The sequence below is a fragment of the Micromonospora arida genome (assembly GCF_003857035.1).
GTDB lineage: Bacteria > Actinomycetota > Actinomycetes > Mycobacteriales > Micromonosporaceae > Micromonospora > Micromonospora arida.
Map to the genome: position 1 here is coordinate 1 of NZ_QGSY01000159.1, position 55,096 is coordinate 55,096.

Genomic DNA, 55,096 nt, shown 5'->3' on the forward strand with positions numbered 1-55,096 from the left:
CTCCGGTTTCAGGTTCTGCTTGGTCGCTGAACCGTCTACCGGAGACCTCGCCTACTTTCGATCTCCGACACGCGAAGATCCTCAAACCAGCTCAAGCCCTGGCCCAGACTTCGACACGGGCCCTAGCCGAACTGACCGAGTGGACCCTCACGCAACGCCCCTCCGTTGCCGAGATCATCGGCCGCCCACCACGCACTTACGACGACTGGGCCGTCGAGAACGCCGACCTGTTCCGCTGACCAAGGGGCCGAACGCCAGAAACGTGAGTGCCGCTTAAGCTCCTGGTGCTGCCACTCCGGTGCCAAGGCTGCGAGCGCCGCACGCGTGATCGTCGGCGGAGCCTGCACCCACCCACTGCAGGATCGCCGCCGGCCGCATCGGGACGCCTGATAACCGCTGTAATTGTGACGGCGTATTGGGGCAGGATCATCAGTCGTGACACTTGTCCTGCCGCCGCGGCTGACGGCCTCGGCTCGGCGCCTGCGCGACGCCGCTCATCGCCGCGGACTACGCACCGTCCAGCTCGGCTCTTTCGAAGTGCCCGCTGGACTGCGTGCTGATCACCTTCACGCGGGACCGGGCTTCGCCGACGTCGTCGCACCGCTACTCGGGATCGCGCCGCTGGAAGCTGAACCCGGCTGGCTGACTGGCCTTCCTCGTGAACTTACCCGCCGCGAAATCACCCTGGTCGCCATCGGCGAGGCCTACGAACTCCGTCGCCCGGCGTTCATCAAGTCGCCCAATGACAAGACCATCCCGGCGATGATCTACACGGATGGCTCCCGCCTGCCCGGCCCGGATGCTGTCGACCGGCGGACTCCAGTGCTCGTTAGCGACATCGTCGACTTCACCGCCGAGTACCGGCTACACGTGCTCGACGCTGTTGTCTACGCAGGCAGCCAGTACGCCGTTCACGGCCGGTTGCACCTCGGCCCTCCGTCAACCGAAGCGCTAGCCTTCGGCGCCGATCTCATCGCCGGTTTCGGGCACACGTTGCCCTCCGCCATCGTCGTAGACGTAGGACTGGTCGAGGGCTGTTGGGCCGTGATCGAGGCGAATGCCGCATGGGCCAGCGGCGCCTACGTAGCGGATCCCGACCTGGTCCTTGATGTCGTCCTTCGTGCGGCAAGCCCAACGGCTTCGGTGACCGCCCGCGACCGACAGTTCGTCCGACGGCCTCAGCCGACCGCTGCGCTTTAAGTCGGCAGGTCCAAGCCGGTGTATTGATCTGTCGATGTCAGTACGTTCGATCAGGCCTGTGAGGATGTACCCCGAACTATTGGAGGAACGCCCGGTCGTCGAAGCCGACGTCGCTGATCGATGGGCGGGCCGAGGTCAACCGATCCGCCGATTCTGGCGACGATGCCGTCTGCGGTGTATGTCGCGTTGGCGGAGACCGATGATGGGCTTTGGTGCGTGTCACCCTGGTGGATTTCGACTGCGCCGTTGCCGGATGTGTCGAGCAGGTGAGCGGCGAGGCAGCCGACACTGTTGGCGTTCGCGATGTCCTCGTCGACGCCGATCGCTGGGGCGAACATCCGGGCGGTGCCCGTTCTTGCGGTCGGCTGCAGCGCGTAGGTGAAGCAGCCGAGATACCCGAGTTGCCGACACTCGGTTGCCAGCCGATCGAAGTCGGGCTGCATGGAGAGCAGCGTCCGGCGATCCCGGACGGGGACGAGGAGTCGTGGCATGCCGGGTGAGGCGACCCGTAGGTCGGCGGCGATGTCCGCTCGTTCCAGGCCGAGGGCCGCGATGATGCCACTGCCGGTCGCGTCAGCGTCGTCCGGTAGGGCGATGACGCCTTGGTCGAACCAGACCTCGATGCCGTCCTGGCGCCGGATGGCGGTCGTGGCGAAGGTGCGGCCTCCGCTGCACTGGCGGCCGTGGTGCTCGTTGGCGCCGCTGCGGTCCAGCAGGACGGCCTGCGCGGCGATGGTGCCATGCCCGCAGTTCGTGAGTTCCCCGGCGCTGGTGAAGAACCGCACTCTGGGTGCATCCGCTGTGCTGGTGTCGATGAACGCGGTGTGGGAGGTGCCGACTCTACGGGCGATCGCATGCCGTTCGTCGTCGATGAGCATGGCATCGTCGATCACGACTGTGGTGGGGCTACCGCCTCCCCCATAGCGGGTGCAGGCGTTCACCACCGCCACTGGTGGGCCGACCATCAGGCGGCCGTGACGTCGGCGAAGCGGGGAGCACCGGGTTCGAGGTCGGTGCGAGCGGTGTGGGCGGCGAAACGGATCGCGTGGTACCACCCGTCCCGCTCGCGAAGTGCTGGGGACAGTTGGCGGCCGAGTTGATACCGGCCCCAATGGCTCGTCGCGATGGTCATCGGCAGGTTCTTGGCGAACGTCCGGAACAAGCCGATGCGAGGCATACCGGGCGGCATCATCGTGGCGAGTTGCGCCTCCACGTCGGGCGTGAACTGGGGTTCGAGCGCTGGGATGCGAGCCATGGCCAGACTCCGGATGCTTCCGATTTAGAAGCACGGTAGCGATTTTGCCTCCGAAACGCCAGGGCAGGCGTTTCGCGGGTTCAGGCCTTGTCGTCCACGCTCAAGGTCGAGGCCCACGCGTCGGACCAGCGAACGAGCGGGCGCAAGGCCTGGTAGGCGCCCCGGCCGAGGTCGGTGAGCGCATAGGCCGTGTCCGCCTGCTGAGCGACGAGGTGGGCGTCGAGCAGTTCGGTCAGCCGCTGCCGCAGAACACTGGATGACATGTTGTCGCAGCGCTGCTGCAGCGCGCGGAAGCCGACCGGCCCATGCTGCAACTCCCAGATGATGCGCAGGTTCCAGCGACGCCCGAACAGGTCGAGGGCGGCCATGAGGGGTCGTCCGGTACTCGATCCGCGTACCGGCTTGCCCGGCCTGGGTGCCGTCATCGCCTGCGCCGCCCCTCTTGATGCTTCGATATTCGATACAGTACCGTCTGGAGCGTTGATTCGATTCTCGAAGCGATCGGGGCTGCTTCGTGAGGCGATTGCGCACTGCATTGTGTGACCAGTTGGGCATCGATCTGCCAATCGTTCAGGCGCCCGTAGGTTCCGCGGCGGTACCGGAACTGGTGGCGGCGGTGTCCGAGGCCGGAGGTCTTGGCATGCTCGCGTTGACGTGGCAGACCCCCGATCAGGCACGGCGGAGCATCCGGCGTACCCGGGAGCTCACCACCCGGCCGTTCGGGGCAAACCTGGTTCTCGACTTCCCGGTGGACGATCTGCTCACCGTGTGCCTGGAGGAGAAGCTGCGGATCATTTCCACCTTCTGGGGTGACCCGTCGCCGGTGCACGGCCGGATTCACCGGGCCGGCGCGCTGCACCTGCACACTGTCGGTGACATCCCCGAGGCCGTGCACGCCGTCACGGCCGGGGTGGACGTCGTCGTGGCCCAAGGCTGGGAGGCAGGCGGTCACGTCCGCGGCGGCACGACCACGATGTCCCTGGTGCCGGCGGTCGTCGACGCGGTCGGGCCGGTACCGGTGGTGGCTGCGGGAGGGATCGCGGACGGGCGTGGCGTCGCGGCGGTGCTCGCGCTCGGCGCCCAGGGCGCCATGCTGGGCACCCGCTTCCTGGCCGCTGCCGAAGCCGCCACCCACGAGGTGTACCGGCAGCACTTGATCGCGGCCACCGGAGCGGACACCGTACACACCCTCTGCTTCGACGGCGGATGGCCGAACGCCGCGCATCGCGCGCTGCGCAACACGACCCTCCAGCGTTGGCAGGCGGCCGGCTCGCCGCCTGCCCCGCTGCGGCCCGGCGAGGGTGATCTCGTCGCCATCGACGCGTCTGGCAAGAACCGACCTCGATACGAGGACCTGATGCCGCTGCCCGGGATGACCGGTGACCTGGCAGCCATGGCCCTGTACGCGGGCCAGTCCGTGAGCCTCGTCCACGACGTCCTGCCTGCTGCCCGCCTGCTCCACGACATCGCCGGTCAGGCCGCCGCCACCGTCGACCTGCTGCAAAGCCCGGCGACGTGATGGCCACCGCGGTGTTGTTCGATGTCGACGGCGTGCTGGTCGACTCCTATCCGGCATACCGCCGGATCTGGAGTCGGTGGGCGACACTGCGCCACCTCGACCCGGACCTGGTCTGGTCCCATACCCACGGCCGCCGGCCCGTCGACACCATCACGGTGGTGGCCCCGCACCTCGACGTTGACGCCGAGTACCGGCTCGTCCGAGAAATTATGGCCGCCGAAGGCGACGCCTTCCCCGTCTACGCCGACGCCGCCGCCGTGTTGAGCCTGCTCGATGGTTACCCGTGGGGTGTGGTCACGTCGGGCCGAATGCCGACCGTGAAGCCGCGGCTGCGCGCCGGCGGGCTGCCGGATCCTCCCGTCATGGTCGACAGCAGCCAGGTCCGGCGCGGCAAGCCGAGCCCCGAGGGCTATCTGCGCGCGGCGCACCTTCTCGACACCCCCGCAGCGAACTGCCTCGTGATCGAGGACGCTCCCGCCGGGATCGAAGCAGCCCGGGTTGCCGGCATGACGGTCATCGCCGTCCGCACCACACACCCTGCCGACGAACTGACTGGCGCCCACCACCGTGTCGACACCCTCAGGGACACGATCCCCCTCCTCACAGACTGGCTGAACAGGACTCGACCATCAACGAGGTGACCCAACAGTTCGATCTGGTGGTCCTCGGGGCAGGCCCGGGCGGCTACGTCGCGGCGATCCGCGCGGCTCAACTCGGGCTCAGAACAGCCGTCGTCGAGAAACGTCACCGGGTGGCGTCTGCCTCAACGTGGGCCGCATCCCCTCCAAAGCGCCGCTGCTCTGCAACGCCGAACTCGCGTCGAGCACCGGCGTGGGCTTACCCACTTGCCTAGGGCTCGAGTGTGGCGGGCATGCTGAATGCGGCGACGTGACGGGCACCGATGAAGGCGTTGCTCTCCACGATCTTCCCTTTCTCGATCCGGAGTACGTCGACGACCAACGCCTCGTAGTGCGGGCTGCCGGGCCGTCGGAGATAGTTGATCAACGCCGGGCGTCCGTTGGCCGAGGTGGGGAACGTACGCCAGTCGAGCGGTCGGCCGAGGAACTCCGCGGCCGCGTCGATCCCGACGACCGGCGGCTCGGGCGGCATCGTGATCCGTACGTCCTCGGCGAGCAGTGCCCGGATCGTCTCCGGGTCCTTCGCGTTGGCGTAGCGGCGCAGGATCTCTTCGTCCTCACAGGTGAGCTGCGGGCGGCGCCAGTCCTTAGGGTCCGACGGCGCTTGCTGTCGGAGGGTGTGGCGGGCCCGCTGGAGGAGGCTGTTGACGGCCGCTACGGCGGTGTCGAGCGCGGCGGCGATCTCCTGCGGCGTCCAGCCGTGGACGTCGCGCAGCACGAAGGCCGCCCGCTGCCGCGGCGGCAGGTACATGAGCGCCGCGATCACGGCCAGCTCGACGGTTTCCCGGGCGGCGAGACCGGTCTGCGGATCGTCGGCCAGCAGGGCGTCGGGATAGGGACCGAGCTCGGTGGACCACTCCAGCGGGTCACCGTACGGTACCGTCCGGTGACCGGCCGCCTTGCGGCTGTCGAGGAAGACGTTTGTGGCGATCCGGTAGAACCAGGTGCGCGCCGACGCGCGACCCTCGAAGCGGTCGCGAGCCCGCCAGGCACGCAGGAAGGTCTCCTGCACCAGGTCGTCCGCGTCGGTGACGTTCCCGGCGAGGCGGTAGCAGTGCACGTGTAGCTCACGCCGGTGCTCGTCGAAGGCGCGCTGCAGCCAGACCGCCTGCTCGTCAGGCGAGTCGGACATGTGATCTCCCCGGGGCTGGCTGGTCCTCACAACCGTACTGACGACCGCGGACCCCATCCGTCATCGGTCACCGATGACGATCGCCGACTCGGTCGTCTGTACCTGTGACCGATCCCCACTCCACGAAGGAGATAGCCATGACGGCAACCCCCGCGTCCAGCGCCGCCGCGCCCCCGGTCGTCGACCGGGAGACCTGGCTGCGTGAGCGCAACGAACTGCTGGTCCGGGAGAAGGCCCATACACGCGAAGGAGACGCGATCGCAGCCGCTCGTCGTCAGCTGCCGATGACCTTGATGCCGACGGTGACGGTGCGGGGCCCTGGCGGGGACACCCCGCTGGTGGAGGTGTTCGAGGGCCGCCGGATGCTCATCGCCTACTTCCACATGTGGCACGACGGCAAACCGTACGAGCATCAGTGTGAGGGGTGCACCTTCTCGACCTGTCACGTGCAGATGCTGGACTACCTGCACGCTCGGGACGTCACCTACGCCGTGTTCTGCCAGGGTCCCTACGACGAAAGTGCCCCATTCGCGGAGTTCATGGGCTACAGGTTCCCCTGGTATTCGGCGAAAGACTCCGACCCGGCTCTGGCCGACGGTCGCGGCTTCGGGTTCATCGCGTGCTACCTGCGCGACGGCGACGAGGTCTACGAGACCTACTGGACCACCGGGCGGGGCGTGGAGGCGTTGATGACCACCTACCACGCCCTGGACCTCACGGTGTACGGCCGGCAAGAGAACTGGGAAAACTCGCCTGAAGGCTGGCCGCGGGTCACCGGGCACCCGTGGCGTCTCAACGGCCGCCCCACCGCGCAATGGTCACGCCCCGGCGTCGCACCGCGATGACGTCCTGATGATCGAGGTGATCATGCTCGGGTCGGCAGCGGTGTCAGCCTGCTGCTGCGTCGTGCCGCCGGCGGGCGCTTCCCGCAGAGCCCGAATGCTTGCGGGTGCGATGCGAGGCCGAGCCGTCCGACGGTACGACGATCCACTTTCCATATACATATATCGATCTCTCGTATATCGTCCTCCGGATACATGTCAGCCTCTCAACCCCCTCTGGAGAGGACATGATCATTAATCGACGCTGGATCGGTACCGCCACGGCGGCCCTACTCGTCGCCACCATGACCAGCACCGTCCCGAGCGGCGCCCACGCCGCGCCGGCCAACGACGTCACCACCGCCGTACAGCAGAAGCTGCTCGCGGAGGCCGCAGTCGCGGCGGACCAGGCGTTTCGGACCGCCGATGTGGCGGACACCCGGGTGGACGTCACCCGCAAGGACGGCCGGGGCTGGGCCTTCGGCACCGCCGTGCTCGTCGCCCCGCAGGGAGAGGACCTCCACCCCTCCGGTTGGCTCTTCGTCGCCCGTCAGCACCGCGGCGGCTGGCAGGTCGCCTTCGAGGGCGAAGCCACCTTCGCCGAACTGACTGCGGCCGCGCCCGCCTCCGTCGTCGCTGAGCAGGAGAGGGACACCTTCACCGCCCCCAGGACGATGGCCGCCAACGGGGACTTCCGCACCGGCATGCGCCTGCCGTTCACCGTTGGCCAGTCCTGGATCCTCCGGGGCGGCCCACACGGCTGGTCCGGCTCCCCGCGACCGTTCAGTTCCATCGACCTCTACGGCGGTGACGAGCGGGTGCTGGCCGTGCGTGCCGGCACCGCGTACACGATGTGCAAGGGCTGGATCCGGGTGGTCCACGACCGGGGGTACGCCACGGACTACTACCACCTCTGGAACAACATCAGCGTCGACGGTGCCTCCGTCTCGGCGGGTACCTTCCTCGGCAACACCGGCACCGACATCACCTGCGGCGGCTCCGCCAGCAGCCGGCACGTGCACCTGGGGCTGCGGCAGAACAGCGCGTACGTGGCGGTCGCCACCCACAACCTGGGCAAGTGGGTGCCGCGAGAGGGCAGTGTGGCCTACGAGGGCTCCGCGCTGCACGGCTCGAAGCGCGTGAACGTCAAGGGCACGCTCTACAACTACGGCGCGCTCGGCTTCACCGAGGGCATCGTCGACAGCAACGGCGGCACGTCGGTCAGCCGGCGGTCCGGGCCAGGCACCGGGTACGGCGTCGTCGGTTCGATCGCGGACGGTGCCACGGCGGCAGTGGCATGCTCGTCGAACGGCACCTCCCACACCGGCCGCTGGGGCACCAGCACCCTGTGGAACCGGCTCACCGACGGCACCTGGATCCCCGACGCGTACCTGTACACCGGATCGGCCAATCCGGTCAACGGCTGGTGCTGACGCCCTTCAGTGACCGCTTCCCAGCCGCCGAGACCTACTAACCAAGATCGCCGGAAACTCTTAGCGAGACAGGCCCGGGTCCGCAGCCGTTCAGGCTCCTACCAGGCCGGCTCGCTCGGCGGGTCTACGACTGGGTTTCCAGTGGTTGGTGGGTCGGTGCGTTGATGGTTTCCCGGTCTGAATGCGGGGGCGCGGGGCTGCGCCATTCGACGAGCAGAACGGTGGCGTCGTCCTGAAGGCGGTCGTCCTGATGGTCGAGAATGGCGTGCACGAGCCGGCGGGCGGTCTCGGGCAGGGGCAGTTGATCGGCGACCGCTCTGGTGGCGAAATCAACGAGCCGCTCCATGCCGAACGTCTCGCCGTCGGATCTGCGGGCTTCGATGATGCCGTCGGTGTACAGCAGCACCTGGTCGCCGGGTTCGAGGGCTTCCTCGACGACCACCGGCGGGCGCCGGTCGCCGAGGGTGACCGGGAGGGCGGTCGGGGTGGGCAGCACCTTGACGACCTTGCCGTCGCGCAAAACGATCCCACTCGGGTGACCGGCGGAGATGACCTGCAGGATTCCGGTGCGCTGATCGAGTTCGGCGAGCACCGCGGTGATCATCCCGTACCGGTCGTGGTCGCGGACCGCGACATCGATGTGATGGTAGGTGGCGGTCAGGTCCAGGCCGGTGCGCCGGGCGTTGCGGTAGGCAGCGAGGGCGATGGAGGCGAGCACCACGGCCCGCATACCGCCACTGGAGCCATGACCTGCCGCGTCGAACAACGCCAGGTGCGCCGTGTCACCGTTGACCGCGTAGTCGAACGCGTCGCCGCCCACGTCGTAGCACGGTTCGAGGATACCGCTGATGATCAGGTGCCCGGTCGAGAAGGTCAGCGGCGGTAGCTGCGCGCGCAGCATTTCCGCGGCCAGTTGCATCGGTGCCCGGCGCCGGAGCCGCTCGATCGTGTCGCTGTATGAACTTCGGGTCACGACCAGCTCGGCGAGCAGGGACGCGACCGCGGCGCAGTCGTCGACGCTGCGATCGGCCAGCGGGCCGTCGGTGACAACTTCCAGCACGCCCATGCGTTCGCTGCCGTCGAGCACCGGCACCCATACCCGCACACCGTCATCACCGCTGGCGCTGACGCAGGTCGACGCAGTGCTGAACGCTCGACCGGCGAGGGTGCCGTCAATGTCGATCGGGTCGCGGGCCGGCGCGCTGCCACCCAGCAGCGGGAGCAGCAGCCGCTGCTGATGGTCCACCAGGTAGATCACCAGGGCACGCGCGTCCAGCAGCGGCGCCGCGCGCATCGCCATCTCGGGCAGATCATCGGGACGCGCGTGGTGCGACTGCTGCAGCAACTGCCGCAGCGATTCCAAACTACTCACAGGCATCCTCCCATGGACCAGCCCGTAGATTGTCACTCAGCGCGGACCTGGAGGCTCTCGCTGCAGAGCCACGTCACACCGGGGTCACCTCCGCTACCTGGTGTCGCCGTGCACGTATCCAGCCACTGCTGCCCGGCCGGTGTTGTCGAACCGCTTCGTCGGGGCGTCCCATCCTCACGCCGTCGTCCGTCCCGGCTAGATCAATTCACGCGTGCCGTCCGATCGGCTGAGGCCTGTCGCACGATGAGGAGCGCCCCGTGCGTGAGTGGTTGCCGTCCGCCGGGTGATCGTGCGGCGGGCGAGCGCGGCAGATGTGCCGGTGCCCGCGTCAACTGGGCGGCATCGACGGGAACAAGCTCGGCGCGTAGACCGACTTGGTGGGCGCTCACGTTGAGACGTACCTGCCGTTCGTCGCCTGGGTGGACGGGCACGTGGTCGGCGTCGCGTCCAATCGGCGACTTGCATGGGGGTGAACGGTGCTTGCGCCGTGGTTGCCGTGAGCTGTCGTTTCCTCCTGAGAGAGGCGGCTGTGAGGAAGACTGGAACCATCAAGCGGGCGGTTCGCTCGTTTCGATGACTGCCGCACTCGAATGGGTCGCGTGCGTGCCCGCTCGTGGCTGCTGGCTGACCCCTAGCCTGAATGGGCGGTCGTACAGGAGGGGCAACAGTGAGTAATGCGGATCTTGGCACCCGTAGTGATCGTGGCAGTGCGTACGCCGAGCTGTCTCGCCTGGTCCGAAGCGCGGGTCTTCTCGACCGTCACCCGCGGCGCTACGCGGCCCGGGTGACGGTTCTGCTGGGTTGTCTCGTGCTGATGAGCGTGGTGTTCGTTCGACTCGGGTCGTCGTGGTGGCAGACCGCCACTGCGGTCGGGGTCGCGGTGCTGCTCGCGCAACTGGCGTTTCTCGGTCACGACGCCGGGCATCGACAGATCTTCCGATCCCGACAGGCGAACGACGTGCTCGGCATGATCTGTGCAAACCTGATGACCGGGATCAGCTACGGGTGGTGGGTCGACAAGCACAACCGCCACCACGCCCATCCGAACACCGAAGGCCGCGACCCCGACATCGCGGTGGCTCCGCTGTCCTTCACCGCAGGTCAGGCCGCGACGCAGCGCGGCCTGCGGGCGCTGTTCGTCCGGCACCAAGCGACGCTGTTCTTCCCCCTGCTGATGGCGGAGGGTCTGCATCTGCACGCCGCCAGCGTCCGGGCGGTCGTCAGCCGTTCCGGGCTCCGGCACCGACCCGCGGAGGCCGGCGTGCTCGTCCTGCATTTCGCTGGCTACCTCGCAGCCGTGTTCCTGGTCCTGAGCGTTCCGCAGGCGATCGTGTTCATCCTGGTCAACCAGGCCCTCTTCGGCCTCTACCTGGGTAGCTCCTTCGCCCCGAACCACAAGGGGATGCCCATCCTGACCGAGGCCGACGACCTCGACTACCTACGCCGACAGGTCCTCACCTCCCGCAACGTGCGCGGCGGCAGGCTCCTCGACGCAGTCCTCGGTGGGCTCAACTACCAGATCGAACACCACCTCTTCCCCAGCATGCCCCGACCGAACCTGCGCCACGCCCAGCCACTGATCCGCCAGTTCTGCACCGAGCATGGCATCGCCTACCACGAGACCACTCTGATCCAGTCCTGGTCGCAGGGGCTGGCCCACCTGCGCGCGATCGGGACCGGAGCGAACCGCCCGGGCAACGACTGAGTCTGGTCCGCGCACGCTCTGGTCACCGACCATCGCCGCCGGACACCGGGACGGCAGGTGCGGGGCGGAGGATGTGACGGGCACTCGGTACCGGGCAGGCCACCGCCGAGAGACGGCGTGGGGGTTGCACCTGGCCGAGGGCGGGGGGAGTCGCCGGCGGCACGCCAGCCGCGTGACCTATCCGAGGTCCGACGGTGCAAGAGGAAGCGAAGCGATCGTGCTGTAGAAGCGGTGGATGTCACTGACGACGCGCTCGAAGGTGGGAAGGTCGACGGGTTTCGTGACGTAGGCGTTGGCGTGGGCGGCGTAGCTGCTCAGCACATCCGCGTCGACGGCGGAGGTCGTGAACACCACGATGGGAATCGCCTTCAGCTGGTCGTCGGCTTTGACCGCCGACAGGACCTCCCCACCGTTCATCCGTGGCATGTTCAAGTCGAGGATGATCAGATCGGGGCGTGGTGCGTCGGTGTGGGTGCCCGTACGGTTCAGGAACGTCATGGCTTCCTCGCCGTCGCCGACCAGGTGCAGCTCGGTGGGCAGGTCGCACGCCGCGAAAGCGCTTTCGATGAGTGCGACGTCGGCCGGGTCATCCTCGACCAGCAGGATGCGCAGTGCGGCAGCCAGGGTGCCGTTGGCATTGGCGACAGCGTTCACGAGTACGAGCCTAGACCGAAATGCATCAGCCACCATGACCGACCGTCTGTCCTGCTGGCTGGTGGTCTCGACCATCGCCCCTACCCGCCCCCGCGTGCTGTCAGCTTCCGGTAGCCGCAGTTGCCGGCCGTTGCGGTGGCGGCCAGCCGCCCGGGGGAATCGAGGTGACACCTCGTGGTGGGTGGCTCGTCCGTCCGACCGGATCGGCCCGACGCGTGGGCTGCTCTCGACCCGCGCCCGCCGGCTCATTCGACGATCTCGTCGCGGCCGTGAGCCGCCGCCGCGACGCGTCGCACCGGCTGGGCCTACCGGTCAGCGGGCGGGTGCTGCTCGGGCTTCGGTGAGGTGTTTGGTGATGCGAAGCAGCACCTGGCCCGGCGCTCTGCTGACGAAGGCGGCCGTGTCGGCGAGGGCGCCGATCAGGGGCAGTCCACGTCCGCCGATGGTGAGCGGGGTGGGGAGGTCGGCGTCGAGTTTGGTGTTGTCGGGGCTGCGGCCGCGGTTGCCGACCTCGATCCGGCAGACGTGGTCGTCGATGCTGATGGTGATGTCGACGTCGCTGCCGGGGTCGGCGTGGATCACCGCGTTGGCGCATGCCTCGCTGATCAAGACGGCCAGGTTGGCGCGGGTGTCCTCGCTGACGTCGGTGAGGCTCAGCAGTGTGGTGAGTACATGGCGAGCGCGGGTCGCCGAGGACGGTTGGCGAGGGAGTGACAGCGTCATACTCACCCGCATCTGCTCACTCCTCCCGGCCCGTGCCCGACCCGCCGGACCACTGTTCACACCCTAAGGCGGGATGCGCAGGTTCTGATCAGCGCTACCCGACGTCTCATGGCTACCCCGGCCCAGCTGAGGTAAAACGGGCGAGTTGTCCGCTCGATGTGCACCGGCGGCGGCAGTTTCGTCCGCCGGCGAAATAGGGTAAGCGGGGATCATCGGCGTGGGGAGGTTGTGGTGGATCTGCAGTTGTCGGTCCGGGCTGGCCGGGGTTGCAGCGTGCTCGAGGTGCGCGGCGAGCTGGACATGGCGACGTCCCCGCAGTTGCGTGAGGGTCTGCAACGGTTGGTCGACGCCGGTGACCGTCAGGTGGTGGTGGACCTGGCCGGGGTGGGTTTCATGGACTCCAGCGGGCTGGGCGCGTTGGTGGTGATGTTCAAGGCATGGCGGGATGTCGGGGGTCGGTTGTGCCTGGCCGCGGTGCAGCCCGCCGTGCGCAGCGTCCTGTCGGTCACGTCGGTGGATCAAGCTATCGACGTGTACGACAGCGTGCCGGAGGCTGAAGCCGACATGCGTCCCACCGATGTGTCAGCCGGCTAGTCAGCCGGTCGACACGGCGCTGGCGCGCGCCTCGTCAGGGCCGACACTGCTGTCTCCCGAGCGCCGCCCGTATTCCGGCGCGGGCCGCCCTCGCTCAACCTGCCGCCGCCTACCATCGTTGCTCCTCGGCCCTGTCAGTCCACCTGTCGGCGTACGGATGAAGGTGTCCAGCTCGGTACGAATGAACGGGACCAGGTGCTGCCGCCGTTGTAGGTTGCGGCTATGGATCTTGATAGCTTGAGGCTGAGGGCCGTTGCGATCGCTGAGTTGTATGACCGGCACAACGTCGCCGCGGGTCGCGGGGCGTGGAGCACCGGCGATCTGGCGTTGGGGTTTGTCGGTGACGTCGGGGATCTCGCGAAGCTCGTGATGGCTGTCGACGGGCGCCGTGAGATCACCGACGCTCGTGAGCGGCTCGGTCATGAGTTGGCTGACTGTCTCTGGTCGATTTTGGTTCTTGCTGACCGGTATGGCGTCGACTTGACTGCGGAGTTCGCGCGAATGACCGCAGGGATTGAGGAACATCTCGAAGCGCGTGGCCTGCACGAGGCCGGGTAGCTGCCGGCCCCGCCCAAACAACCCTGACCGATCAGGCAGGAGTGACTGTCATCAGGTCGCCGAGGCCTGCGATGGTCAGGACGGGAGCCAGGAGTGGGCTGGTGATGAGGTGGATCCGTTCGACGTGGGGGAACAGGACGGCGAGGCCCGCGCTGTCGAGGTATTGCAGTGCGGTCAGGTTGACCGTCAGTTGGCCGGGGGCGGCCTCTACGGCGCGGGTGAGGGCGGCCGCGAAGTCGGCGGCGTTGCTCATGTCGACCTCGCCGGTCGCGGTCAGTACGGGAGTGCCGTCGGGTCGGTGGCTGGTGGTGAGGGTCAGTGCGGTGCTCATGGAATCCTCGCCTGCATGTCGATGGTGGTGCCGGTGGTGCCGGGCGTGACGGTGATGGCGTCCATCAGGGCACGCATGAGGACCAGGCCTCGTCCCCGGTGGGTGTCCACGTCCGGTCGAGGTGTCTTCCAACGTCCGCTGTCGGTGACGCTGAGGTGCAGGCTGTCGGCGGTGGCGGTGGCCCGTAGCCGGATCCGTCCGCCGGGGTTGTCGCGGTGGCCGTGCTCGATGGCGTTGGCGCAGGCTTCGCCGGCGGCCACCAGGACGTTGTAGGCGTTGGTGGGCTCGAGTGCGCAGCGCTCGAGCCAGCTCCGCAGGGCGGTGCGCACGGGTGCGAGACCGGCGCGCTCGGCGGCGAAGTTGAGTTCCAACGGGCCGGGGTGGCGGTAGAGCAGGACCGCGACGTCGTCGTCGTATCCCCCCGGCGGACTGAGTTGGTTCATGACGTCGGTGGCGAGCGTCTCGATGGGGTGGGCGCGTCCGTTCTGAATCACCGTCACGACGCGGTCGATGCCCGCGGTGAGTGGTTGGCGGCGGCGTTCGACGAGCCCGTCGGTGTAGAGCATCAAGGTCGCCCGCGCCGGCACGAATTCCTCAGCTTCGGGCCGTTCGGCGCTGCCTCGAACTCCGAGGGGACGGGAGTGGCCCTGGTCGAGCATCCGGGTGGTGCCGTCGGGAGAGGTGACGATGGCGGGAGGATGCCCGGCGCTGGCATAGCGCAGCTGTCCGGTCGTCGGGTCGAGGACGCCGCAGAAGACCGTTGCGCACAGGGCCCCGGGTAACTGGGCGGCGAAGCGGTCGAGTGCGGTGAGGGTGCGGGACGGGCTGGAGTCCTGTAGCAGCAGGGCGCGGCAGGCGCTGCGTAGTTGTCCCATCACGGTGGCGGCCTGCAGTCCGTGACCGACGCAGTCTCCGACGACGATGCCGATCTGCCCGTCGACGAGCGCGATGGTGTCGTACCAGTCACCGCCGACCTTCAGCGGTCGCGTGGCGGGTGCGTACCGCACGGCGAAGCCGCTGGGCAGCTGTGCGGGGCCGAGGATGGCCCGTTGCAACGCGAGGGCTGTTTCCCGCTGCTGATCGATCTGCTGTACGCGGTGCAGTCCCTGACCGAGGTGACCGGCCAGCAGGGCCAGCAGGGTCTCGTCCTGCTCGGTGACGGGGCGCCTCTCGCCGAGGTCGACCCACAGGGCCATCCTGCCGTAGGGGTGCTCGACGGCGATTCCGACGCCAGTGGTCTGGTCCGCGACCGTGGTGAGCAGGGGCCGTTCCCGCAGGGCGGTGAGAATTCGCCGGCGTTGGTCGGTGAGGGTGTCCCAGCGTTGGTGTGGGTCGGTCGTGGCGAAGGTTGGGGTGTGGGAGCCGTCGAAGACAGCTGCGAGGACGCGGGTGGCGCGCCACAGCCCCTGTAGCTCATCAAGGACGCCGTGCAGGGCGTCGGTGAGGTTGTCCGCCTGCGACAGCCGGATGCTCAGGGCGGCCAGTGCGCTTTCTCGTTGCACGGCGTAGTGCTCCGCCGTGACATCGCGGAAGGTGCCGACGATGACCCGTCGGCCGGTGTCGGGGTCCTGCACCTGGTTGAACGCGGCGGCGACCCACAGACGATGCCCGTCGCGGTGCGTCACCGGGATGGTGTACGTGCCGCTGGTCTGACCGATGAGCAGGGTGAGGGCCTCGACGACTTGCTGGTGTGCCTCCGGCTCCGTCTCCCGGTTCGGCCACCAGGGGGGCGTGGACGCGTAGGGGAGCCCTTCGGGGCCGTAGCCGAGGATGTCGGTGAAGGTGGTGTTGATCTCGATGACGGCACCGCTGTCGTCGCAGACGAAGAACGCCTCCTGCAGCGAGTCGACCAGCGCGGTGCGCCACCGGGCGTGGTGATTGCGCAGGCGGGCCAACTTCACGTTCGTCCGCACCCGGGCCAGCAGCTCGGCGGCGGCGAACGGCTTGACCAGGTAGTCGTCCGCCCCCGCCTCCAACCCCTCGATGGAGGCCTCCTGCCCTGCCCGCGCCGACAGCAGCAGGACAGGCGTTCCCGTCGTACGGGGATCGGCGCGCAGCGCGGCTACCAGCTGCAGACCGTCCAAGTGGGGCATCATCACGTCACTGACGACCAGATCGGGATGGTGGAGGCGTGCCGCTAGCAGTGCGGCTTGACCGTCGTTGACCGCCTCAACCCGATAGCCAGCCATGCGCAGCATGCGGGTGAGGTACTCCCGCATGTCCGCGTTGTCGTCGGCGACCAGAATGTGAGCCGGGCTTGCACTCACGCCTGGCGTCGTCTCCTTCACCCTCGAAGCGACATCCTCGTCGAAAAGCACGGCTGGATCCCCGCTCGCTGCCGACTGTGCTGGCAGCCATCGCAGCGCCTCCTGAACGAACGGCTCGGCGGTGGCGGAGATGTCGTCATCCGCGCGGGCGACGCTGCCAGGCGGCAGGTGAACGCCGCCAAAGGGCAGGCCGATGGTGAAGGCTGTGCCGTGTCCGATGGTGCTGTCGGCGGTGATGTCGCCGCCCTGCAGCCCGACGAGTTCCCTCACCAGCGCCAAGCCGATGCCGCTGCCTTCGTTCGAGCGTGAGCGGACGTTCTCGATGCGGTGGAACCGCTCGAACAGCCGCGGCATCTCCTCGGCCGGAACGCCGATCCCCGTGTCGGCGACGGTCACCACGGCCCGGCCGGCCTCGGCCCGCAGCCTCACTCGGATCGAACCGTCGAACGTGAACTTCAGGGCGTTGCTGAGGAGATTCAGGATGATCTTCTCCCACATGCCCCGGTCGACGTACACCGGCTCGGGTAGCGGGGGGCAGTCCACCTCGAAGGTGAGACCCGCGCGTTCGACGGCGGAGCGGAACACGCTGGCGAGGTCCGCGGTGACCGCGGCGAGGTCGACCGGCTCGTAGCGGGCCTGCATCCGTCCGGCCTCGATCCGGGAGAAGTCCAGCAGCGCGTTGACCAACTTGCCGAGCCGCAGCCCGTTGCGGTGCATGACCTGCAACTCCTCGCGCACCCCCTCGTCGGTGTCGCCGAGACGGGAACGCAGCTCCTCCAACGGCCCCATGATCAACGTCAGTGGAGTGCGGAACTCATGGCTGATGTTCGAGAAGAATGCCGTCTTGGCGCGGTCGATCTCGGCGAGTTCCTCGGCCCGCTGCTGCTGCGCCTGGTAGCTGCGAGCGCTCGCGATCCCGGCCGCGACGTGGCCCGCGGCCAGTTCGATGAATCCTCGGTAACCGTCATCGAGTGGCCGGTACCGATTCAAGCCGGCCACCAGGAAGCCGTACGGCGTGTCGCCCTGTTGCAGCAGCGGCACCAGGAGAGCCTGCGTGGGCGGCTGTGACCACGCACCGGTCGGCAGTCCTCCGAACGGGGCGCCATCGAGCGGAACACGTCGCGATTCCCCCCGCGTCAGTGCCGCCACCGGCCACACCGGGGTCGACTCGTTGGCCGGAATCGTGCTGGGCGCTGCGGAGTGACCTGCGGGGATGCCCGCAGCCGCGGCCAGGCGGGCACTGCCGTCACTGTCGAGAAGGTAGATCGCCGTGAACGGCAGGTCGAGGTCGTTGCGGCCGAGTTGCCGGCCGGCGAAGGCCAACATCTCCTCTTCGGTACGCACAACGCTGGGATCGGACCCGAGATCACGCAACGTGGCCATCCGCCGTTCGCCGACGACCCGCTCGGTGTCCTCGCTGACCACGCACAACATGCCGACGAGGACGTTGCCGTCGTCGCGCAGCGGGCTGTAGGAGAAGGTGTGGTAGGTCTCCTCCCGGTAACCGGACCGCTCCAGGAACAGCAGCAACGCCTTGTCCCACGTCGCCACCCCGGTGGTCAGCACCCGATCGATCCGGGGGCCGATGTCCGGCCAGATTTCCGCCCACACCTCACTGGCCGGGCGGCCCAAAGCCCACGGATACTTGCGGCCGAGGGTGTCGCGCCGGTACGCGGCGTTGCAGAAGAACGTCAGCTGAGGACCCCAGGCCATCCACATCGGGAAGCGCGACGACAGCAGGATGCTCACCGCCGTCCGCAAACTCTGCGGCCAGCCCGCGGGGTTGCCCAGCGGAGTCGAGGCCCAGTCCACCTTCGCGAGGTCACGGCCGATCTCGCCGTCGCCGGCGAACACGTCAGCCCTGGTAAACGGCCGCTGTTCAGCGCTGCTCATCGTTGCGACACTCCCTCGAACCGCAGGCCTGACCCGGCGGCCACCAGTCGGGCCGTCCAGGATCGGTGCCGCCCTCAGCGCCGACTCGCCAACGGCACAGACGCCTCGCGGCATCGTAGAACAAGGCCAGACTGCCGGCCCAGGCGGCGGAATAGGGTAAGCGGGATAATCGGCGTGGGGAGTGTGTTGTGCAACTGCTGTTGTCGGTGCGGCCGGGCCGGGGTTGCACCGTGCTCGAGGTGCGGGGCGAGTTGGACATGGCGACGTCCCCGCAATTGCGGGAGGCTCTGCAAGGGCTGATCAACGCCGGTGACCGTCAGGTGGTGGTCGATCTGGCGGGGGTGAGATTCATGGACTCCAGCGCGCTTGGTGCCTTGGTGGTGATGTTCAAGGCGTTCCGTGCTGGCGGCGGTCGGTTGAGCCTCGCCGCGGTGCAACCCGCCGTGCACCGCATCCTGACCATCACGTCGGTGGATCGAGTTGTTGATGTCTATGACAGTGTGCGGGCGGCCGAAGCTGATGTGCTCTCCTCGGACGGTGCGACCGGCCGGTAGTCAGTCGGCAGCGCGCTGCTGGCACGCGTCTGGTCGGCGCCAGCGCTCGTACGCCGCTGCTCGCGGTGCCCACCGTGCCAGTCGAGGATGAAAAGGGTGGCGTCATCGGTCAGGTCCGGTCCGTTGACCTCGAGTACGGCGTCGGCCAATGCCCGGGCAGCCTCGCGCGGGTGCAGACCGGCGATCGACCGCAACATGGCCGGCAGATCCAGGCTGGCGGCACTGCGCTCCTGCACCCCGTCGGTGACCAGGACCAGACGGTCGCCCGGTAGCAGCGTGATCTCACCGGCGCGGTAGTCGGCCTCGGCGAACATGCCCAACGGGTAGCCGGCCGGTAGCGGCACCGTCCGGGTGTTCCCGTCGCGTACGAGCATCGGCGGCAGGTGCCCGGCGTTGAGCAGCGCGCACACCCCGGTGCGAAGATTCAGGCGGCCGAGGATCGCGGTGACGTAGCTGCCCGGCACGGCGGTGTGTCCGGCCACGTCGGCGTTCGCGGTGGCGGCCTGCTCCACCAGACCCACTCCGCGGCGGCGGCTGTTGCGCAGGCTGCCCACACCGAGGGTGGCCGTCAGCGCGCTGGCCACCCCGTGACCCATTGCATCGGTCACGCTGAAGTGCAGGAGGTCGCGGGCGAGGCTGTAGTCAAAGGTGTCCCCGCCGATGCTCGCGGCGGGTTCCAGCCACCCGGAGAGGGTGAACGCGCTGGCCTCACAGGTGAACGAGGCGGGCAGCAGGCGGCGCTGGATCTCCCCGGACAGGGTGAACGGGGTCGTGCGTTGCCCCCACTCGAACAGGTCGGTGTACCGCCGGTTGGCGATCACCACGAACGCCAAAACGTGCGCCGTGCGGGCGATCTCCTCCAACGCCGGCGTGGTGGGCTCGTCCGGCAGGATCATCTCCAGCAGGCCGATCGCCTCACCGCGGTCGGTCACCGGCGCCAACACCGTCCACCGGTCAGACTGCGCGACAACCTGCACCGTCTGCGTGCGGAGCGCCTGCTCGGCGGGCCCGCCGTCGAACGGCATCACCGTGGCGACCTCGGCGCCGTCCCGACGTCCCGCTGCGGTGTCGTCAAGCGGCACGTGAGCCAACCGGACCAACGCCCGACCGCTGAGGTCCGCGATCAGGAACGCGACGGTACGTGCCCCCAGCGCTACACCGAGTTCCCGGGTGACCGCCTCGACTGCGTCGACCGGCGAGGCGTTCTCCGTCGCGTCCAGCATCTGAGCCACGATCCGTCCTCGACTAGTTTCCACGGTCGCAGCCTACGAGACCGGCCGGTCAGCGCCGAGCACGAGGATCCGCACCGCCCGGGATGGCCGGCCGTCGACTCGGTGACCGGTTCACTGAGAGGACCGGGCTGCGCGTCGATGGTGAGACCAAGCGTTCGGGCTCAGCAGCGCGGTGCCACTCGTTGTGGCAGGGTCACGCGGAGTTGCGCCACTTGCGGCCGTGCCGGCCGATGAGCCGGTCGGCGTCGGTCGGGCCCCAGGATGCGGCCTCGTAGGTGGGGATCGGCGAGTTGTCCTTCTCCCAGTTGTCGATGATCGGGTCGACGATCCGCCAGCACTGCTGCACCTCGTCGCTGCGGATGAACAGCGACGCGTCACCGATCAGCGCGTCCAGGAGCAGACGCTCGTACGCCTCCGGGGACTCCTCGACGAACGTCTGGTCGTAGGAGAATTCCATTGTGGCGGTGCGGACCCGGAAGGAGTGGCCCGGCACTTTGGCACCGAAGCGTAGCGAGATGCCCTCGTTCGGCTGGATCCGCAGGATCAGCGCGTCAGCATCGAGGCCGGTGAGTTGGTCGGTCGGAATCGGCAGGTGCGGCGGCCGCTGGAACTGCAGTGCCACCTCAGTGAGCCGGGCCGGCAGGCGCTTGCCGGTGCGCACGTAGAACGGCACTCCGGCCCAGCGCCAGTTGTCCACGTTGAGCCGCATAGCCGCGTAGGTCTCGGTCCGCGACAGGGGATCGACGCCGGCCTCCTCGCGGTAGCCGGCCATCAAATCCTCGCGGGTGCCGCCCCGGGTGTACTGTCCCCGGACCGCGGCCTCAGCGATGTCCCGGTCGGTGGGAAGCCGGATCGCCTGCAGGAGCTTCACCTTCTCGTTGCGTAGGCCCTCAGCTTCGAATGAGGCCGGTGGCTCCATCAGTGCCAGCGCGAGGACCTGGAGCACGTGGTTCTGCACGATGTCCCGCATCGCGCCGGCGTCTTCGTAGAAGCCGCCGCGGCTGCCGACGCCCAGGGTCTCGGCGACGGTGATCTGCACGTGGTCGACCCAGGAGCGATCCCAGATGGGCTGGAAGATCGAGTTCGCGAAGCGCAGCGCCAGCACATTCTGGACGGTGTCCTTGCCCAGATAGTGATCGATGCGAAAGACCTGGTGCTCGTCGAACGCGCTGTGCACGACGCCGTCGAGCTCGCGGGCCGTGAGCAGGTCACGCCCGTACGGCTTCTCGATGACCAGGCGGGAGAAGGAGCCTTCGCGTGGCTGGTTGAGCCCGGCACCGGCCAGTCCGTTGATCACCGGCTCGAAGGCCCCGGCCGGGGTGGACAGGTAGAAGAGCCGGTTGCCGGACGTGCCCCGCTGTGCGTCCAACTCGTTGAGGGTCTCCACGAGCCGCTTGTAGGTCTCCGGGTCGTCGTAGCCGCCGGCCACGTACCGCACGCCGCCCTGGAGCTGGCGCTTGCTGGCGAGGGTACGTTCGCCGAGGGCGCTCTCGGCGAACTGCTCGTCGGTCATCGACGTGCGCGCGACGCCGACCAGCGCGAACTGGTCCGGGAGCCGCTCGTGCCGAGCCAGGCTCTCGACTGCGGGCAGCAGCTTACGCCGGGTCAGGTCACCGGAGGCACCGAAGATCACCAGCGTGGCCGGCGGGGCACTCCGCTCCTGGATGAGCTGAGATGCGTGGTCCATGGTCTGCTTCCTCCGGGCACAAGGGGTGTGGGGTTTGGGGGTGTGCTGTCATGCCAGGAATTGTGGCTATGGCGGTAGTGTCCGGGGGCCACCCGGCGTGGCCCGTTGGTCGCGGAGCTTGAGCGTCGCATGCCGGGCTACCGGATAGGCGATTCGGTGGCCTCCCCATCACCGCCGCAGGCGACATATGGAGATGCCTACAGGTCCTGCGACCGACTGACAATCTCAGACAATGGCCAAGGAGCACCGCCTGGCCCTGGGCCGCCGTCGAGCGGTAGAAGCGGCAGAGCTCCGCGAAGACCGGCGCGAGGAAGCTGTCGAAGTCGTCAGCGCCGTTGACCCATCCGCCTGAACGAATGTCTGCGGCCCTGAGGGCGCCTGGGTCGAAAGCGGTCGCGCGACGCGTCGACGTCCAGCATGCCGAGCGCGATGGCGACGACGCGGACCGTTTCCACATCGAGGAGGCGTGCGGGACCGTAGCCGCCGTCGTCGCCGATCTCCTCGCCGCCGAGGACGGCCGTCGATCTCCCCGGCGGTACGGGCGTGCAGGTGGTGCAGGGAGGGTCAGGACTTGTGCAGATCCAGGTCTGGACCGGGCATGCTTCGGCGGTAGAAACCAAACCAGAGCGCGTACTGCGTCCACCCCGCCTGCGGCTCCAGGTTTCCTAGGACCCGTCCTCTGTAATGACCTCCTCGGCGTATCCGAACGGGTTGTCCGCGCCCTCGGTCTCGGCCAACCGGTCGGCCGGCGCCTGCGCCACCGGGTGACCGGTGTCGTCGACCAGCCCCGGCGCCATGCTGCCACCGTGGGCGTCCTGTACCGCCCGGGTGCCGCGGGCCGCCTCGTCCTGCGGCACCCCGGTCTGCTCCTCGTCACGCTGCTGTTCCCGCTCGGCCATGGGCGTCCCTTCCTCGGTCCTGACCAGCGGCGGTACCCGCACGAGTGGCCGGGAAACCGATCAATTACGCCTACGCCGGTACTACCTGAGAATCGCCGGCGGCGTCATGAGTGGCCATCGTCTCCTGCCGTACAGGTTCCTCTCTCAAGATGGCGCAGTGCAGCCAGGAGTCCGGGATGGCGAAGCCGTCCACGAGCATCCGCATGTGCGGGCGAAGCTCTTTGAGTAGAGCGTTGACCACGCCGGTGATCGCCTTCGAGCGGGCCGGTGTGAGCCGGCCGTGTTCCAGGAACCAGCCCTTGTTGGCCTCGATGACGCTGAGCGCGTACAGGTCGCAAACGCGGGAGAGCAGTGCCCGGACCGCGGTGTCGGTGGTGTCTTCGATGCCGGCGACGAACGCCTCCAGGGTGACCCGGTCGGTGTGCGCGGCGGCGACGGCGAGGACGTGGTCCTGGACGTCGTTGAAGATGTCGAAGGGCTGGTTCTTCTTTGTGGCCGCGCCGTTGCGCAGGCGGCGGACCGCGCCGTCGAGGAGGTGCCTCTCGCGGTCTTCGAAGGCCTTGAGCTGCCAGCCGCGGTCGGTGACGGCGACCTCGTCGTCGCGACCGGGTACGGCGCTGATCAGCCGCTCGATGAGCGACCGTGCGGCGGTGCGTTCGAGCACCATCTCGCGGACCTGCTCGGCGACGAAGGAGGCGCGCCCCCAACCGTCCAGCGAGCCGAACTCGTCCCGGTAGCCGGTGAGCAGCCCTTTGGCCACCAGCTGCGACAGCACCGTGTTGTCGCCCTCGAACGTGGTGAAGACGTCGGTGTCGGCCTTGAGGCTGGGTAGCCGGTTCTCGGCCAGGTAGCCGGCACCGCCGCACGCCTCGCGGCACATCTGGATGGTGCGGGTCGCATGCCAGGTCTGCGCGGCCTTGAGACCGGCGGCCCGGGACTCCAGCTCCCGCTGCCGGTGCTCGTCGACCGGCCCGTCGCCGCCCTGCACCTCACTGAGCGCGGCTACCAGCTCGGTCTGGGCGAAGTGCAGCGCGTACGTGGTGGCCAGGGCGGGCAGCAGCTTGCGCTGGTGGGCCAGGTAGTCGTTGAGCAGCACCTCCCGGTCCGCGTCGGGCGTGCCGAACTGGCGGCGGATGTCGCCGTAGCGCACTGCGATGGTCAGCGCCGACTTGGTGGCCGCCGACGCGGCGCCACCCACGCTCACCCGGCCGCGGACCAGGGTGCCGAGCATGGTGAAGAAGCGTCGGGAGTCGTTCTCGATCGGGCTGGAGTACGTCCCGTCCGGTGCGACCTGACCGTAGCGGTCCAGCAGCATGTCCCTCGGCACCTGTACGTGGTCGAAGGTGAGCCGCCCGTTGTCCACGCCGAGCAGGCCGGCCTTGGGCCCGGCGTCGCCGATGCGCACGCCAGGCAGCGGGTTGCCCTGCGCGTCGCGGATCGGCACCAACCACGCGTGTACGCCGTGCCGCCGGCCGTTCGTGATCAGCTGCGCGAAGACGACCGCCATCCGCCCGTCCCGGGCGGCGTTGCCGATGTAGTCCTTGCGGGCCGCCTCGTGGGGGGTGTGCAGGTCGAAGGTCTGCGTCTGCGGGTCGTACGTGCAGGTGGTGCGCAACTGCTGGACGTCGGAGCCGTGCCCGGTCTCGGTCATGGCGAAGCAGCCGAAGATCGTGCCCGAGACGATGTCCCGCAGATAGGCGTCGTGGTGCCGTCGGGTGCCGAGGGCCGCGACCGCGCCGCCGAACAGCCCCCACTGCACGCCCGCCTTGACCATCAGCGACAGGTCGACCTGCGCCAGCATCTCACTGGCGATGATCGAGCCGCCGACGTCGGAGCTGCCGCCGTACTCGGTGGGGAAAGCCGACGCCATACCCAGCTCGGCGGGGAGTTCGGTAAGCAACCGGGAGATCCGCTCCCGTGCCTGGTCACCGGTCTCGCCGTACACCGGGAGGAAACGCGCGTCGAGGTGCTCCCGGTGCGCGTTGCGGACTGCGGCCCACGGTCCGTCGAGCACGTCCCGCAGGCGAGCGAGGTCGATCTGATCGGGCACGGTTCCCCCTCAGCTAGCGGACATATGCGTACAGGTCGTACTCGATCAAGGATACCGGCGTCAGTAGCCGTTCGCGGAGACCGTGCCACCGCCGTCGCACCGCCCCCTCCGGCGGTGGTGATCCGCCAGCCGCATCCCCGCCGGAAGCGAAGGACGGGCACGGCCAGTCGTCACGAAAGTGGGCAGGAACCGTCATCGTTTCGTCGTCTAGTCCGGGACGTCCTTCGGGTAGCGCAAAGGGAACAGATGCTACGGAAGGAGAAGCTCATGCCACCCGCCACGACGGCGATCCTGGTCAAGCTCGGTGACTCCGGCCAGACGATCGCAGCTGCCGAGCAGGACGTGCGCGGCAGGCACGTCCTCGACGTCGACGGCGACGACCTGGGCAAGGTCGACGACCTGCTGATCGATCGCGACGAGCGCAAGGTGCGGTTTCTGCGCGTTGAGCACGGAGGAGTTCTCGGTATCGGCCCGGTCCCCCCGACCCGACGCTGAGTTCCGGCTACCCCGACCGGTGTTTCGGCGGCCGGACGTCAGCCACCGGAACACCGAAGCACCGAGGAGGCACGATGACCTACGTCCCCTGGTTCTTTCCCGACGACCCGCCATCGCTGTTCCAGACCGGTCCGACCTCTGCTGATGCCCGTCTGGCCTGCCAGCTGCTTGAGCGCATGCAGCGGGATCCCCGGTTGCGTCACGAACGCGTCTGCATCGAGGTGCAGAACCGCGTGGTCATCCTGGAGGGAGTGGTCACGTCCGCTGACGTGAGCACGGAGGCCCACGCCCGCGCCTGGAGCACTCCGGGAGTGCACGACGTCAACAACCGGCTGCGCCTGTTGGAGCGGTGAGCGCTGGTTTGCGACGGTGACCACGGTCAGGCAGACAGGTCCCGACGGCGGTAGCCGACCGTGCCGGCGACCACTCCTGCCGCGGCGATGCCGGCCATCACCGACGCCGCGACCCCTGCCGGCGCGGTGGCCGGCACCGCGGCCAGGTGCGCGAACGGGGACAGCGCCCGGATCCAGGAAGGCGCGCCGATGCTGTCGGCAGTGACCTGCCACATGAACCCGCCAGCGGCCGGCAGTGCACCGATCGCCGCGACGGCGCGCGGTGTCCATCCGAGCGCCAGGGCGGCAGCTCCCAGACACAGCAGCATGACCGGCACGACGTTCCAGGCCCCGGCAAGAGCGTCGCCGGCCGAGAGGCCGGCGTGGACGGTGGCCGTGCCGGCCCACATGGCGATGCCCGCGACCGTGATCAGGAACAGCGCGGCGCAGCCGGCGACGGCCGCTTCAGCGGCCAGCAGCCGCAGCCGGGTCACCGGTGCGGCCAGTAGCAGGGTGAGACGCCGGGCATTCTCGTCCGCGGCGACGGCGGCGAGCCGCACGGCGACGAACACCCCGGCCGGAACGGCCAGCAGCGCGTACAGGGTGGCCGCGTAGCCTTCGACCGTGCCGAGTGCCGGGAAGCCGGCCTGGGCCGCCATGGCTGCGAACTCGGGGTTGCCGGTCAGGAATTCGGTCATGGACCGGGCGATCAGGCCCAGGAGCAGGAAGTACGCGCCGATTCCGGCCGACCATGCGACTAGCGGTCGCACCGTGCGCCGTACAGCGAAGGCGGGCACCGAACCGAGCAACGCGGTACGCGCCGGCCGGCTGCCGGGCGTCGCAAGAATCGCCGCGCCGACGTCACGCCGCGCCGCAAGCCGACCGGCGAGTGCCAGCAGCAGCACCGCGGCGACCGCCAGCAACGACACCGGCAACCCTCGATTGCTGTCGAACGGACGGGTCAGCGCCAAGAGGCCGAACGGGGACAGCCACCGAAGCCAGGCCAGCGCGGGCGCACCGTCGCCGACCATCCGCGTGAGGAGCCCGACTACCAGGACGGCGGCCGCGGCACCGTTGGCCGCCGAACGGCTGACGAACAGCTGCGCGGTGACGCCCCCGACGGCGACGAAGAAGAGCCCGACGGCAGCGAGGCCGGTGCCGTGCAACAACGAACCCGTGGCGTCCACGCCCGCAGCAATCATCGCCGCCGCGGTCGCCGCTCCAACGAGGACCGGAACGACGGCCAGCACACCGAGGTGCTGACGGACAGCCTCAGCGAGGGTGATGCGGCCGGACAGCAACAGACCCCACCGGCCCGCGTCCTCCTCTCCGCGGGTGGTCCGGCTGGCGGCCAGCATTGCCCACACTCCGAGCAGGACCGCCAGGACGGTGCCCGTACGCCACACCGTGAACCCGCCCGCATGGTCGAGCGCAACCGGCTCGCCGAACAGGGTGCGGATCGCGGGATTGCTTGCCAGCGCCGCCAAGGCGGCCGGATCGAGCGCCTCGCTGTGGTAGCCGGCCACGACCAGGGCGGACATGCCCGCGCACACAGCGGTCACGACCAGGGCACCACGGCGCACCTGGCGCACCGCGAGCCCCCTCAGCACATGCTCCGGGCGGGCTGCTGCCGCCATGGTCGCGATCATCGGGCGTTCTGCCCGTAGTAGGCGAGGAAGATCTCCTCCAGGCTCTGCTCGCGGACGATGATCGTCGCCACATCAGCGTCGGCCAGGGCGCGCAGCGCCGCGGCGGGGGAGCCGTTCAGAGTGAACCGCACGGTCGCGGCGCCGTCCGCGTGCAGGCCGTGGACGCCGTGGACGCCCGTGAGGTCCGGTGGCGTGCCGGTGAATGTCGCGGCCACTTCGGTGTGGTGCAGTCGACGTAGCTGTGCGACGGACGCCACCTCCACCAGTTCGCCGGCGCGCAGGATGCCGACGCGGTCGCAGACGGCCTCGACCTCGGCGAGCTGGTGGGAGCTGAGGAACACCGTCTGCCCGTTGTCGCGGGCAACGCCGACCGCCTGCCGGAACTGCAGTTCCATGAGCGGGTCCAAGCCACTGGTCGGCTCGTCCAGCACCAGCAGAGGTGCCCGGGTGGCGAACGCCGCGATAAGAGCAACCTTCTGCCGGTTGCCCGTCGAGTAGGTGCCGGCCGCTTTGGACACGTCCAGCGCGAATCGTTGAACGAGCTCATCGCGGTAGGCGGTGTCCGTGCCGGGGCCGATGCGGGCGAGTAGGTCCAGCACCTCGGCGCCCGTCATTCGTGGCCACAGCGCCACGTCCGCCGGCACGTAGGCGAGCCTGCGGTGGGCCGCGGCGACATCGGCGGCGTCGGTGTCGAAGACCCAGGCCCGTCCGGAGGTGGGTCGGGCAAGGCCGAGCAGCAGCCGGATCGTCGTTGACTTTCCGGCGCCGTTGGGGCCGAGAAACCCGAACACCTCGCCCGCCGGCACGTCGAGGGTGAGGTCATTGAGGGCGAGTAGCCGCCCGTACCGCTTGGACAGATGTTCGGTGCGCAGGGCAGAAATGCCCATCGGAGCCTCCAGAGTCGCAGCACGACATGACCTGCCGACCAGACTTCCCGGCGCACCTGACGTGAGGGTACTCCCGGCTGTCGCGGCGCGGAGGCCGTCCGGTCTGGTGTTCGGACTACTGGCTTCCGATGTTCGGCAACAGCCTTGGCGTCATGTCGGCCGGATGCTGACCTGGATGCCGGGTAGGAAGGCCGGCGACGATGTGGGCATGACAAGCGACATCGCCCTACTCACCGAGGACCTGACCAAGTTCTATGGTCAGCGTCGCGGTATCGAGGGGCTCAACCTGGAGGTTCGTGCCGGGGAGGTGATGGGATTCCTGGGACCGAACGGAGCCGGGAAGACCACCACGATCCGGCTGCTGTTGGACTTTCTGCGCCCCAGTCGTGGACACGCGACTGTGCTCGGGCTCGACCCGCGCAGGGACAAGGCCGCACTGCACCGTCAGATCGGCTATCTGCCCGGCGAGCTCGTTTTTCCCGGGCGGGACAAGGCGGATGACCTGCTGCACTTCTTCGCCGCGGCGCGCGGCGGCGTGGCCTGGTCGCAGGTGACCGAGCTCGCGGAGCGGCTCGACCTGGACCTCTCGCGCTCGGTACGGACGATGAGTAAGGGCAACAAGCAAAAGGTCGGGTTGGTGCAGGCGTTCATGCACCGGCCGGCGGTACTGGTCCTGGATGAGCCGACCAGTGGCCTGGATCCACTCATGCAGCAGGAGTTCCTGGCCATGGTCCGCGACGCCAGTGGTGCTGGGCAGACCGTTTTCATGTCCTCTCACGTCCTGGCCGAGGTGCAGCAGGCGGCCGACCGGGTCGCCATCGTCCGCGATGGCCAGTTAGCCGCGGTCGAGCGGGTTGAGTCGCTGGGGAAGCGGGCGGTCCGCGCCGTCGAGATTCATTTCGATGATCCGGTGGACCCGACAGAGTTCAACGTCCTGCCCGGAGTAAGTGACGTGGTGGTGTCCGGGCCGGTGCTGAAATGCACTGTCGACGGCCGTATCGACCCGCTGATCAAGGCGGCGGCGCGTCATGAGGTGGTGGACATGTTGTCGGCCGAACCCGACCTGGAAGAGACGTTCCTGTCGTTCTACTACCACGGGGAAGGAGCCGGCGATGCTTCCCGCGCTGGTGCGTAAGACCTGGCGTGACGACCGCCTGGCATTGTTCGGGTGGGCCGGTGGCGTCGCCGCTTTCACCGCCATCTACACCTCGTTCTACAGCCAGTTCCAGGGAGCCGCGGAGCTGAAGCAGGACGCGCTGCCCCAGGGCATGCTGGACTTCCTCGGCATCGCCGACATGCTGTCACCGGCCGGCTATCTGCAGGCGACGATCTTCAGCCTGGTCGGCCCACTGCTGGTCCTGATGTGCGCCATCACGCTGACTGCCCGCACGATCGCTCGGCCGGAGGAGGACGGCGGCATGGAGCTGATGCTGGCCAATCCGGTCTCGCGAGCCGCTTTCGCCTGGCAACGGGTGGCCTCCGCCGGCAGCGCGCTCACCGCGATCGCCGCCATCCCCGGGATCCTGCTGATGATCATTGTCCCCTGGATCGGCATGGACATCCCCCTGTCCAACGTCGCCGCCGCGTCCGCCGGCCTGGTCGCCCTGGTGTGGAGCTTCGCTGGCGTCGCCTTCCTCGTTGGCGCTGCCACCGGAAAACGGGCTGCCGTCCTCGCGATCACCGGCGGCCTTGCCGTGGCCGCCTACATGGCCAACGCCATCGGCGGCATGCTCGACGGGTGGCACTGGGTGCGCTGGCTGTCGCCGTTCCACTACTTCATCGGCACTGACCCGCTGCACACCGGCTGGCATCCGGTCGAGCTTCTCGCCCTCGTGCTCCTCGGTGCCGCAACCACGACCGCCGGAGTCATCGTGTTCGACCGCCGCGACATCGGTGTGTAAATCTGAGGCTGGTGGCCTCCGGTTACCGGCGGCCACCAGCACGCCGACAAGGAACAGCCCATGAGCGACGACAATTGGCTGGCGGCCGACTGCCAGGATCTGCTGTACGTCCCGGCCAGTTCCCGGCGTCAGTCAGCGGTCAATCTGGGTGCCCGCGCCGCAGATGAGGGGCTGACGCTGCGTGAGCTTGTTGCCGGTCTGCTGGATGCCACCACTGCCCACTGGAACGCCACCCCGCTCGCCTCGACCGACACCGCCGTCGCCGTGTATTCCCGCGCCGAGACACTGCTGGGTACCGCCCGTGTCCTGCTCACCGACGCTGTCGACGGGTACAACCGGCAGAACCGCGCCGAGCTGGATCGCCACGACAACGAACGTGCCGCGTTCGTCAACGACCTGCTCACCGGCCGCGCCGACCCGGGCGGTCTGGCCGAGCGCGCGCACCGATACGGCATCCGCCTGTCGGCCACCCACACCGTCCTCATCGCCCGTGCGGCCGGCCTGACTCACGGCGTCACTAACCGCATCGATGCCGCACTGGCCTCCAGGTTCGGCGAAGGCAACACCCTCACCACCCTCCGCGACGACGAGCTGGTCTGCATCAGCGCCGGCGGCCTACGCGGCATCGCTGCCGAACTCGCTCACCTGCTCCTCACCGAACTCGGCGCGGGCAACTGGCAGATCGCCGTCGGCCGCACCCAACCGGGGGTGCACGGCCTGGCCACGTCCCTCGACGAGGCCCACCACACCCTCGACTACGCCGTCAGGCTCGGCTTCACCACGCCCGTACTCAATGCCGCCGACCTGCTGGTGTTCCCCGTGTTGCTGCGTGACCGCGACGCCATCACCGACCTGGTGACCACGGTCCTCGGACCACTGACCACGGCGCGCGGCGGTGCCGAGCCGTACCTGGAGACCCTGACCGTGCTCTTCGACAACCAGGGCAACCACACCGCGACAGCCCGGCAGATGCACCTGTCCGTCCGCGCGATCACCTACCGACTCGACCGCATCCGCGACCTGACCGGCTACCACCCCGGCGAGCCGACCCAACGCTTCACCCTGCAAACAGCCGTACTCGGCGCTCGACTACTCGGCTGGCCGCCATAGACCCCCTGGCGCGGCAGCGCAGCACATCCCTGGAGGGTCATTCGCGCCTTGCAATTGGCCCTGAGCCGGAGTCACCGATGATCGTCGGTCACCAGTGGCTTCGCCGCGGGCCGCTGAGCCGCAGTGTGTTGCAGAGGTCGAAGACGCCCGGCACGTCGTAGGCGAGGTCCGCCGCGACCTGCCGCGCGTTCGCGTCACTCACCACGCCGGCGAGGATGACGACCCGGTTCTGCACGGAGACGGTGATCTGCTGGCGCCTCGTGGTCCAGTCGATGCTCAGTCGTTGCGCGACCAGCGCCTCAAGTCTCAGGTCCTCGTGGTCCGGCTCGGGCTGGTGGGAGGTGTCGGCGAACCAGTTCTCATCGGGCAACGGCCATGGCAGGTACACGGTCAGCTCCTTGATGGTGACGAGGCCGGGCGGGATAGCGGACGGTGAGCCGGCGACCTGCCTGACCGTGCTCGTGGCTGGCTCCTGGTGCTGGCTGCGTCGTCCCCGGTTCAGGGGGAGTCGGATGGGTCGGGCCTGGCGGTGGCCACGACGAGTACGACGCCGATGACGGCGAGGCCGGCCTGGATGACCAGGGCCAAGAGGTTGAGGGTGCTGGTGTCGACGCCCGCGAGACGGGCGACGATGCTGCCCGCCAGCGCGGCGACCACCCCGACGGACACTGTCAGCCAGATCGGGGCCTCCTGGCGTCCTGGGACGACGAGCCTGCCGAGCAGGCCGACAGCGACGCCGACGAGGAGCGCGGTGACGAGACCAGCGATGCTCATGGGCTCCCTCGGATGTCCTTCGAGTACGAGTGCTACGACAAGGTGGGGTTGGTTCTGGAGAATCAGCCGTGCACCAGCGGCCATTCGAACGGCCTTGGCTCCTTGCGATCCGATCCCTGGGTACCGGTTGTCGCTACCGGTGGCGAGGATGCCCTCGGCCCGGGACCGAGTTCGATCAGGAAGGGGCGGCCGTGGCGGCGGTGGCGGTTGACCGCTCCGACACCGACCCCTCGGACAGTTGGGCGAGGGCGTCCTCGCGGCTGTCAAAAGTGGGAAAGGCCCCGTCCAGGCGCATCGTGTGCAGGACGGTGCGGATGAACCGCGACGGCGCGGCCAGGCAGAGGGTGGCCCCACGGTCTCGGGCCTCGCGGTGGGCACGGACGAGGTGACCGAGGCCGGTGGAGTCGATGAGGTGTACTCGACTCAGGTCGACCACGACGTGTCCGCCCATGTCGGCCGCGTGCCGCAGGGCGGTGCGCAGGGTGTCCCCGCTGTCGAGATCGACGTCACCGCCGGCGGCGACAACGGTCACATCGTCGAGGTGGTCGATGCCGAGGATGCCACCAGGACCGTGATCGCCGCACGACGCGTGGCCGCCACCAGAAGGCGGCAGCAGGCTGCAGTGCGGGCAGCGGTGCGGACCGGTGGCGAACGGGGAACCGCTCCAGCCCTGTTCGGACACCAGGGTCCAGACGACCTCCGCGTCGGGGAGCACGCACGCGGTGGCCTTGACGGTGTCGCCGCAGGTGTCGCAGATCAGGGTCATGAGGTGGTCGTCCGGGACAACTGTCATTCTTCTGGTCCTTCCTGGGTCCGTGTCTCTCCAAGCAGTGGGACACGGCATTCGTGCAGTGCCGAAGCGGCTTGGCTTCCGAGCCAGGTGTCTCCGTGCCGGGTGGCGGTCCAGCCCGATGGTGGGAAGGTGAGACCGCTGGCGCTCGTCAAGGCCGGGCTCTCACCGGGGCGCGGCCATGAGCGACCAACGCCGGTGGTGCGGAGGCGGGTTCCTGTCCCGTCCCGGGCGTGCAGGACGGCAACGATGAGGCACCGTCGACGACCGGCAGGATCTGGTCCAGATGGGCGGTGTGCAGGATGCGCCGGATGCGCGGGTTCGGGTTGCGGATGGTGAGGACCCCGTCGGCACGGGCCAGCCGCCGGTGCACGTCGAGGAGGAGGCCGATGGCAGCGGCGTCGATGTGCCGGCACCCAGACAGGTCGACCACCACCTGTGCGGGGTGTAAGGCCAACAGTCGGTCGAACACTGCTCCGGTCGCCGGCAGGCAGGCCAGGGCGAACTCGCTGATGCACACCTCGACCAGCGGCAGCGTGCACGTCGTGTTTGCCAGCGGTCCTGTCACGGGCACACTCCTCTCCTTCACCGACGCGGTCGTCTAGGACCCTGCCGTGCTGGCTTGGCGATCACCACGCGGATCTGTGACAGTTCCGTGACAAATCAGCCAACCGGCTGCCACGGTTGGCCGCCGAGCCGGTCGTCTGGGGATGATGCCCGGTATGACGGCCGTACTGGTGATCGAGGACGACGACCGCATCCGTCTGGCGTTGTTGCTCGCGCTCGAGGAGGAGGGCTACGACGCTCTCGGGACGGCCACGGCCGAGGAGGGGCTGCGCGTGCAGCGCCGCGACCCGGCCGACTACGTGCTGGTCGACTTGATGCTGCCCGGCCTCGACGGTTTCGAGTGCATCCGGCAGTTGCGCCGTCACGACGACGTACCGATCGTGGTGGTCAGCGCCCGCGACGACACGCACGACATCGTCACCGCTCTCGAAGCCGGCGCCGACGACTATGTCGTCAAGCCGGTGGCGATCAAGGAATTGACCGCGCGGCTACGCGCCCTGCGCCGCCGCGCCCGTACCAGCGTCGCAGGGCACGTGCCGGAGCCCGTGCCTGTGCTCGTGGTCGGCGAGCTGGAGATCAGCCCTGACGGGGGAGAGGTGCGCCGAGCCGGCCAACCTGTACCGGTCACCCGTACCGAGTTCCGGCTGCTGTGCGAGCTGGCCGAACATGCCGGCAGGGTGCTGTCCCGCCAGCAACTGCTCGAACGGGTATGGGGGTATGACAGCGGCGACGAACGGCTGGTCGACGTGCACGTGGGACGGCTGCGGCAGAAGATCGAGTCGGACCCGGCGAACCCGCGGCACCTGGTCACCCTGCGGGGCCTGGGCTACAAGCTGCAACGATGAGACGCCTCGGACTGCGTACCCGGGTCACTGCCGTGTTCGCCGTCGGGGCGCTTCTGCTCTCGGCGTCGATGGCCCTGGTCTCCTACGAGTTGACCCGCCGATCCCTGCTCGACGAGCGGGAACGCACCGCCCTGCGCGCGGCCTACTTCGACGCCACCGTCGTTCGCGCCGGGCTCGACACCGACACCCCCGATGTGGTGGAGGTGCTTCGGTCGCTGGACACGGGCGGGATTCGACGGCCGGTGCTGCACCTGGACGGCGAGTGGTATGCCCGTACCGCCGACCCCACCACCACCGCTGCCGTTCCCGTCGAGCTGCGTCGGGTCGTCGCGGCCGGCGAGCCCGCGGTGCAGCGGGTACGCGTCGACGGCCAATCTGTCCTGGTCGTCGGGGTGCCCCTGTCGGCGTCGGCGACGTACTTCGAGATCAACTCGCTCCGGGAGCTGGAACAGACGTTCCAGGTTCTGGCGCTCGCGCTGACCACCGTCGCGATCATGGTGGCCGGCTCTGGCGCGGCGCTCGGCTGGTACGCCACCCGGCACGGGCTACGCCCGCTGACGGCGGTCGCCGACGCGGCCGAGAAGATCGCTGCCGGTGACTTCACCGCCCGGCTCGACCCGGCCACCGACCCCGATCTGACCCGCCTCTCTTCGTCGTTCAATCAGATGGTCGACCAGTTGGCCCGCCGCATCGAGCGGGACCGGCGCTTCGCCGCCGATGTCAGCCACGAACTGCGTTCCCCGTTGCAGACCCTCGCTGCGGCGGCCAGCGTCCTTGCCCGCCGTCGGCAACACCAGGATGAACGAACCGCCATCGCGGCCGGGCTCGTCGCCGACGAGATCGACCGTTTCCAACGGCTCGTCAACGACCTGATCGACCTGGCTCGCAGTGACCAGCCCGCCCACCGGGACCCTGTGGACGTCGTGACGCTGGCCCGCGATGCCTGCCGGGCGCTCGACCTGCCCACGACCCTCGTCCATCTCGCACCCGACGTGCCGGCGGTGTGGCTGGTCGAGCGGCGCCGTGTCGCGCAGGTCCTGGCGAACCTGCTCGACAACGCGGTGACCTACGGGGGCGGTCCCGCAAGCGTCCAACTGGGCCGCGACGGTAGCGCCGGCATCATCGAAGTCGACGACGACGGACCCGGCGTGTCCGTCGAGGATCGTGAAGCGATCTTCGACCGTTTCGTCCGGGGGCGGGCAGCTCACACCCGTGGCACCGGCGACGGCACAGGGCTAGGACTTGCGCTCGTCGCACAGCACGCCGCAGCACACGCCGGACAGGTCACCGTCGGGGACCGGCCCGGCGGAGGCGCCCGCTTCCGTGTCACCCTGCCGGAGAGCCTGCCATGAACCGCCGTCATCTCGTCGTGCTGGCGCTTGCCGCACTGGTGACCGGCTGCAGCATCCCCACCGACGATGCCCCCCGCGTCGTGCAGGCCCCGCAAGGACCATTTCAGAGCTCCGCGCCCGCCGACACCACCGCACCAGCCGGCCCTGCCGCCGAAACACTCTGCTTTGTCCGCGACAACCGCATCATCTCTTTCGTCCGGCGCGTCGACCGGCTACCAACGATCGAGGACCAACTGCGGCATCTGCTGGCCGGACCCACCGCAACCGAACGCGACACCGACTTGACCAGCGCGCTGCCGGGAGCGGTCAACGCCGCCGGTGTCACCGTGATCGGCGGCCAGGCCCGCGTCGTGGTCGACAAACCCGGCGACGACGCCGGCCGCAGCGACGAGGTCCTCGCCTTCGGGCAGATCGTCTGCACCCTGACCAGCCGCGACGACGTCGCCACCGTCACGTTTTCCCGTGACGGCCGACCTCTCAGAGTGCCTCGGTCCGACGGTTCACTGTCCGACCAGCCCCTCACTCGCGCCGATTTCGCACCACTGATCACCCCGCGTTGACCTTCATCTCTTCCGCACGCTGAGCCTCGATCCCTGCCCTGAGGAGGAATGTGCGGCTTGTTGGGAACAGCGCGCCGCTCTTCGCGGTAGCTCGCCGGGCGTCGCGCAGGCTGACCGTGGCTTGCTCAGAGGCCGCTGACCCAGGTGCCGCAGGCCGCACGGATATGCGAATCGGCGGTGACCGTCCGAGTGACGGTCACCGCCGATTGCGTGGTCGAACCGGTCAGGCGGCCGAGCAGGCGGTGTCCAGCTCCTTGACGGCGGCTTCCAGGGCCTTCTTGCTGGGCTTGGCCTTGGCGGACTTGTTGTACGCGTCGCTCAGGCCCATCATCTCGTTCTGGATCTTTTCGGAGGCGGCGGTGACTGCCTCGTTGGCGCCTATCGAGTGCGCCAGGATCGCGACCGAGCCGGCGGCCCACTGGGCACTGACCGCGAAGTGCCCGGCTGGCGGGCCGATCTTCTCGGCCTCGGTGACCTTGGCCGCGTTGTCCTTGATGTCCTTCTTGATGTCGGCGCAGGCCTTCACTGTGGCCGCGTCGTTGGCCGCGGTGCTGGTCGCGGTGGTGGCCGCGCCGCCGGTCGGGGCGGCGCTCGAGGCCGCCGGGGACGGTGAGGTTGCGGCGCCCTCAGATTCGGGCTGCGGATCGCAGCCGGACATCGCGATCGCCGCCGCAACGGCCAAGCCGGTCAGGACGAGTCGAGTTCGGTTCATCGATGTTTCCCCCGTGATCTTCATGATCGGCGCACGCTACCAGCCCCGTTCGGACGGGTGGGATCAGTTTTTGGCCGACGAGCACGGAGCTCCAGGTCTGGAGCGCACGGGTGTCCTCTGTGGCTGCGACCGCGAAGCAAGGGACGTACTGAACCGACTGGAGCGCTCGGGCCGGCGCCGGCGACCCGGACGGTCACTATCGTCGTCCACCGTCAGCGGTGGTACTGGACCAGGCAGAACTCGTGGTCCTCGGGGTCGGCCATGATGACAACCACGCCCTCGTCGTGGTCGTGCCGCTCGCCGGTGAACCGGCCACCGAGATCGACGACCAGGGCCATAGCCTCGCCGATCTGGTCGACGGTGATGTCGAGGTGGATCCGCACCTTGCCTGTCCTGGCTTCCGACACCGGCTGGAACACCAGCCGTGGCTGAGGTTCACCTCGTTCACCGAGGTAGACCCAACCCTCCTGCGACGGACCGGGTTCGCGGCCGAGCACGCCGCTCCAGAACCGGGCTACCCGCTCGGGGTCAAGGCAATCAATCGTCTTTGCCGCGGCCGTGGGACTACCCATAGCCGGGACACCAGGGCGACCGTGCCGCCTCAGCGATGTACGCAGAGGCGGCACGGTCGCCGATAGTCGAGCCGCGACGCCTACTCCTTCACACCGATGTTGTCGATCGGAGGTGCGCTGAGCAGCCGTCGGACGGGCCACACCGTGGTCGCCAACGCCAGCAGTGTCGTGCCGCCGAGCACCGCCACCCAACCGAGCGGAGGGACGTACGGGATCGGGCTGCCGGTCAGTCCGTTGACGATCGCGCTCAGGGTCAGCGCCGCGATCGTCGCGCCGATCAGTACCGCGGTGCCGAGCAGCCCGGCCTGTTCGGCCTGGACCATCCTCCGAATCTGCCGGCGGGTGACCCCGACCAGTTGGAGCAACGCCAACTCGCGGCGGCGGGCCAGCGCGGCCATGACCATCGTGGTGGCCGCCGCCAGCGCCGCGTACCCCACCATCACGCCGATCAGCAGCCGGTTCAGCCAGGCGCCGATCGCCAGATCGGTGCTGATCAGGCGCGTTCGGGTGGCGGCGTCGAGAACCTCGGTGCCCGGTCGCCCAACCGACCAGGTGGCCAACGCGGTGTCGGCCTCGGGGCCGGCGCTGACCAGGATCTCGTCGTCGGTATCCGCGGCCGTGTGCCCGGCGACCGTCTCGGCGGCCAGCGTGACGTCGCCGAAGCCGAGGCCACGGCCGTAGATCGCGATGACGTCCAACGTGACCGGCGTGCCGTCGCCCAGCCAGAGTTCCGCCTGATCGCTGACGTCCCAGCCGGACGAGGACGCCTGCGTCGCCGACAGGGCGACAGTGCCCGCGCGCAGGTCGGCCAGGTTGCCCTCGCGCACGTCGAGGTCCATCGTCGACGTGATGCCCGCCGGGTCGACCGACTGCGCGCTGACCGGCTCGATTCCGCCGAGCACCCGCATCACCACCTGCGTACGGTGCACACCGGTCGCCGCCCGCACCCCCGCCAACTCGCGGATTTCCCGCGCCGCGTCCGCCGGCAGCCCGCCCGGAGCGACGAGCACCCGCTCGGCGAGGGTTCCCGAGCTGCTCTGCGTGGTGGTCTGCCGTTCCAGGTTGTTCTGCAGGAACCAGACCGAGCCGCCGAGCCCCACGGACAGCACGAGGGCGGTCAGGACGCTCGCCATGCCCTGCGCGTTGGCCCGCAGATTGGCCGCAGCCAGGTAGCCGCTGACCCTCCACACCCCCGGCAACAACGGTGTCAGCAGGCGTGCCGCGTACGCGTTGATCCTCGGTGCGAGCAGCGCCACCGCGATGACGAACAGGTACAGCATGCCGACCGCGCCGGCCAGCGCCCCGGTCGACCCGGCGGCACCGAGCGTGAACGCCCCGGAGGTGCCGGCCGCCGCCAGCGTCAGCACGCCGGCGATCAGCCGCACCCGGCCGCTACGCCGAGGCTCGACAGCGATCTCGCCGAGCGCCTCGATCGGCTTGATCGCGGTGACCCGGCGTCCGGCGACCAACGCGGCGAGCACGGCCACGAGGACCGCCGTACCGACCGCGGCCGGCACCGCGAACAGGCCGCCGGCCATCGGGAAGCTGGCCGGCACGAACCCCCGCTCGACCAGTTCGCCGTGCACCCAGCGGGCCGCCAGCAGGCCGGCCGGGCCGCCGATCGCAGAGCCGACCAGGGCGAGCAGCGCGGCCTCGGCGATCAGCATGCGGCGCACCTGCCCCGGCGTGGCCGCGACCGCGCGTAGTAACGCCAGGTCACGTCGGCGGTGCCGGACGGACAGCCCGATGGTGCCGGCCACCACGAAGACGATCAGCAGGACGACGTACCCCCCGAAAGCCGATCCGGCCGTGACCAGCAACGTCTGGGCGGCCTGGTTCTCCGACTGCTCGACGTTGCCACGGTCTTTCCCGGCGTATGTCGTGGCGCCGGCCTCCGACGCGATCTCGCGTACGGCGCCGAGGTCGGCGCCGGGCACCATCCGCACGCCGATCGCATCCACCCGGCCCGGGTGGGCGGACAACCGGGCGGCCTGCGCGTCGGTGAAGAACACCTCCGCCGAACCGGTCTCGGCGGTTCCGCTCACCCGGTACGACCGGCTGACCCCACCGACGACCAGGTCGATGCGGGTGCCGGGTGCCACGCCGAACCGGGTGTCGACAAGCACCTCGTCGTCGGCCCGTGGCGCGGCACCCGCGGCGATGGGACGACCGGTGAAGGCGTACGTGTCCCAGCCGTGTCCCACGGCGGCGGGTGAGCCGATGACCACCTTTTCGTCGCCGGTGACGGCCGTGACGCCCGGCACCTGGCGGATCCGGTCCACCACTGCCGCGTCCACAGTGCCGCCCTCGGGCAGCGTGACGGTGCTCGTGGTGGTGTCGCCGCCGAACTCCTTGAACGTGTGGCTGACCGTGCGGTTGGCGACGACCACGTCGGCCGCGGCCCAGAGCCGTGGCTCCGCGCGGAAACGCAAACCGGACTCGACGAGCGTGCCCATCGCCACCAGGATCAGCACGCCGGCCATCAGGGCCAGCAGGGTCGCGGCGGCGGGGCCGGCGCGGTGCCGCAGCAGGCGGGCGGCGAGGCCGGTCATCGGAGGACCCGGCGATCCAGCGATGCCAGGTGCTCGGCGATACCGCCGGCTCCGAGCTGCGGAAGGTCGGCGACGATCGCACCGTCGGCCAACACGAGCACGCGGTCCGCGTACGACGCGGCGATCGGATCGTGGGTCACCATCACCACGGTCAGCCCGTGTTCGTCCACGACCGCGCGCAGCAGCGTCAGCACCTGCGCCGCGGTCCGCGAGTCGAGGGCGCCGGTGGGCTCGTCTGAGAAGATCACCTCGGGGCGGGTGGCCAGCGCCCGGGCGATCGCCACCCGCTGCTGCTGGCCGCCGGAGAGCGCGGCAGGCCGGTGGTGCAGTCGGTCGGTGAGGCCGACCCGCTCGACCACCTGGGTCAGCCAGGCCCGGTCCGGCCGGACGCCGGCCAGGCGCAGGGGCAGCACGATGTTCTCCTCGACGGTGAGCGCGCCGATCAGGTTGAACGCCTGGAAGACGAACCCGATCCGGGTACGACGCAGCTCGGTCAGGCGGGTCTCGGACAGGCCGGACAGGTCGGTGCCTCCGATGACCACCCGACCGGAGGTGGGCCGGTCGAGCCCGGCGGCGGTCTGCAGCAGCGTGCTCTTGCCGGAGCCCGAGGGCCCCATCACCGCGGTGAAGGTGCCCCGGTCGAACCCGACATTGATGCCCGCAAGCGCAGTCACCTGGTTGCGGCCGGCGCCGTACACGCGGGTGAGGTGTTCGACGCGTACCGCCGGTTCGATAGTCTGTCCCGGATACTCCGGCATTCTGGTGGCCTCTCTCCGTGTGATCGGCAAGAACTGCGCGCACCAGAAACGCTATTGACGTGGGAGAACGGCGACCATCCCGCGGGCTGCCAGGTCCGGGTACAGCAGGCGCTACCGCCGATCGCCGTCCAGGTAGCGCAGCACAGCGGTGACCCGCCGGTCGGCACGGTCGTCCGGTGGAAGCTGAAGCTTCGCGAAGATGCTGCGGATGTGTTTGTGCACCGCGCCGTCGGTGACGAACAGCCGTTCGGCGATCGCGCTGTTGCCGAGCCCTTCGGCCATCAGCCCCAGCACCTCACGCTCACGCGGCGACAGCTCGCTCAGCGCCGTGTCCGTCCGGCGGTTGCGGGCGAGCAACTGCGCCACCACCTCTGGGTCGATCACGCTGCCGCCGTCCGCGACGCGGTGCAGCGCGGCGAGGAACTCCTCGACCCGGCCCACCCGCTCCTTCAACAGGTAACCGAGCCCGACTGCGCCGACCGAGAACAGGTCGGTGGCGAACGCCTGCTCCACGTACGCCGACAGGACCAGCACCGCGAGGCCGGGGCGGCGCCGCCGGGCCTCCACAGCGGCCACGATGCCCTCGTCGGTGTGGGTCGGCGGCATCCGTACGTCCACGATCGCGACGTCCGGCGCATGTTCGTCGACGGCGACCAGGAACTCGCCCGGAGTGCCGGCCGTGGCGACCACGTCCAGATCCTCCGCCCGCAGCAACAGGGCCAACCCCTCCCGCAGCAGCGGGTCGTCCTCGGCGATCACGATCCGCATGGCAGCTCCACGTCCATTCTCGTCGGCCCTCCCGGTGGGCTCGTCAGTGTCATCCGGCCGTCGTACGCCTCGACCCGCCGGCGGATACCGGTCAGCCCTGAGCCACGTGTCTCGTCCGCGTCGCCCTGCCCGTCGTCCTCGATGCACACCAGCAGCCGGCCGCGCTCGCGGCGTACGGCCACGTCCACCTGGCTCGCGCCGCTGTGCCGGACGACGTTGGTCAGCGCCTCGGCCACCACGAAGTACGCGGTGGCCTCGACCGAGGCCGCGCAACGCACGGTCACGTCCACCTCAAGTCGGCAGGGCACCACGCAGCTGCCGGCCAGGCCTGCCAGAGCGCCGGCGAGACCCCGGTCGTCCAGCACGGGCGGCAGGATCCCGCGCACCACCGTACGCAGCTCGCCGAGTGCCTGTTCCGCGGCGTCCTGCGCCTGCCCGAGGATCTCGTCGGCGCGGTCCGGGTTTCGGCGCACGGCCCGCCGCGCGGCGCCCAGCAACACGTTGACCGCCACCAACCGGTTCTGCGTGCCGTCGTGCAGCGACCGCTCGATCCGGCGCAGTTCGACAGCGTGGGCGTCCAGCGCCGCAGCGCGGGTGGCGGTCAGCTCGGCCACCCGCAGCGACAGGTCGACGCCCGGCGGCGGAGGCAACAGCAACCGGCCCGGCCACGCCTGGAGACGGGCCAGGACCGGGCTGAACCAGATCGCGGCGGCCAGGCAGCCGACACCGAGCACCCCGACCCAGAGCGCGTCGGACAGGCCATCGATGCGCCACCAGACGATCCCCGGCGCGGCGTCGGGGGGGACCAGCCGGTACCACAGCGGGAAGGTGCCGTCCTGCACCGCGTAGAGCGGCAGCGCGATGCCGACCAGCCCGGTCACCAGGCCGACGAGCGAGTACAGCGCGACCCAGCCCAGCTCCCGGCGTACGAAGGGATCGCGCGTCGCCGTCCGCAACCCGGCGGGCACCGGCCCCGGCGTGGGGATCGGCTCGCCCCAGCGGGACAGCCGGGTCCTCTCGCGGTCGCTCACCCAGCGCACCGCCCGCAACGCACCGGGTGCCGCCAGCAACCCCACCCCGACCAGGCAGGTCACCGCCACGATCGCCGCCCAGAGCAGCGCGCCCAGCGCCAGCGTGGCGGTGCCCAGCCCTCCGACCAGGTGCTCCAGAGCGTCGACCGAGGCGCGAACCCGGCCCCGCACGTACGCCATCGACCCACCTCCCCCGCCAACATAGGCCACCGCAGGCCGCGCCCGGCAACGCTCGGCGCGGAAGGTACAGCCTGCTGTACCACGGTCGTCGAGCTGGCGGGATCGTCCCCGCCGCGCCCCGCGCCTAGCGTTGACGGCATCGAGGAACGTTCGCTCAAGGAGGCAGTCATGACCGATCCGTACCGCATCACCGAGGCCCCGGTCGCCGCACCGAAGAAGCCGGGCGGCCTGCTACGCCCGCTGCTGTGGCTGGTGCTCTTCATCAGCGCGGCGGCCAACGTGGTGCTGTCGACCGCGGCGGACAACCAGTGGATCAGCTCGGCGTTCGGCCTGGTGGCGGTGCTCTGCGCGGTCGCGCTGATCGTCCATCACCGCCGTAACCGCGCGCGAGAGTCGTAGGGGTCAGGCAGATGTCGGGCAGGGGGGTGGCGTCGGATGCGTCGGCGGGACGGCCTGACAGCAGCGGCGTTTCTCTTCTGGGCCGTGCGGCGTCCCCAGCTGACGGACCTACCCGAGCAGCGCCGCCGCCGTGGCCAGGGTTGCCAGCGACAGCGTCGTGGTCACCACCACCGCCCGATTGGCCACCGCCTCGCCGACACCGTACTCCTGGCCGTAGATGAACGTGTTCTGCGCTGTCGGCAGGCCCGCGCACACCACCACGGCGAGCAACTGCGGCGCGGACAGATGCAAGGCCAGCCCGGCCGCGTACGCGATGACGGGCTGTGCGACGAGCTTCAGCGCGGTGATCACGGCCAGTCCGGCCAGCTCGGCCGGCTCGGCCCGCGACGGCACCGTGCGGTGCAGCGACGCGCCGAGCGCGACCAGGGCGGCCGGAACCGCGGCGCCCGACAGCAGGGTGAGCGACGCGTCGGCCGTCGACGGCAGATGCAGGCCGGCAGCCGAGCACGCGACACCGAGCAGTGACGCCAGGATCACTGGGTTGCGTACCGGCAGGGAGGCGATGCGGCGGACTCGTATCCGCCCGGCCGGGTCGCTGTGCCGGTCCAGGGCGACCAGGATCACGGGCGTCACCACCAGCACCTGCAGCAGCACCACCTCCGCCAGGAACGACACGTTGCCGAGAACCTGCGTTGCGATCGGGATGCCGAGGTTCGCCGAGTTCACGTACCCGGCGGCCATGCCCCAGATCGGCCGTTCGCCGGCGTTGCGACCGAACAGCCAGCTCGCTCCGACCCACCCGAACCCGAGGACCACGGCCGTGCTGACCGCAAAGGCGAGCAGCGAGCGGCCGGCGAACCCGGAGAGCGGCATGCGGGACAGGGCCAGGAACAGGGCGGACGGCATCGCAAGATGGAACACGAATCGGCCGAGCACCGACGCCACCGCCTCGCCCAGCAGGCCCCGACGGCAGGCCGCGTAGCCGACCGCGGTAAGGATCCAGATCGGTGCGAACGCCGACACCAAGCTCATGCGGGCATCACCGGCGGGCGGTGATCGTTTGTTCGATGTGGCGGGGTGCGAAGGCGGAGGCCAGCCAGGTGTCGATCGGGTCGGTGCGGACGTGTTGTCGGCATCCGGTCACCGTCCTGTCGTCGTCATTCCCGGCGGATGGTGAAGTTCCTACACTTGTGAGCCAACACCACCTCCGATACATAATGGGCAGTGCACTGAGCGCCGCTTCAGCGACCAATGTGATTCGCCGACCCGATGGAGGCCCGTCCATGGCGTTGACCCCGGCGACTGGGGGCGGTTGCGGCGAGTCGACGCCACACTCGCCGATTCAGTCGCCGAGGCCGGTCAATTCCGACGTCGAGTGGGACAGCTTCGACCCGCAGGCTTATGTCCGGCACAACTACGCGGATCTGCGGTCCGACGATCGGGAGATCCTCTGCCGCATCCGAGACTTCTTCGCCGAGGCGAAGCTCTCCGACGCGCGGTGCGTCGACGTGGGGTCGGGAGCGAACCTGTACCCGGCGCTGTCGCTTCTGCCGTTCGCGAAGGCCGTCGACCTGTGTGAATGGTCGACGGCGAACGTGAACTGGCTGCGCACGCAGGTCGACAGCTACGACGAGCTCTGGGACCCGTACTGGCAGGTGTGCGCGGAGCACCCGGCGTACGCGGCACTGGCGGATCCGCGCCGGCGCCTGGCGCAGGTGGGCCGGGTGGTGCGGGCCAGCGTTTTCACTCTGCCGAGGCACGCCTGGAGCGCCGGCACGATGTTCTTCGTGGCCTGCTCCATCTCGGCCGACCGGGCCGAGGCCGAGCACGCAATCGGTCGGTTTCTGGACGCGCTGCGGCCCGGGTCGCCCTTCGCCGTGACGGTCATGCTCGGGTCCCTCGGCTACAGCGTCGGTCGGCGGATGTTCCCGGCGGTGGCACTGCAGCGCGCCGACGTGGTGGCCAGCATCGCGACGGGCGCGTACAACCTGGACGTCCACGAGGTGCGGCCCAAGCCGCCGCTGCGGGACGGGTATTTGAGCATGCTGCTGGCCACCGGCCGTACCCGCGGATAGCGCCGATGCGTGCGTGTGGGATGCGCCGATGTCGTGCTGTCGGCGCAGCGTGGCAGCGCGGCATTCCATCGCGCCCGATTCGCGGGAGTACCGACACGCGGCCATCGACGCCTTTCAAGTGGCACTCGACTGGCCCGCTACCATGATGCTGTACGTCATAGTGGACCATCGTGGGCACGGCAATACCAGAGGTTCCGAGTCGACGACTACAACAGACGGCGGTGGGTCATGCGGATGCAGCCGCGCCAGGAGATCCTCGACATCTGGCGGGCTACGGTTCGCAGTTGCTGGGCGAACGGGGAATGGCACTGGGGCAGCCGAAGTGGTAGCAACTCGATCAGCGACGCAGAGCAACTGCTGACCCTGTTGCTCCCCGCGGCCAAGGTCCCCGTGTTGTCACTGGACGACCCGGACCGCGCCGACGAAGAGGTGATCGAGGCGCTCAGCCCGATCGGCGGTGCGATCGAGATTCCCCGCCGGCTGGTCAGCGTGATGATCGACTATTTTCGGCGGTACACCGACGACGCCGGCGCTCCGATCTTCGGCGGGGGCAGTTACCTCACCCCGCTGGAGGGCGGTCCGGAGCTCACCGACGAGCAGCGTTCCCTGGACATCGTCGACTCGTTCGCGGTGTCGGTCACACTGACGCTGGCGACGATCGGTTTCGTCAAGGTCTACCGGGGCTCCACCCAGCGGCGCGACCTGTTGGCGCATCTGGACGAACTGGAAGAGATGGCGGGCGTGCGCCTCACGGCGGCGATGGTCGGCCTGCTCCGCAGCTTCAGCACCTTCGTCTTCACCTCCACCGACGAGTACGGCACCCGTCTGTGCGACATGGTCAACCAGGACGAGCTACCGCGCCGCGAGTTGGTGGCGGCGCTGCGCGAGCAGTTGCGGGACACGATGGCGAGCCTGCGTAGCGTGATCATCGGGTCCGGTCGGGTGACCGAGGACCTGGACAACAGCGAGATGCTGTTCGAGTGCGGTTGGTCGTGGGGGATCATTTCCGGGGCCGAGGAGGTTCCGACCACAGAGCCGATCGGCCTGCAGCGTGAGGGCTCCGCGGAGAACGCCCCCTACCTCTACTTCACCGTGATCGCGATGGACGCCATCGAGGACCTGAACTCCGAACGCACCCGGCTGCTCGGGTTGCTCAACGAGGAGCAGCAGCGGCTGTCCCGGGCGCTGCAACTGCGCTGGGAGCTCACCCGGACGTACTGGGCGACGGTGGCGACCTTCGGCAACCGACGGCGGTGGCCCATCGAGGACATCCCCTGGCGGACGACCGACGGTGACCGGACCGACTACTACACCCTCCAGACCACGTCGCTGGCGGTGAAGGGCCTGATCGCCGTCGGGCGCGGCGGTGACGAGGAGCTCGGGCGGATCGCCTCGGTGCTGGTGGAGCTGGCGCAGCGGGCGAGGATCACCCGACGGGCGTCGCCCGGTGAGCCGGCGCTGTTCGTGCACGCGCCAGGCAAGCGGGTGACCTTGAACGACGACACGTCAAAGCCGATCATGACGTGGAACGTGAACGAATTCTCCACGGTGCTGCTGCAGCGGGCGACCACCGTCGCCGGTCTGCTGAGCAACGCCCGACGGCGCAGTGAACTGCTCGAGCTGGCCGACGAGGTGTGGGACCACCTGCTGCTGCGGCGCATCCCGGACGGCCGGCACCAGGGGCTGTGGGACCACGCCGGTGGCGCTTTTCCTGGCCTGGCACCGAAGCCGGACGCACCCTCCTGGTATCTGACCGAGCGGGTGGTGCAGGCTCTGGTCACCTCCGGTCAGCTGCTGTGGGAGAGGCCGTTCCCACGAGCCGGCCGGCTGGCCGACTACGCGCAGGACCTCATCGACGAGGCCGAATACCTGTTCGACCGTGAGTTGATGCGCGGCACCTTCGACGGTGAGGCGATGCAGCGCAGCATGCGCAGCATCCGAGCCAGCCTGGGCCAGGCGCAGCTGTTGGTTGACGAGCGTCCCGGCACGGCGGCTGCTCTGGCGAACACTCTCCTGTTGCTGCTCAACGACGTCGCCACCGGGCAGCAGAAGGCCAGCGAGGGGATCTGAATGCTGGTCTTCGTCACGTCGCACAAGGGCGGCACCGGGCGGTCGGTGACCGCGGCGAACATCGCCTACCGCAGCGCGTTGTCCGGTCGCCCCACCTGCTACCTGGATTACGACTTCGGCTCGCCGACCGCCGGCATCACGTTCCAGATTCCGCAGGCCGTCAACGGCGTCGAGGGCGCCGGTCCCAACGGTGGCGGCCTGCACCGATATTTGCGCGGGGAGATCCCGTCTCCGGAGCAGTTGGACGTGTGGGGCACCTCCGAACGTGCCAGCCTGCGTCAGAGGCCCATCGGGTCCGGTTCGCTGGTGCTCCTGCCGGGGCAACGCAACGGCAGCGAGTTCGGTTTCACCAACGACATCGCCAAGCGCTGCGCCGAGCTCTTCCTCCGGCTGGAGGAGGAGTTCGACCTGACCCTGGTGGACCTCAGCGCCGGCCGGTCGTACGCCAGTCAGATCGCGCTGGCCGCCACCGCGACCTCGACCCTGCGCAAGGTCGCCGTGCGCTGGTTGGTCTTCCACCGATGGACTCCGCAGCACGTCACCGCAGCGGCGGACCTGGCCTTCGAGGCGGGTGGGATCGTGGCGATGGGCAAGGAGTACGGCCACGAGCCGGACAGGCTACGGGAGTCGCTGCGCTTCATCCGTACGGCGGTGATCGACTCACGTGGCCCGGAGGTCGGCCACCTCGGCCTCGCCCAGCAGGCCTTCCTGCGCAAGTGCGACGCGGAGCTGTCGGAGCTGGCCCGACGGCGAGGTGTCGGGCGTACGACGCTGCTCGGCATGGTGCCGCTGGATCCTCTGCTGCAGTGGCGGGAGCAGCTGATCTCCGATCACGACGTGCAATCCAAGATTGCCAACGTCAAAACGGTGGACGCCTTCGTTGACCTGACCGAGAAGCTTTTCGACGAGACGGCATGGGACACCGCGTGATCGGCATGGATGTCAGGTTCCAGGAGGCAGCTGCGGTGCGTCGTACAGAGAGCGTGGCGTACTCGCACCTGTCCGTGGAGCTCGGGCACTTCTACGCGGAGGACTTCGGCGACGGGTGTGAGGAGCTGAGGCGCAAGTTCGAGCGGATCGCGGACTGGTCGGCCGCGATCCCGGCTCTGGCCCGACGAGGGCTGCCCGCACACCGGGAGCCCCGGATCAGCACCTGCTTCATGTTGGACGACTACTTCCACCGCTTCGGTACCCCCCGCGAGGTGATCCCGCAGGTGCAGAGCGCCGCGGCGGAGCACGGCCTGATCTTGGACTACGTGGCCCGAGAGTCCAGCTTCGCCCGGCACGACGGTGCCGAGCTGGCCCGGTTGGTGGTCGACACACTGGTGGTGGAGCCCCCTCGGCACACCACCGGGAGTCGTCCACCGTTGAGCGAGTCGGGTTGGCTGTCCAACGGTAAGCGGTCCCCCGGGCACGTCGACGCGCCGGCGATGACCCTGCCGCGTCCGTGGTCTCCGCCTTTGCAGTCCGGCGATCCCCGGCACTCCATCTTCGTCGACATCGAGCTCTGGTCCGACGAGCCGGACACCCGGGTGTGGGCCTGCGCCCTGCTCGCCTCGGTCTGGCAGATGACCCGACTCGGCGTGCTACGGCATCGGGGCGAGACGATGACGCAGCCGTGTCGGCTCGCCGGCGAGCTGCCGACGGACTGGGACGAACTGCCGGCGGTCGTCCAGCTGAACCCGGCGGCCGCGCCGTTCTGCGCGTATCGCACGCTGACCCTGATGGGCACCCAGTACCTGCCGGTGGAGCTGGCCGTACGGACAATCCTCGGCCAGGTGGCGGTGCCGCCGGCGGTCGCGCAGCAGGTCGCCAAACGGGCCGGCGGCGAGGGTCTGCACCTGCCCAGCGAACTGGTCGACCGGCTGAGCTACGTGTTCATCAGTGACTGAGCGTGTTCAGCGTCGGCACGGCTCGTCAACGGCAACCCGCCCGGCCAGGTCGCGCAGCAGAGCCATGTTGCTCACGCTGATCTGATCCCGGATCCAGTTGACCGACGAGTTCCACTGACGGCTGAACCCGGGTACCTGCTCCAACTGGTCCCAGATCGGCCGCAGCCGCGGGTGCACCCGCGCGCCGGGCAGCCACAGGTGCAGCAGGTGCTCCAGCACCGGCCGCAGCCGCTCGACGTGCTCCTGCCCGGAGGCCGATCGGGTGACCACGGACTCCACCAGCGAGGACAGCATGGTCAGCAGCCAGTCGTGCAACGCGAGATCTTCGCAGAGCCCGGCCACGGCGGCCGGCACGTCCTGCGGGTCGAGCACGAGTTCGACCGTACGCAGGGTGGGCGAGTCCACGGTGACCACCGCCGAGACGTCCCGGTTCGGACGCTCGGCGGCCTGCGCGGTCCAGCGCAGCCGTGTGCGGGCGGTGCGCAGTGGCGGGCGCCGGTCCAGCAGGTCGGACATCTGCACGCCGTCGAGCACCCTGCCGGTGATCGCCTCCAGGTTCAGCACGTCGGCGTTGTTGCCGTGCAGGAAGCCCGCGCCCAGGTCGGCGACGTCGAGCTTGCCGACCGTCTCCAGGACGCCGGGGTTGGCCAGATAGTGCGACCACGGCTGGCGGCGCTCGCCGGCGACGACGTGGATGACCGAGGAGGCCTGCACGATCCGGCCGCCGGTGATGATGGCCCGGGTGACGACGGCCCCCACCCCACGTAACTGGCGCTGTCTGGCGCTCGGGAGCCAGCAGTCGACACCGGTGCGGACATCGGGTGACACCGCGTACAGCGATGGACGCCGAGAGGTCAGCACGGCCTCGCCCTCGATCAGGCTGAGTACTTCGGCGCTCTGCTCCTGGGCCAGCGCCGTGCTGTGCTGCAGAAGGCTGGTGTGCACCTCACCGACCGTGAGCATGGCTTCCTCCGCAACGCTGCCACCGATCCGCGCTCATCCTGCGGAATGCGGCTCATGCTGATTGACGTACACACCTCGCGACCGGCACTGACACGGATCCGCGTCGGACAACCGAAACTCCACGAGTACGAGATTCGACCGCCGGATCCGTATCTGTTGATGGCCATCATAAGCCCGGGGTCGGCGGGAATCCCATGCACGGCCGGCGTTCGGAGTGTTCGCGGGTCGGACGGACGTGACAACTGCTGATATTTTCAATGGTGCGGTCGCCAGCCACCCCCTGGAGTTTGCCGTTCATGAAGGTCTACATTTCGGCCACACAAAAGGACCTGCTGGAATACCGCGCTGCCGTGCACGCCGTGGCTCGCCGTCTGGAGATCGACGACGTGGCCATGGAGGCGTACGGCGCCGACATCCGGCCGCCGCTGGAACGCTGCCTCGCCGACGTGCGCCGGTGCGACCTCTACGTGGGGCTTTTCGCCTGGCGTTACGGGTTCCGGCCGCCCGGCCAGGAGTCCTCCATCACCGAGTTGGAATACCGGGAGGCGCTCGCGGCGGGAAAGCCCTGCCTGGTCTTCCTGCTCGCGGAGGACACGCCCTGGCCGGTCGACATGATCGACCGGGATGCCGACTGGCAGCAGATCGTCGCGTTGCGTCGTGAGCTCAAGGAGCGCCACCTCTGCGCCTTCTTCTCCGGCGTGGACGACCTCACCGCCAAGGTGACCGCCGCACTGGCCGACGTACGCAGTGGCAGGTCCCCGGCGCGCGAGCCCGCCGACCCGGACACCCACCTGCCGACGGCCGTTCGCAACCAGTACTACAAGCAGTTGTCGCTGAGATACCAGGCCGTCTCGGTGGACGCGGTCTCACCGCGCCCCACCATCGGCTACCTCACCGTCGGGCTGCCCAAGGTGTTCGTGGAGCCCCGCGTCCACGAGGACGCGCGACCGGAGATGCCGCTGGCGTGGTGGCGTTGGGCCGGGTCCACGCCGGGCGACGACGTCGGCGGGCTGCCCGGGGTGGTCAACCCGGAGGAGGTGGAGCGGCTCTGGGAGGAGTACGCGGCCAAGGACGAGTTGTCGTTGTTCGACGTGGTGTCCGACCCGGGCCGGCGCACGATCGTGCTGCTCGGCGACCCCGGTTCCGGCAAGTCCGCAGCCGCGCGGTACCTGGCGCTGACGCTGGCCGAGGTCTGCGTCGAGCCTCGACTGAGTGCGCTGGACCGGTACCTACCCGTCCTGATCGAGCTGCGCTCCTACGCCACCCATCACGGGGACGGCAGGTGCGACGGCTTGCTCGACTACGTCGGCCACCGCCACCAGCAAGGGCTGGCCGGTATCGACCAGAACGTGCTGGAGGCGTACCTGCGCCAGGGCGGCCAGGCGCTGTTCCTGTTCGACGGCCTGGACGAGGTGTTCGACCCGGCGCAGCGGGAAGAGGTGGCCGCGCAGATCGCCACGTTCGCCAACGAGTACCCGGGGGTGCTGACCGTGGTCACTTCGCGGGCGGCCGGCTACCAGCGGCACACCTTTGCCAACGCAGGCTTCGACCACTTCACGCTGGAGGATCTCGACGACGAGCAGATCGCGAGGTTTCTCGGCAACTGGTACCGCTATGTGATGCCCACGCCGGCTGCGGAGGCAGAGCGGCAGCGGCGGCAGATCCTTGACGTGGTGGGCAGTTCTCGAGCGATGCGCGAGATCGCCGGCAACCCCCTGCTGCTGATGCTCATGGCGATCGTCGGCCGGGGTCACCCGCTGCCCCGCAACCGACGCCGGCTCTACGCGCACGTGACCGACGTACTGATCTCCGAGTGGGATGTGACCAAGCAACTGCGCGAGAGCCACGGCGACGTGCCGTCGCTGGACCTGCAGGCGAAGCGTCGGCTGCTGCGTCACCTGGCGTATTGGATGCAGTTCCGCGAGTCCGGCCCCGCCGGAAACTACATTGAATCCGACGAACTGGCGCGCATCTTCCGGGACCACCTCGTCGCGTTCTACGGTTTTGAGAATGAGCGGGCGCTCGCCATGGCCTACTCGATGATCGACAAATTGCGGCAGCGCAGCTTCATCCTGGAACGTTACGGACTGCGACTGTTCGGGTTCGTGCACCGCGCGTTCCTGGAGTTCTTCTGTGCCGAAGAGATCGTGGACAGATGCGAGCACGATCCGACCTGGGGCCTCGATCGTCTGCGTTCGCTGTTTCGCGAGCACTGGGCCGATCCGTCGTGGCGGGAGGTGCTTCGACTGGTCGCCAGCGCCCTGCCCGCCCAGATCGCCAACGAACTGGTCACCCTGCTCGCCACCGAGGCCACTCAACCGTGGCCGCCGCTGAACCTGACCGGCCCGCCGTGGAACCTGGTGCTGGCGGCGCAGTGCGTGGCCGAGGCGCCGCAGCCCGCCGAACTGGCCGGCGCGGGCGGCGCCGTGCTGCGCCAGGTCGTGCGTCTCATCGAGCATGGCATCTCCGCCGACGACCCGAACCTGGTGGATCTCACCGAGCAGGAGCTGCTGTCCTCGATCCGGGCGCTCGGCCCCAGTTGGCCCGGCCGGGAGATCTTCCTGCACTGGTACCGCCGCCGCGGGGTCCGGACCAGTTGGCGATCCGGCTCTCCCTTCGCCACCCGGATCGCGGCGGTGCTGTCCACCGCCGAGGAGCAGATGGAGGACCTGCTCGTCCGGGAGCTGGGGCAGGGCCGCGAGCGGCAGGCCCACCTCACCCTGGTCGCCGGGCTGGCCGAGGCCGCCGGCCGCCTCGAGGCCACCGGCGGCAGCAGTCGCCGATGCCGGGACGTCCTGCTCGCCCAGGCGCAGGCCGAGGTCTCCACCGCGGTGCGGCAGGCCGCCGTCCGCGCACTGGTCGCCCACTTCGGCGCCGACCTCGACCTTGTGGACCTGCTTCGCAACCTCGCCAACTCTCCCGATCTCGCAGTGCGGGCGCTGGCCGTGCAGGCCCTCGGCACCCGGCCCGAACTCTCCGACGACGTCCGTCAGGTATTGGCCAGGGCCACCGGGGACACCGCCGTCGCGGTGCGGCGAGCCGCCGCCGGAGTGCTCACCGCGCGTTGCGCCGACCTGCCGGACGCACCCGAGACGATGCAGCGACTGCTGGCCACCGACACCGACCCCGGTGTGGTGCAGTGCGTGCTGAAGGGTCTGCTGGTTCTGCCGGAGTACGCCGAGACCGCACGAACCACGGCGTTGCAGCGGGTCACCGGCGATTCCCCGGACGAGGTCCGACGCTGCATTCTGACCCAGCTGCTGCCCGAGCGACCCAGCCCGGAGAGCACCGAGCTGTTGCTGAAGCTGGCCTGCTCGGACACGTCGGCGCGGGTCCGCGCGGTGGCTGTGCAGCGGTTGGCGCTCGTACCCGACCCGGAGGGGCGCTGCCGGGCCCGGCTGATCGACCAGATCGAGCAGGACGAGGAGTCCTCCGTGCGGGCCGCCGCGGTCACCGCTCTGATCGACCAGGACCGCGCCGACGACACCGGGTGGACCGTGGTGGCCCGCTCGGCTCACGTCGACGAGGACGCGACGGTACGCCTCGCCGCGGTGCGCGCGCTGGCCGAGGCCTACCCCGACCACCGCACCGGGGAACTGCTGTTGGAGAGCGCTCGACGCGATCCGACCGCGAGCGTCCGGCTCGCCGCGGTCGACCTGCTCACCGGGCGACCGCTGTTCGGCCACGCGACCCGGGATCTGCTCATCAGCCGCGCCTCCCAGGAGCGGGACCCGATCGTCAGGCTGCGGGTCACCCGTAGCCTGGCCCGTCTCGCCGACCCACCGGACCTTGAGGTGCGGGAGTGCCTTGCCGAGCAGGTCAGTCGGGACCCCGACCCGAACGTGCTGTGCGCCGCCGCCCAGGCGCTCGCCCGTCACGGCGACGCCCCGGGCCTGATGGAGACACTGTGCCGGCGGGCTCGCCGAGACAGCTACGTCGGCATCCGGTTGGCCGCCGTACAGACCCTCTGCGCGTACGGGAGCCCGGAACTGGTGACCGACGTGCTGCTGGAATGCGTCGAGTCCGACACCGACCCGACCGTGTTCGATGCGGCCGTGCGCTGTCTGACCGAGCAGGGCTCGGCGTCCATGGCGGTGACGCTGCGGCTCATGCGCCGCCTGTCGGACCAGGACCCGGCGATCCGCGCCCGCATCGCCGCCGCGCTCGGCGAGCACTTCGGCGCCGACCCGGAGGTTCAGGTGCTGCTGGTCGGGCTGGTCCGCGACGATCCGGCCCTGGAGGTTCGCCGCCGGGCCGTGGAGCAGTTGGGCGCCAGCCTGGCCGGCCGCACGGGGGTACGGGACCTGCTGCTGCGGCTGGCTGACGACGATGACTGGGAGATCCGTCGGACCGCGCTGCTCGCGTTGACCCGTCACTACGACAGGGACACCCGGACCCGGGAGGTGCTCGTGCGGTTCGCGCATCAGGAGGATGACGGCGCGGTGCGGCGGCTGGCCGGGCAACTGCTGGCCACGCTGCCCGACACCCGACCCGACGACTTTCCGTGATCGACCCGGAGCCGTAGGTGCCTGCGCGTGCGCGTCGAGCGACGATCCGATCGACCTCGTCAAATACCATGACCTCATGACGGATCCGGTCGCCGGCTCGTCCCGCTCGGCCGGCTGGAGTCTGCGAGTCCTCTTCGGAGTGATCGGGCTGGCCGCTCTCGTCCTCGGCTATGTCGGCTTCGAGCGCCTGCTCCAGGCCCGACCGGACGTCGCCCACGATCCGTACGACGTGCTCTACTACGACCTGCAACTCTTCGTCTTCGGCGCCGAACCCTTCCAGGACGCCGGCCCCTACCCGTGGCAGCTGCAGGTTGCCCGGTTCGCCGCCCCGCTGTTCACGCTCCTCGCCGTGGCCGAGGCCAGCCGGCTGCTGCTGGCCGCCGAGAGTCGCCGCCTGCGCGCCCGGCGGGCACGTGGTCACGTCCTGGTCTGCGGCGACTCCCAGTTCGCCCATATGCTCGCTGACCGGCTCTTCGCCGACGGTGAACGTGTGGTGGTGGTGCGCTCCGAACCGTTCGGGCCGCTGGAGTACCGGTGGCGCCGGTACCTCGGCGTGGTCGGCGACCCGACCAGCCCCGAGGTGTTGCGCGGCGCCGGCCTTCCCCGAGCCCACACCATCTACGCCTGCAGCGAGGACGACGACCGCAACCACGCGATCGCCAACACCGCCAACCGGCTCGTCCAGGACCGACGACAACCACCGCGGGTCTACATCCTGGTTCACGACTCGGAGATGTGTCTGTCCCTGCAGGCCCGACGACTCGGTGCCGCCGGGTCCAGCCGGCTGCGGCTGGACTACTTCCACGTCGACGACGTCGCCGCACGCGCACTGCACCG

53 protein-coding genes and 1 pseudogene (1 of these 54 cut by a window edge) are annotated in these 55,096 nt (G+C 69.3%); 26 read left to right on the forward strand and 28 right to left on the reverse strand.

Features of this window, described 5'->3' with window-relative positions:
• Positions 1-239 (forward strand): annotated as a pseudogene (locus tag DLJ58_RS34535) (hypothetical protein); the annotation flags it as partial.
• Positions 240-435: 196 nt separating this feature from the next.
• Positions 436-1,200, forward strand: coding sequence for an ATP-grasp domain-containing protein (locus tag DLJ58_RS12055; RefSeq protein ID WP_124855827.1), 765 nt, complete (start codon positions 436-438; stop codon positions 1,198-1,200).
• 50 nt (positions 1,201-1,250) lie between these two features.
• On the opposite strand, the gene DLJ58_RS12060 is transcribed toward DLJ58_RS12055, so the two are convergent.
• From DLJ58_RS12060 to DLJ58_RS12070, 3 genes are all read right to left on the reverse strand, one after another.
• On the reverse strand, positions 1,251-2,165 hold the full coding sequence (locus tag DLJ58_RS12060) for a PhzF family phenazine biosynthesis protein (RefSeq protein ID WP_124855829.1): 915 nt from the start codon (positions 2,163-2,165) through the stop codon (positions 1,251-1,253).
• Positions 2,165-2,455, reverse strand: coding sequence for a hypothetical protein (locus tag DLJ58_RS12065; RefSeq protein WP_124855831.1), 291 nt, complete (start codon positions 2,453-2,455; stop codon positions 2,165-2,167). Before DLJ58_RS12065 ends, DLJ58_RS12060 begins: the two co-directional genes overlap by 1 nt.
• Before the next feature lie 80 nt (positions 2,456-2,535).
• The gene (locus DLJ58_RS12070) at positions 2,536-2,823 is read right to left on the reverse strand and encodes a winged helix-turn-helix transcriptional regulator (RefSeq protein WP_124855833.1); all 288 of its coding nucleotides are present in this window, start codon (positions 2,821-2,823) and stop codon (positions 2,536-2,538) included.
• A gap of 146 nt (positions 2,824-2,969) precedes the next feature.
• Here DLJ58_RS12070 and DLJ58_RS12075 point away from each other — a divergent pair, with 146 nt between their 5' ends.
• The 3 genes from DLJ58_RS12075 to DLJ58_RS12085 are packed head-to-tail and all read left to right on the forward strand — an operon-like array spanning position 2,970 to position 4,827.
• Positions 2,970-3,974 carry an NAD(P)H-dependent flavin oxidoreductase gene (locus DLJ58_RS12075; protein ID WP_124855835.1) on the forward strand — a complete coding sequence of 335 codons (1,005 nt, stop codon included), beginning with the start codon at positions 2,970-2,972 and terminating at the stop codon, positions 3,972-3,974.
• Complete coding sequence (locus tag DLJ58_RS12080) at positions 3,974-4,615, forward strand: HAD family hydrolase (RefSeq protein WP_124855837.1); 642 nt, start codon at positions 3,974-3,976, stop codon at positions 4,613-4,615. The genes DLJ58_RS12075 and DLJ58_RS12080 overlap by 1 nt, the downstream gene beginning before the upstream one ends.
• A gap of 17 nt (positions 4,616-4,632) precedes the next feature.
• Complete coding sequence (locus tag DLJ58_RS12085) at positions 4,633-4,827, forward strand: FAD-binding protein (protein ID WP_244218907.1); 195 nt, start codon at positions 4,633-4,635, stop codon at positions 4,825-4,827.
• Here the strand turns inward: DLJ58_RS12085 and DLJ58_RS12090 are convergent.
• Complete coding sequence (locus DLJ58_RS12090) at positions 4,824-5,744, reverse strand: RNA polymerase subunit sigma-70 (protein ID WP_124855839.1); 921 nt, start codon at positions 5,742-5,744, stop codon at positions 4,824-4,826. The genes DLJ58_RS12085 and DLJ58_RS12090 overlap by 4 nt on opposite strands.
• Positions 5,745-5,881: 137 nt before the next feature.
• On the opposite strand from DLJ58_RS12090, the gene DLJ58_RS12095 reads away from it, so the two are divergent.
• Complete coding sequence (locus tag DLJ58_RS12095) at positions 5,882-6,589, forward strand: DUF899 family protein (protein ID WP_124855841.1); 708 nt, start codon at positions 5,882-5,884, stop codon at positions 6,587-6,589.
• Positions 6,590-6,813: 224 nt separating this feature from the next.
• Entirely contained in the window at positions 6,814-7,998 is a 1,185-nt protein-coding gene (locus DLJ58_RS12100) for a peptidoglycan DD-metalloendopeptidase family protein (protein WP_124855843.1), read from the forward strand.
• 124 nt (positions 7,999-8,122) lie between these two features.
• Here DLJ58_RS12100 and DLJ58_RS12105 read toward each other — a convergent pair whose 3' ends face one another.
• Complete coding sequence (locus tag DLJ58_RS12105) at positions 8,123-9,370, reverse strand: PP2C family protein-serine/threonine phosphatase (RefSeq protein ID WP_124855845.1); 1,248 nt, start codon at positions 9,368-9,370, stop codon at positions 8,123-8,125.
• Positions 9,371-10,010: 640 nt separating this feature from the next.
• Here DLJ58_RS12105 and DLJ58_RS12110 point away from each other — a divergent pair.
• Positions 10,011-11,075: a fatty acid desaturase family protein gene (locus DLJ58_RS12110; RefSeq protein ID WP_124855847.1), complete on the forward strand. Its 1,065-nt coding sequence runs from the start codon at positions 10,011-10,013 to the stop codon at positions 11,073-11,075.
• Positions 11,076-11,252: 177 nt separating this feature from the next.
• On the opposite strand, the gene DLJ58_RS12115 is transcribed toward DLJ58_RS12110, so the two are convergent.
• Positions 11,253-11,729 (reverse strand): response regulator, encoded by a 477-nt coding sequence (locus DLJ58_RS12115; protein WP_244218903.1) that lies wholly within the window; start codon positions 11,727-11,729, stop codon positions 11,253-11,255.
• Positions 11,730-12,041: 312 nt separating this feature from the next.
• Entirely contained in the window at positions 12,042-12,464 is a 423-nt protein-coding gene (locus tag DLJ58_RS12120; RefSeq protein WP_124855849.1) for an ATP-binding protein, read from the reverse strand.
• Positions 12,465-12,683: 219 nt separating this feature from the next.
• Here DLJ58_RS12120 and DLJ58_RS12125 point away from each other — a divergent pair, with 219 nt between their 5' ends.
• Both DLJ58_RS12125 and DLJ58_RS12130 read left to right on the forward strand, forming a co-directional pair.
• On the forward strand, positions 12,684-13,046 hold the full coding sequence (locus tag DLJ58_RS12125) for an STAS domain-containing protein (RefSeq protein ID WP_244218904.1): 363 nt from the start codon (positions 12,684-12,686) through the stop codon (positions 13,044-13,046).
• Positions 13,047-13,268: 222 nt separating this feature from the next.
• Positions 13,269-13,604, forward strand: a complete 336-nt coding sequence (locus DLJ58_RS12130; protein ID WP_124855853.1) for a nucleoside triphosphate pyrophosphohydrolase family protein — start codon at positions 13,269-13,271, stop codon at positions 13,602-13,604.
• A gap of 31 nt (positions 13,605-13,635) precedes the next feature.
• Here DLJ58_RS12130 and DLJ58_RS12135 read toward each other — a convergent pair whose 3' ends face one another.
• Both DLJ58_RS12135 and DLJ58_RS12140 read right to left on the reverse strand, forming a co-directional pair.
• A complete protein-coding gene (locus DLJ58_RS12135) occupies positions 13,636-13,935 on the reverse strand; it encodes an STAS domain-containing protein (protein ID WP_124855855.1) in 300 nt (99 codons plus the stop codon).
• Positions 13,932-18,095, reverse strand: a complete 4,164-nt coding sequence (locus DLJ58_RS12140; RefSeq protein WP_124855857.1) for a SpoIIE family protein phosphatase — start codon at positions 18,093-18,095, stop codon at positions 13,932-13,934. The genes DLJ58_RS12135 and DLJ58_RS12140 overlap by 4 nt, the downstream gene beginning before the upstream one ends.
• A gap of 188 nt (positions 18,096-18,283) precedes the next feature.
• Here DLJ58_RS12140 and DLJ58_RS12145 point away from each other — a divergent pair, with 188 nt between their 5' ends.
• The gene (locus DLJ58_RS12145; RefSeq protein WP_124855859.1) at positions 18,284-18,649 is read left to right on the forward strand and encodes an STAS domain-containing protein; all 366 of its coding nucleotides are present in this window, start codon (positions 18,284-18,286) and stop codon (positions 18,647-18,649) included.
• Here the strand turns inward: DLJ58_RS12145 and DLJ58_RS12150 are convergent.
• The 5 genes from DLJ58_RS12150 to DLJ58_RS12170 all read right to left on the reverse strand — a co-directional run bounded on the left by DLJ58_RS12150 (position 18,586) and on the right by DLJ58_RS12170 (position 24,517).
• Positions 18,586-19,872 carry a PP2C family protein-serine/threonine phosphatase gene (locus DLJ58_RS12150; RefSeq protein ID WP_124855967.1) on the reverse strand — a complete coding sequence of 429 codons (1,287 nt, stop codon included), beginning with the start codon at positions 19,870-19,872 and terminating at the stop codon, positions 18,586-18,588. The two genes, DLJ58_RS12145 and DLJ58_RS12150, sit on opposite strands and share 64 nt — an antisense overlap.
• Before the next feature lie 202 nt (positions 19,873-20,074).
• On the reverse strand, positions 20,075-21,568 hold the full coding sequence (zwf, locus tag DLJ58_RS12155; RefSeq protein WP_124855860.1) for a glucose-6-phosphate dehydrogenase: 1,494 nt from the start codon (positions 21,566-21,568) through the stop codon (positions 20,075-20,077).
• 326 nt (positions 21,569-21,894) lie between these two features.
• Complete coding sequence (locus DLJ58_RS35135) at positions 21,895-22,188, reverse strand: DUF1877 family protein (protein WP_124855862.1); 294 nt, start codon at positions 22,186-22,188, stop codon at positions 21,895-21,897.
• Positions 22,189-22,233: 45 nt separating this feature from the next.
• Entirely contained in the window at positions 22,234-22,467 is a 234-nt protein-coding gene (locus DLJ58_RS12165) for a hypothetical protein (RefSeq protein WP_124855864.1), read from the reverse strand.
• A gap of 70 nt (positions 22,468-22,537) precedes the next feature.
• Positions 22,538-24,517, reverse strand: a complete 1,980-nt coding sequence (locus DLJ58_RS12170) for an acyl-CoA dehydrogenase family protein (RefSeq protein ID WP_124855866.1) — start codon at positions 24,515-24,517, stop codon at positions 22,538-22,540.
• Between the two features lie 267 nt (positions 24,518-24,784).
• Here DLJ58_RS12170 and DLJ58_RS12175 point away from each other — a divergent pair, with 267 nt between their 5' ends.
• Together DLJ58_RS12175 and DLJ58_RS12180 are read left to right on the forward strand one after the other, a co-directional pair.
• On the forward strand, positions 24,785-25,012 hold the full coding sequence (locus tag DLJ58_RS12175; RefSeq protein ID WP_124855868.1) for a PRC-barrel domain-containing protein: 228 nt from the start codon (positions 24,785-24,787) through the stop codon (positions 25,010-25,012).
• A gap of 74 nt (positions 25,013-25,086) precedes the next feature.
• The gene (locus DLJ58_RS12180) at positions 25,087-25,365 is read left to right on the forward strand and encodes a BON domain-containing protein (RefSeq protein ID WP_124855870.1); all 279 of its coding nucleotides are present in this window, start codon (positions 25,087-25,089) and stop codon (positions 25,363-25,365) included.
• A gap of 26 nt (positions 25,366-25,391) precedes the next feature.
• On the opposite strand, the gene DLJ58_RS12185 is transcribed toward DLJ58_RS12180, so the two are convergent.
• Positions 25,392-26,993: a polyketide antibiotic transporter gene (locus DLJ58_RS12185; RefSeq protein WP_124855872.1), complete on the reverse strand. Its 1,602-nt coding sequence runs from the start codon at positions 26,991-26,993 to the stop codon at positions 25,392-25,394.
• The gene (locus DLJ58_RS12190) at positions 26,990-27,880 is read right to left on the reverse strand and encodes an ABC transporter ATP-binding protein (protein WP_124855874.1); all 891 of its coding nucleotides are present in this window, start codon (positions 27,878-27,880) and stop codon (positions 26,990-26,992) included. Before DLJ58_RS12190 ends, DLJ58_RS12185 begins: the two co-directional genes overlap by 4 nt.
• Before the next feature lie 208 nt (positions 27,881-28,088).
• Between DLJ58_RS12190 and DLJ58_RS12195 the strand changes: the two genes are divergently transcribed.
• The 3 genes from DLJ58_RS12195 to DLJ58_RS12205 are packed head-to-tail and all read left to right on the forward strand — an operon-like array spanning position 28,089 to position 30,891.
• Positions 28,089-29,015 carry an ABC transporter ATP-binding protein gene (locus tag DLJ58_RS12195; protein WP_124855876.1) on the forward strand — a complete coding sequence of 309 codons (927 nt, stop codon included), beginning with the start codon at positions 28,089-28,091 and terminating at the stop codon, positions 29,013-29,015.
• On the forward strand, positions 28,993-29,781 hold the full coding sequence (locus tag DLJ58_RS12200) for an ABC transporter permease subunit (RefSeq protein WP_124855878.1): 789 nt from the start codon (positions 28,993-28,995) through the stop codon (positions 29,779-29,781). The genes DLJ58_RS12195 and DLJ58_RS12200 overlap by 23 nt, the downstream gene beginning before the upstream one ends.
• Before the next feature lie 60 nt (positions 29,782-29,841).
• The gene (locus tag DLJ58_RS12205; protein WP_124855880.1) at positions 29,842-30,891 is read left to right on the forward strand and encodes a PucR family transcriptional regulator; all 1,050 of its coding nucleotides are present in this window, start codon (positions 29,842-29,844) and stop codon (positions 30,889-30,891) included.
• A gap of 88 nt (positions 30,892-30,979) precedes the next feature.
• Here DLJ58_RS12205 and DLJ58_RS12210 read toward each other — a convergent pair whose 3' ends face one another.
• The 4 genes from DLJ58_RS12210 to DLJ58_RS12225 form a co-directional block, all read right to left on the reverse strand.
• Positions 30,980-31,279 carry a BON domain-containing protein gene (locus DLJ58_RS12210; RefSeq protein ID WP_124855882.1) on the reverse strand — a complete coding sequence of 100 codons (300 nt, stop codon included), beginning with the start codon at positions 31,277-31,279 and terminating at the stop codon, positions 30,980-30,982.
• A 110-nt stretch (positions 31,280-31,389) separates the two neighbouring features.
• Positions 31,390-31,665, reverse strand: a complete 276-nt coding sequence (locus tag DLJ58_RS12215; RefSeq protein ID WP_124855884.1) for a GlsB/YeaQ/YmgE family stress response membrane protein — start codon at positions 31,663-31,665, stop codon at positions 31,390-31,392.
• Between the two features lie 175 nt (positions 31,666-31,840).
• Positions 31,841-32,458: an STAS domain-containing protein gene (locus DLJ58_RS12220; protein ID WP_124855886.1), complete on the reverse strand. Its 618-nt coding sequence runs from the start codon at positions 32,456-32,458 to the stop codon at positions 31,841-31,843.
• A gap of 148 nt (positions 32,459-32,606) precedes the next feature.
• Positions 32,607-33,023: an STAS domain-containing protein gene (locus DLJ58_RS12225; protein ID WP_124855969.1), complete on the reverse strand. Its 417-nt coding sequence runs from the start codon at positions 33,021-33,023 to the stop codon at positions 32,607-32,609.
• A 154-nt stretch (positions 33,024-33,177) separates the two neighbouring features.
• On the opposite strand from DLJ58_RS12225, the gene DLJ58_RS12230 reads away from it, so the two are divergent.
• Genes DLJ58_RS12230 through DLJ58_RS12240 form a run of 3 tightly spaced genes read left to right on the forward strand, consistent with a single transcriptional unit; the run spans position 33,178 to position 35,779 of the window.
• Positions 33,178-33,867: a response regulator transcription factor gene (locus tag DLJ58_RS12230; protein ID WP_124855888.1), complete on the forward strand. Its 690-nt coding sequence runs from the start codon at positions 33,178-33,180 to the stop codon at positions 33,865-33,867.
• Positions 33,864-35,219, forward strand: coding sequence for a sensor histidine kinase (locus tag DLJ58_RS12235; protein ID WP_124855890.1), 1,356 nt, complete (start codon positions 33,864-33,866; stop codon positions 35,217-35,219). Before DLJ58_RS12230 ends, DLJ58_RS12235 begins: the two co-directional genes overlap by 4 nt.
• Complete coding sequence (locus DLJ58_RS12240; RefSeq protein WP_124855892.1) at positions 35,216-35,779, forward strand: GerMN domain-containing protein; 564 nt, start codon at positions 35,216-35,218, stop codon at positions 35,777-35,779. Before DLJ58_RS12235 ends, DLJ58_RS12240 begins: the two co-directional genes overlap by 4 nt.
• 223 nt (positions 35,780-36,002) lie before the next feature.
• Here DLJ58_RS12240 and DLJ58_RS33815 read toward each other — a convergent pair whose 3' ends face one another.
• The 6 genes from DLJ58_RS33815 to DLJ58_RS12275 form a co-directional block, all read right to left on the reverse strand.
• Complete coding sequence (locus DLJ58_RS33815) at positions 36,003-36,491, reverse strand: hypothetical protein (RefSeq protein ID WP_158629574.1); 489 nt, start codon at positions 36,489-36,491, stop codon at positions 36,003-36,005.
• Positions 36,492-36,703: 212 nt separating this feature from the next.
• Positions 36,704-37,063: a VOC family protein gene (locus tag DLJ58_RS12255; RefSeq protein WP_124855896.1), complete on the reverse strand. Its 360-nt coding sequence runs from the start codon at positions 37,061-37,063 to the stop codon at positions 36,704-36,706.
• Between the two features lie 80 nt (positions 37,064-37,143).
• On the reverse strand, positions 37,144-39,615 hold the full coding sequence (locus tag DLJ58_RS12260) for an ABC transporter permease (protein WP_124855898.1): 2,472 nt from the start codon (positions 39,613-39,615) through the stop codon (positions 37,144-37,146).
• A complete protein-coding gene (locus DLJ58_RS12265; RefSeq protein WP_124855900.1) occupies positions 39,612-40,373 on the reverse strand; it encodes an ABC transporter ATP-binding protein in 762 nt (253 codons plus the stop codon). Before DLJ58_RS12265 ends, DLJ58_RS12260 begins: the two co-directional genes overlap by 4 nt.
• Positions 40,374-40,484: 111 nt before the next feature.
• A complete protein-coding gene (locus DLJ58_RS12270; RefSeq protein WP_124855902.1) occupies positions 40,485-41,141 on the reverse strand; it encodes a response regulator transcription factor in 657 nt (218 codons plus the stop codon).
• A complete protein-coding gene (locus tag DLJ58_RS12275) occupies positions 41,129-42,352 on the reverse strand; it encodes a sensor histidine kinase (RefSeq protein ID WP_124855904.1) in 1,224 nt (407 codons plus the stop codon). The genes DLJ58_RS12270 and DLJ58_RS12275 overlap by 13 nt, the downstream gene beginning before the upstream one ends.
• Before the next feature lie 168 nt (positions 42,353-42,520).
• Here DLJ58_RS12275 and DLJ58_RS12280 point away from each other — a divergent pair, with 168 nt between their 5' ends.
• A complete protein-coding gene (locus DLJ58_RS12280; RefSeq protein ID WP_124855906.1) occupies positions 42,521-42,751 on the forward strand; it encodes a hypothetical protein in 231 nt (76 codons plus the stop codon).
• 108 nt (positions 42,752-42,859) lie between these two features.
• Here DLJ58_RS12280 and DLJ58_RS12285 read toward each other — a convergent pair whose 3' ends face one another.
• Entirely contained in the window at positions 42,860-43,783 is a 924-nt protein-coding gene (locus tag DLJ58_RS12285; RefSeq protein WP_124855908.1) for an AEC family transporter, read from the reverse strand.
• A gap of 251 nt (positions 43,784-44,034) precedes the next feature.
• Here DLJ58_RS12285 and DLJ58_RS12290 point away from each other — a divergent pair, with 251 nt between their 5' ends.
• The 4 genes from DLJ58_RS12290 (at position 44,035) to DLJ58_RS12305 (ending at position 48,788) form a co-directional block, all read left to right on the forward strand.
• Positions 44,035-44,826 carry an SCO2525 family SAM-dependent methyltransferase gene (locus tag DLJ58_RS12290; RefSeq protein WP_124855910.1) on the forward strand — a complete coding sequence of 264 codons (792 nt, stop codon included), beginning with the start codon at positions 44,035-44,037 and terminating at the stop codon, positions 44,824-44,826.
• A 228-nt stretch (positions 44,827-45,054) separates the two neighbouring features.
• Positions 45,055-46,896, forward strand: a complete 1,842-nt coding sequence (locus tag DLJ58_RS12295; protein WP_124855912.1) for an SCO2524 family protein — start codon at positions 45,055-45,057, stop codon at positions 46,894-46,896.
• Positions 46,897-47,826, forward strand: a complete 930-nt coding sequence (locus tag DLJ58_RS12300) for an SCO2523 family variant P-loop protein (protein ID WP_124855914.1) — start codon at positions 46,897-46,899, stop codon at positions 47,824-47,826.
• A gap of 5 nt (positions 47,827-47,831) precedes the next feature.
• Positions 47,832-48,788 (forward strand): SCO2522 family protein, encoded by a 957-nt coding sequence (locus DLJ58_RS12305; protein WP_279635864.1) that lies wholly within the window; start codon positions 47,832-47,834, stop codon positions 48,786-48,788.
• Between the two features lie 6 nt (positions 48,789-48,794).
• Here the strand turns inward: DLJ58_RS12305 and DLJ58_RS12310 are convergent, their stop codons facing one another.
• The gene (locus tag DLJ58_RS12310; RefSeq protein ID WP_124855916.1) at positions 48,795-49,751 is read right to left on the reverse strand and encodes an SCO2521 family protein; all 957 of its coding nucleotides are present in this window, start codon (positions 49,749-49,751) and stop codon (positions 48,795-48,797) included.
• A 296-nt stretch (positions 49,752-50,047) separates the two neighbouring features.
• Between DLJ58_RS12310 and DLJ58_RS12315 the strand changes: the two genes are divergently transcribed.
• Together DLJ58_RS12315 and DLJ58_RS12320 are read left to right on the forward strand one after the other, a co-directional pair.
• Positions 50,048-54,259 carry a HEAT repeat domain-containing protein gene (locus DLJ58_RS12315; protein ID WP_158629575.1) on the forward strand — a complete coding sequence of 1,404 codons (4,212 nt, stop codon included), beginning with the start codon at positions 50,048-50,050 and terminating at the stop codon, positions 54,257-54,259.
• 76 nt (positions 54,260-54,335) lie between these two features.
• Positions 54,336-55,096: the start of a RyR domain-containing protein gene (locus DLJ58_RS12320; RefSeq protein ID WP_124855920.1), read on the forward strand. Its footprint extends 1,039 nt past the window's final position; only the first 761 of its 1,800 coding nucleotides appear in the window; it begins with the start codon at positions 54,336-54,338; its stop codon lies beyond the right edge, outside the window.

What these genes read in the sequence shown, in the direction of transcription:
- DLJ58_RS12090 (WP_124855839.1), bottom strand. Translation starts at nt 5,744, where the DNA reads ATGTCCGACTCGCCTGACGAGCAGGCGGTCTGGCTGCAGCGCGCCTTC.
- DLJ58_RS12240 (WP_124855892.1), top strand. Translation starts at nt 35,216, where the DNA reads ATGAACCGCCGTCATCTCGTCGTGCTGGCGCTTGCCGCACTGGTGACC.
- DLJ58_RS12315 (WP_158629575.1), top strand. Translation starts at nt 50,048, where the DNA reads ATGAAGGTCTACATTTCGGCCACACAAAAGGACCTGCTGGAATACCGC.
- DLJ58_RS12150 (WP_124855967.1), bottom strand. Translation starts at nt 19,872, where the DNA reads ATGCTGGACGCGACGGAGAACGCCTCGCCGGTCGACGCAGTCGAGGCG.
- DLJ58_RS12120 (WP_124855849.1), bottom strand. Translation starts at nt 12,464, where the DNA reads ATGCGGGTGAGTATGACGCTGTCACTCCCTCGCCAACCGTCCTCGGCG.
- DLJ58_RS12290 (WP_124855910.1), top strand. Translation starts at nt 44,035, where the DNA reads ATGGCGTTGACCCCGGCGACTGGGGGCGGTTGCGGCGAGTCGACGCCA.
- DLJ58_RS12140 (WP_124855857.1), bottom strand. Translation starts at nt 18,095, where the DNA reads ATGAGCAGCGCTGAACAGCGGCCGTTTACCAGGGCTGACGTGTTCGCC.
- DLJ58_RS12265 (WP_124855900.1), bottom strand. Translation starts at nt 40,373, where the DNA reads ATGCCGGAGTATCCGGGACAGACTATCGAACCGGCGGTACGCGTCGAA.
- DLJ58_RS12255 (WP_124855896.1), bottom strand. Translation starts at nt 37,063, where the DNA reads ATGGGTAGTCCCACGGCCGCGGCAAAGACGATTGATTGCCTTGACCCC.
- DLJ58_RS12175 (WP_124855868.1), top strand. Translation starts at nt 24,785, where the DNA reads ATGCCACCCGCCACGACGGCGATCCTGGTCAAGCTCGGTGACTCCGGC.
- DLJ58_RS12110 (WP_124855847.1), top strand. Translation starts at nt 10,011, where the DNA reads ATGGGCGGTCGTACAGGAGGGGCAACAGTGAGTAATGCGGATCTTGGC.
- DLJ58_RS12280 (WP_124855906.1), top strand. Translation starts at nt 42,521, where the DNA reads ATGACCGATCCGTACCGCATCACCGAGGCCCCGGTCGCCGCACCGAAG.
- DLJ58_RS12230 (WP_124855888.1), top strand. Translation starts at nt 33,178, where the DNA reads ATGACGGCCGTACTGGTGATCGAGGACGACGACCGCATCCGTCTGGCG.
- DLJ58_RS12235 (WP_124855890.1), top strand. Translation starts at nt 33,864, where the DNA reads ATGAGACGCCTCGGACTGCGTACCCGGGTCACTGCCGTGTTCGCCGTC.
- DLJ58_RS12215 (WP_124855884.1), bottom strand. Translation starts at nt 31,665, where the DNA reads ATGAGCATCGCTGGTCTCGTCACCGCGCTCCTCGTCGGCGTCGCTGTC.
- DLJ58_RS12310 (WP_124855916.1), bottom strand. Translation starts at nt 49,751, where the DNA reads ATGCTCACGGTCGGTGAGGTGCACACCAGCCTTCTGCAGCACAGCACG.
- DLJ58_RS12165 (WP_124855864.1), bottom strand. Translation starts at nt 22,467, where the DNA reads ATGGCCGAGCGGGAACAGCAGCGTGACGAGGAGCAGACCGGGGTGCCG.
- DLJ58_RS12270 (WP_124855902.1), bottom strand. Translation starts at nt 41,141, where the DNA reads ATGCGGATCGTGATCGCCGAGGACGACCCGCTGCTGCGGGAGGGGTTG.
- DLJ58_RS12305 (WP_279635864.1), top strand. Translation starts at nt 47,832, where the DNA reads ATGGATGTCAGGTTCCAGGAGGCAGCTGCGGTGCGTCGTACAGAGAGC.
- DLJ58_RS12285 (WP_124855908.1), bottom strand. Translation starts at nt 43,783, where the DNA reads ATGAGCTTGGTGTCGGCGTTCGCACCGATCTGGATCCTTACCGCGGTC.
- DLJ58_RS12295 (WP_124855912.1), top strand. Translation starts at nt 45,055, where the DNA reads ATGCGGATGCAGCCGCGCCAGGAGATCCTCGACATCTGGCGGGCTACG.
- DLJ58_RS12100 (WP_124855843.1), top strand. Translation starts at nt 6,814, where the DNA reads ATGATCATTAATCGACGCTGGATCGGTACCGCCACGGCGGCCCTACTC.
- DLJ58_RS12190 (WP_124855874.1), bottom strand. Translation starts at nt 27,880, where the DNA reads ATGGGCATTTCTGCCCTGCGCACCGAACATCTGTCCAAGCGGTACGGG.
- DLJ58_RS12130 (WP_124855853.1), top strand. Translation starts at nt 13,269, where the DNA reads ATGGATCTTGATAGCTTGAGGCTGAGGGCCGTTGCGATCGCTGAGTTG.
- DLJ58_RS12065 (WP_124855831.1), bottom strand. Translation starts at nt 2,455, where the DNA reads ATGGCTCGCATCCCAGCGCTCGAACCCCAGTTCACGCCCGACGTGGAG.
- DLJ58_RS12095 (WP_124855841.1), top strand. Translation starts at nt 5,882, where the DNA reads ATGACGGCAACCCCCGCGTCCAGCGCCGCCGCGCCCCCGGTCGTCGAC.
- DLJ58_RS12260 (WP_124855898.1), bottom strand. Translation starts at nt 39,615, where the DNA reads ATGACCGGCCTCGCCGCCCGCCTGCTGCGGCACCGCGCCGGCCCCGCC.
- DLJ58_RS12220 (WP_124855886.1), bottom strand. Translation starts at nt 32,458, where the DNA reads ATGACAGTTGTCCCGGACGACCACCTCATGACCCTGATCTGCGACACC.
- DLJ58_RS12180 (WP_124855870.1), top strand. Translation starts at nt 25,087, where the DNA reads ATGACCTACGTCCCCTGGTTCTTTCCCGACGACCCGCCATCGCTGTTC.
- DLJ58_RS12070 (WP_124855833.1), bottom strand. Translation starts at nt 2,823, where the DNA reads ATGGCCGCCCTCGACCTGTTCGGGCGTCGCTGGAACCTGCGCATCATC.
- DLJ58_RS12185 (WP_124855872.1), bottom strand. Translation starts at nt 26,993, where the DNA reads ATGATCGCGACCATGGCGGCAGCAGCCCGCCCGGAGCATGTGCTGAGG.
- DLJ58_RS33815 (WP_158629574.1), bottom strand. Translation starts at nt 36,491, where the DNA reads ATGAACCGAACTCGACTCGTCCTGACCGGCTTGGCCGTTGCGGCGGCG.
- DLJ58_RS12300 (WP_124855914.1), top strand. Translation starts at nt 46,897, where the DNA reads ATGCTGGTCTTCGTCACGTCGCACAAGGGCGGCACCGGGCGGTCGGTG.
- DLJ58_RS12195 (WP_124855876.1), top strand. Translation starts at nt 28,089, where the DNA reads ATGACAAGCGACATCGCCCTACTCACCGAGGACCTGACCAAGTTCTAT.
- DLJ58_RS12080 (WP_124855837.1), top strand. Translation starts at nt 3,974, where the DNA reads ATGGCCACCGCGGTGTTGTTCGATGTCGACGGCGTGCTGGTCGACTCC.
- DLJ58_RS12200 (WP_124855878.1), top strand. Translation starts at nt 28,993, where the DNA reads ATGCTTCCCGCGCTGGTGCGTAAGACCTGGCGTGACGACCGCCTGGCA.
- DLJ58_RS12060 (WP_124855829.1), bottom strand. Translation starts at nt 2,165, where the DNA reads ATGGTCGGCCCACCAGTGGCGGTGGTGAACGCCTGCACCCGCTATGGG.
- zwf (WP_124855860.1), bottom strand. Translation starts at nt 21,568, where the DNA reads ATGGACCACGCATCTCAGCTCATCCAGGAGCGGAGTGCCCCGCCGGCC.
- DLJ58_RS12205 (WP_124855880.1), top strand. Translation starts at nt 29,842, where the DNA reads ATGAGCGACGACAATTGGCTGGCGGCCGACTGCCAGGATCTGCTGTAC.
- DLJ58_RS12275 (WP_124855904.1), bottom strand. Translation starts at nt 42,352, where the DNA reads ATGGCGTACGTGCGGGGCCGGGTTCGCGCCTCGGTCGACGCTCTGGAG.
- DLJ58_RS12135 (WP_124855855.1), bottom strand. Translation starts at nt 13,935, where the DNA reads ATGAGCACCGCACTGACCCTCACCACCAGCCACCGACCCGACGGCACT.